Annotated in this window: 36 protein-coding genes and 1 pseudogene; 19 read left to right on the top strand and 18 right to left on the bottom strand. The window is 57.6% G+C overall.

Annotated elements, in window-relative coordinates:
• Positions 1–48: 48 nt before the first annotated feature.
• Positions 49–1,968, top strand: a complete 1,920-nt coding sequence (locus NMK_RS07845; protein WP_109015232.1) for a GGDEF domain-containing protein — start codon at positions 49–51, stop codon at positions 1,966–1,968.
• Positions 1,969–2,244: 276 nt separating this feature from the next.
• On the opposite strand, the gene NMK_RS07840 is transcribed toward NMK_RS07845, so the two are convergent.
• The 4 genes from NMK_RS07840 to ppsA all read right to left on the bottom strand — a co-directional run bounded on the left by NMK_RS07840 (position 2,245) and on the right by ppsA (position 9,381).
• Entirely contained in the window at positions 2,245–2,826 is a 582-nt protein-coding gene (locus NMK_RS07840; protein WP_146187143.1) for a hypothetical protein, read from the bottom strand.
• Between the two features lie 10 nt (positions 2,827–2,836).
• On the bottom strand, positions 2,837–4,402 hold the full coding sequence (locus tag NMK_RS07835; RefSeq protein ID WP_109015230.1) for a DUF8616 domain-containing protein: 1,566 nt from the start codon (positions 4,400–4,402) through the stop codon (positions 2,837–2,839).
• Positions 4,371–6,737, bottom strand: coding sequence for a ShlB/FhaC/HecB family hemolysin secretion/activation protein (locus NMK_RS07830; protein WP_109015229.1), 2,367 nt, complete (start codon positions 6,735–6,737; stop codon positions 4,371–4,373). Before NMK_RS07830 ends, NMK_RS07835 begins: the two co-directional genes overlap by 32 nt.
• Positions 6,738–7,014: 277 nt before the next feature.
• Positions 7,015–9,381, bottom strand: coding sequence for a phosphoenolpyruvate synthase (gene ppsA / locus NMK_RS07825; protein ID WP_109015228.1), 2,367 nt, complete (start codon positions 9,379–9,381; stop codon positions 7,015–7,017).
• A 69-nt stretch (positions 9,382–9,450) separates the two neighbouring features.
• Here ppsA and ppsR point away from each other — a divergent pair, with 69 nt between their 5' ends.
• Positions 9,451–10,281, top strand: a complete 831-nt coding sequence (gene ppsR, locus NMK_RS07820) for a posphoenolpyruvate synthetase regulatory kinase/phosphorylase PpsR (RefSeq protein WP_109015227.1) — start codon at positions 9,451–9,453, stop codon at positions 10,279–10,281.
• Positions 10,282–10,304: 23 nt separating this feature from the next.
• Here the strand turns inward: ppsR and NMK_RS07815 are convergent, their stop codons facing one another.
• On the bottom strand, positions 10,305–10,760 hold the full coding sequence (locus NMK_RS07815) for a hypothetical protein (RefSeq protein ID WP_109015226.1): 456 nt from the start codon (positions 10,758–10,760) through the stop codon (positions 10,305–10,307).
• Positions 10,761–10,801: 41 nt separating this feature from the next.
• Positions 10,802–11,458, bottom strand: coding sequence for a pyridoxamine 5'-phosphate oxidase family protein (locus NMK_RS07810; protein WP_109015225.1), 657 nt, complete (start codon positions 11,456–11,458; stop codon positions 10,802–10,804).
• 171 nt (positions 11,459–11,629) lie between these two features.
• On the opposite strand from NMK_RS07810, the gene NMK_RS07805 reads away from it, so the two are divergent.
• Entirely contained in the window at positions 11,630–12,421 is a 792-nt protein-coding gene (locus tag NMK_RS07805; protein WP_109015224.1) for an IclR family transcriptional regulator, read from the top strand.
• 46 nt (positions 12,422–12,467) lie between these two features.
• On the opposite strand, the gene NMK_RS18260 is transcribed toward NMK_RS07805, so the two are convergent.
• Positions 12,468–13,091 (bottom strand): hypothetical protein, encoded by a 624-nt coding sequence (locus NMK_RS18260; protein WP_146187142.1) that lies wholly within the window; start codon positions 13,089–13,091, stop codon positions 12,468–12,470.
• A gap of 264 nt (positions 13,092–13,355) precedes the next feature.
• Here NMK_RS18260 and NMK_RS07800 point away from each other — a divergent pair, with 264 nt between their 5' ends.
• A complete protein-coding gene (locus NMK_RS07800; RefSeq protein ID WP_109015223.1) occupies positions 13,356–14,984 on the top strand; it encodes a hypothetical protein in 1,629 nt (542 codons plus the stop codon).
• A gap of 2 nt (positions 14,985–14,986) precedes the next feature.
• Here the strand turns inward: NMK_RS07800 and NMK_RS07795 are convergent, their stop codons facing one another.
• Complete coding sequence (locus tag NMK_RS07795) at positions 14,987–15,694, bottom strand: sigma-70 family RNA polymerase sigma factor (protein WP_181376200.1); 708 nt, start codon at positions 15,692–15,694, stop codon at positions 14,987–14,989.
• A 128-nt stretch (positions 15,695–15,822) separates the two neighbouring features.
• Between NMK_RS07795 and NMK_RS07790 the strand changes: the two genes are divergently transcribed.
• The 3 genes from NMK_RS07790 to NMK_RS07780 all read left to right on the top strand — a co-directional run bounded on the left by NMK_RS07790 (position 15,823) and on the right by NMK_RS07780 (position 18,876).
• Positions 15,823–16,275, top strand: coding sequence for a hypothetical protein (locus tag NMK_RS07790; protein WP_146187141.1), 453 nt, complete (start codon positions 15,823–15,825; stop codon positions 16,273–16,275).
• A 2-nt stretch (positions 16,276–16,277) separates the two neighbouring features.
• Positions 16,278–17,504: an NRAMP family divalent metal transporter gene (locus NMK_RS07785; protein ID WP_109015220.1), complete on the top strand. Its 1,227-nt coding sequence runs from the start codon at positions 16,278–16,280 to the stop codon at positions 17,502–17,504.
• Positions 17,505–17,571: 67 nt separating this feature from the next.
• On the top strand, positions 17,572–18,876 hold the full coding sequence (locus NMK_RS07780; RefSeq protein ID WP_109015219.1) for a M18 family aminopeptidase: 1,305 nt from the start codon (positions 17,572–17,574) through the stop codon (positions 18,874–18,876).
• A gap of 6 nt (positions 18,877–18,882) precedes the next feature.
• Here NMK_RS07780 and NMK_RS07775 read toward each other — a convergent pair whose 3' ends face one another.
• Both NMK_RS07775 and NMK_RS07770 read right to left on the bottom strand, forming a co-directional pair.
• Positions 18,883–19,230, bottom strand: a complete 348-nt coding sequence (locus tag NMK_RS07775; RefSeq protein WP_109015218.1) for a DMT family transporter — start codon at positions 19,228–19,230, stop codon at positions 18,883–18,885.
• Positions 19,231–19,247: 17 nt separating this feature from the next.
• Complete coding sequence (locus NMK_RS07770; RefSeq protein WP_109015217.1) at positions 19,248–20,756, bottom strand: UbiA family prenyltransferase; 1,509 nt, start codon at positions 20,754–20,756, stop codon at positions 19,248–19,250.
• A 107-nt stretch (positions 20,757–20,863) separates the two neighbouring features.
• Between NMK_RS07770 and NMK_RS07765 the strand changes: the two genes are divergently transcribed.
• Positions 20,864–22,051, top strand: a complete 1,188-nt coding sequence (locus tag NMK_RS07765; RefSeq protein ID WP_109015216.1) for a hypothetical protein — start codon at positions 20,864–20,866, stop codon at positions 22,049–22,051.
• A gap of 768 nt (positions 22,052–22,819) precedes the next feature.
• Here the strand turns inward: NMK_RS07765 and NMK_RS07760 are convergent.
• The 7 genes from NMK_RS07760 to NMK_RS07735 all read right to left on the bottom strand — a co-directional run bounded on the left by NMK_RS07760 (position 22,820) and on the right by NMK_RS07735 (position 30,956).
• Positions 22,820–24,091, bottom strand: coding sequence for an O-acetylhomoserine aminocarboxypropyltransferase/cysteine synthase family protein (locus NMK_RS07760; RefSeq protein WP_109015215.1), 1,272 nt, complete (start codon positions 24,089–24,091; stop codon positions 22,820–22,822).
• A 523-nt stretch (positions 24,092–24,614) separates the two neighbouring features.
• Positions 24,615–25,028 carry a hypothetical protein gene (locus tag NMK_RS18255; protein WP_146187140.1) on the bottom strand — a complete coding sequence of 138 codons (414 nt, stop codon included), beginning with the start codon at positions 25,026–25,028 and terminating at the stop codon, positions 24,615–24,617.
• 392 nt (positions 25,029–25,420) lie between these two features.
• Entirely contained in the window at positions 25,421–26,917 is a 1,497-nt protein-coding gene (locus NMK_RS07755; protein WP_146187139.1) for a hypothetical protein, read from the bottom strand.
• A 3-nt stretch (positions 26,918–26,920) separates the two neighbouring features.
• Positions 26,921–27,865: a glycosyltransferase family 2 protein gene (locus tag NMK_RS07750; RefSeq protein ID WP_109015213.1), complete on the bottom strand. Its 945-nt coding sequence runs from the start codon at positions 27,863–27,865 to the stop codon at positions 26,921–26,923.
• Positions 27,862–28,290, bottom strand: coding sequence for a GtrA family protein (locus NMK_RS07745; RefSeq protein WP_109015212.1), 429 nt, complete (start codon positions 28,288–28,290; stop codon positions 27,862–27,864). The genes NMK_RS07750 and NMK_RS07745 overlap by 4 nt, the downstream gene beginning before the upstream one ends.
• Complete coding sequence (locus tag NMK_RS07740; RefSeq protein ID WP_109015211.1) at positions 28,287–29,000, bottom strand: class I SAM-dependent methyltransferase; 714 nt, start codon at positions 28,998–29,000, stop codon at positions 28,287–28,289. The genes NMK_RS07745 and NMK_RS07740 overlap by 4 nt, the downstream gene beginning before the upstream one ends.
• A 102-nt stretch (positions 29,001–29,102) precedes the next feature.
• Positions 29,103–30,956: a methanol/ethanol family PQQ-dependent dehydrogenase gene (locus NMK_RS07735; protein WP_109015428.1), complete on the bottom strand. Its 1,854-nt coding sequence runs from the start codon at positions 30,954–30,956 to the stop codon at positions 29,103–29,105.
• Between the two features lie 106 nt (positions 30,957–31,062).
• On the opposite strand from NMK_RS07735, the gene NMK_RS18440 reads away from it, so the two are divergent.
• The 8 genes from NMK_RS18440 (at position 31,063) to NMK_RS07700 (ending at position 49,719) form a co-directional block, all read left to right on the top strand.
• Complete coding sequence (locus NMK_RS18440) at positions 31,063–31,239, top strand: hypothetical protein (protein ID WP_181376199.1); 177 nt, start codon at positions 31,063–31,065, stop codon at positions 31,237–31,239.
• Between the two features lie 278 nt (positions 31,240–31,517).
• Positions 31,518–34,682, top strand: a complete 3,165-nt coding sequence (locus NMK_RS07730; RefSeq protein WP_109015210.1) for an efflux RND transporter permease subunit — start codon at positions 31,518–31,520, stop codon at positions 34,680–34,682.
• Between the two features lies 1 nt (position 34,683).
• On the top strand, positions 34,684–35,925 hold the full coding sequence (locus tag NMK_RS07725) for an efflux RND transporter periplasmic adaptor subunit (RefSeq protein ID WP_109015209.1): 1,242 nt from the start codon (positions 34,684–34,686) through the stop codon (positions 35,923–35,925).
• Positions 35,925–37,349 (top strand): efflux transporter outer membrane subunit, encoded by a 1,425-nt coding sequence (locus NMK_RS07720; protein WP_109015208.1) that lies wholly within the window; start codon positions 35,925–35,927, stop codon positions 37,347–37,349. The genes NMK_RS07725 and NMK_RS07720 overlap by 1 nt, the downstream gene beginning before the upstream one ends.
• 201 nt (positions 37,350–37,550) lie before the next feature.
• Positions 37,551–38,210, top strand: a complete 660-nt coding sequence (locus tag NMK_RS07715; protein ID WP_109015207.1) for a response regulator transcription factor — start codon at positions 37,551–37,553, stop codon at positions 38,208–38,210.
• 190 nt (positions 38,211–38,400) lie between these two features.
• Entirely contained in the window at positions 38,401–38,688 is a 288-nt protein-coding gene (locus NMK_RS07710; protein ID WP_109015206.1) for a PilZ domain-containing protein, read from the top strand.
• 26 nt (positions 38,689–38,714) lie between these two features.
• Positions 38,715–49,265 carry a beta strand repeat-containing protein gene (locus NMK_RS07705; protein ID WP_109015205.1) on the top strand — a complete coding sequence of 3,517 codons (10,551 nt, stop codon included), beginning with the start codon at positions 38,715–38,717 and terminating at the stop codon, positions 49,263–49,265.
• Between the two features lie 157 nt (positions 49,266–49,422).
• Positions 49,423–49,719 (top strand): PilZ domain-containing protein, encoded by a 297-nt coding sequence (locus NMK_RS07700; RefSeq protein ID WP_109015204.1) that lies wholly within the window; start codon positions 49,423–49,425, stop codon positions 49,717–49,719.
• A gap of 41 nt (positions 49,720–49,760) precedes the next feature.
• Here the strand turns inward: NMK_RS07700 and NMK_RS07695 are convergent, their stop codons facing one another.
• Complete coding sequence (locus NMK_RS07695) at positions 49,761–51,899, bottom strand: molybdopterin-containing oxidoreductase family protein (protein ID WP_109015203.1); 2,139 nt, start codon at positions 51,897–51,899, stop codon at positions 49,761–49,763.
• Positions 51,900–52,028: 129 nt separating this feature from the next.
• Here NMK_RS07695 and NMK_RS07690 point away from each other — a divergent pair, with 129 nt between their 5' ends.
• From NMK_RS07690 to NMK_RS18730, 3 genes and pseudogenes are all read left to right on the top strand, one after another.
• Positions 52,029–53,798, top strand: coding sequence for a pyrroloquinoline quinone-dependent dehydrogenase (locus NMK_RS07690; RefSeq protein WP_109015202.1), 1,770 nt, complete (start codon positions 52,029–52,031; stop codon positions 53,796–53,798).
• A 191-nt stretch (positions 53,799–53,989) separates the two neighbouring features.
• Positions 53,990–54,796, top strand: a pseudogene (locus NMK_RS18985) (calcium-binding protein); the annotation flags it as partial.
• Positions 54,797–56,113: 1,317 nt separating this feature from the next.
• On the top strand, positions 56,114–57,671 hold a 1,558-nt coding region (locus NMK_RS18730; protein ID WP_227871435.1), incomplete at its 3' end, for a beta strand repeat-containing protein.

Below are 57,671 nucleotides of genomic sequence, written 5' to 3'. Positions count from 1 at the left end.
TTTTTCTGCTATTGTTGAGATAACCCCATTCTAGTTCGTCATTAAAACGTGTCTTCGCAGCTCGAATTATTTTCCCGCAACCCTGGCTCATCCCTGGTCACGCGTGCGCTTTACCTCGCAGTCCTGCGCATCGGCCTGGTGGCCTTGTGCGCGGGGGCCGTGTCCTATTTCGTCAATCGGTCTTCCATCGAAAACGCTGTACGTCAGCAATTGATGCTCTCGACTGAGCAGAAATTGCAGCGCGAATCGCTGCCTTTCAAGGAAATCAAGGAGCTGGAGCGCAACTTCATTGCCGAGTTCGATTCGATCTACGCAAGGACCGATCAGAAACAAGGCCTGGTCAAGGATTTCGACCGCTTCTTTTATCGACATGAAGACGGCTCCTATACCCAGCGTCCCGGACTGTTCGAAGGGCAGGCCCTGGCAGATGGCCAACAGTTTCAGGATATGTCGGCCACCTATGCGCCGGAGATCGTGCCCAATGACGATATCAAGGCGCGCTTTGCCCTGTCTTTCCTGCTGTCTTACAAGTACGGTTCGACCAACAAGGGGCGGCTGTTCAATTTTTACGGCGTCGTGCCTGAGAAAGGCTTTCCGATCTATCAATCTGCGGATATCGCCAAGGTTTTTACCTATTCCGGACCGGATGCACTTAAGCTCGAGACCTACGAGTTTTACTATCGCGGGTTTGCTAACGCCACACGCAGCACATTGTTTACCCGCATTTATTTCGATTTTTCCAACAATGCCTGGATGACGACCGTCGCTACGCCGGATAAGCCTGACGCATCGGGCAAGCACCGCATCCTGGCGTGTGTCGATGTGCTGCTCGACGACCTGATGCGGCGTACGGCCAAGCCTGCCATTCAGGGCGCCTATAGCACTATTTTCCAAACCGACAATGACGGCACCTTGATCTACGATCCGGAGCACGCTGGCGAAATCAAGCGTAGCGAGGGGCACGCATCTGTTCGCTCCCTTAAACTTGCTCGATTCCAACCTTTGTTGGATGCCACTCGCGACGCGATGCCGGGTAAGGTACAACTAGTGGATACGGGCGAGGATATCGTCGCTGTTGGCCTTATCCCTGAAACACCATGGGCTTTGGCCGTGCATTATCCGCGTGCCCTGATGCAGCCATCTATCCTGCAAAACCTTGCCATTGTCATTGCCCTGGGATTGGTCACCTTGCTGGTGGAAATCTTTATCATTCGATCCATCCTGCAAAATCAGGTGGCGATCCCGCTTCAGCGCTTGATGCAGGCCATGAAACGGATCGGAGGCACCGGCGGGAAAATCGATTGCAGCGATTTGCCTATGAAAGCCCAGGATGAAATCGGCGATGTGGCACGCGAATTCGCTGGCATGGCCGATCGTGTGCAGGATGCCCGGGATAGGCTTGAAAGCAAGGTGATGGAAAGAACGGCTGCGCTTGAGCAGCTCAATCGTCGTTTAATGGCGATAAGCGAAACCGACGAATTGACCAACGTTGCCAATCGCCGTCGTTTCGACGAGGTGCTCAGTATGGAATGGCGACGTGGACTCCGTACCGGCAAACCGATGGCACTGATGATGATCGACGTCGACTGGTTCAAGAAATATAACGACCATTACGGCCATCAAGCCGGGGATGAATGCCTCAAAGCAGTAGCCGCCCAACTGGCGCAGCACGTGCATCGTGCCGGCGATTTGCTGGCGCGCTACGGTGGGGAAGAGTTTTCAATCGTTGCGCCAGCAACATCGTTGGATGCAGCGCGCTTATGGGCCGAAGAGCTGTGCGCGGACATGGCCGTGCTCGATATCCCGCATATCGATTCTCCCCTGGGCAAAGTAACCATCAGCATCGGCGTGGCGGCCATCGCCCCCAGTCACGACCGTTCGCCCGAGCAATTGCTGCGCGAAGCTGACCGCGCGCTGTATCGTGCCAAGGAAAAAGGTCGTAATCAGGTTTTCGCTTGGTTGGGTTGACCTGTGATCGACTAGAAAGCTCTTCCAAGTGTAGGTGCTCGAACCGCTACGCGCCTTGAGTCTCTATTTCTTTTTTCAGTCAGCAGAGTGTCAACAAATGAAAAAATCCTAAATTAAACAATTAATGTCTTTTTTCCACTCTTGAGCATTTCATCGTTCTTCGGCTTGTCGATGGCAGTTTTTATGCTGGCGCTTTGAATAAGGGGGCATGCAGCACTTCACAGTTTTCTGGTTTGACTAATATCAATTTTCCCGGCCATTGCCCTTCTGCCGGAACTAGTCTGAGGATTCTAAATCGGGATTTTTCAGGGGTGCAGCCTCAGGATTACAAGGAGTAAATTTGCTTTCATACCAACTTTTCTCAAGTGCATTAATTTGTTGCTTTTCATTGTTTTGTTCTGTAGGGGTTGAGCCAAGTGTTAAATCGCGCGCACTTCCTGAAGATGCTTCAAAAATTTGCTTAATAAGCAATTTATCGAATGAGGGCACTCCTGCTTGGCAAAGCTCTAAAGACTCGGTCACGTAATCTGAAAATCCTGCTTTTGCAGCTATCCGCACCCAGTGCAAGTACTCCATCTTAGTTGGCGTTGATTGTCTAGCCATTGCAATTGCGAAGGATTTGTCGCTAACGATCTCATCTAAAACCGTTAATCTCAAATGCCGTGTATATAGATAAATCTCACTTTTATTGCCTTTTTCTGCTTTCCCCAAAATATCGCTTATACATGCAGGTCTGATATCTTGATCATCTTCCAAAACCTCTTTTCCACATGCCTTCCAATTTGATATATCCCAATACGAATAAACTCCTAGAGCTAGCAAAATCATTGCTAAACTGATTTTTATTTTTTTATGCACAACAAATACCTTATTTCTGAAAAGGAGCATTAGGTGGATATTTAGACGTCGAAATTACTGAACCATTGGGGCCAAATGTTTTCCATTTCCCGGGTGCTTGGATATTAGGATAATCACCATTAGGTTCGGTGGGCTCAAAGGCACCTGTCATTCCTGAAGTACTCCATATAGGGAATTGCCAAGTTTGTGTGGTAGGTGCTACAACAACTGTATTCAACGCTTTTGCTAAGGCGCTAGCTATGCCGGAATCCAGTCTACCCGCATTGCAAGCATCAATCATGATTGGCTTTCCAGGCTCCCAAGCTCCAGAATTTTTAATCATATCCACGAATTGATTAAACATGGCTGGCTCAGTCATTCGGACACCTTGAATGGTTTTATCGGTTGCATGAGCAAATATCACGGTATAGCCATTAACTTCATCTCCACCTGCACCAGCAGCATATAAAGCCCTGTCTTCAGATAAGACTCGATCTCCGGGCGCAATCAGTATGATTCGACTCTTTTCTCTGTCAATTGATGCGAATTTCTCTACAAGAGTAAATGATTTATCTTGATTTTTGACATACCCATAAAATGGCATTTTTGGTAAGTCAGGTGGGAAGAATAACTCTTTCAAACCATTATTCTCCGTCTCAATTCTTGCCGCGATACTGGCCGTAGCAGCATCGCCGCCCAATGCCGCAGTGGTGCTGGTGATGAGTGTATTGATCAGGGTAGCCCGAGCTTCCTTCTCAGCAGGAGTCAGGTTTGTGCTGCCCTTGCCATCGATCTGATCCAGCAAAGTATTGATGATCACGCCGCCACTGGCAGCCAGAGCTGCGGTACCGCAATCGCTGCCTGTAGCTTCAGCACCGGCACACGCCAGAACAGCATGAAGTGCCGTATGGGCTGCGCTGCCTTCGCCTCCCAGACTGTCGGCAAGTTGCTTGATCTCTTGTGCGCCCAAGGCTTGCAGCGTACGGATGGTCGCCGATTGCACAAGCTCCGTACCGCTGCCGGTCAAATTACCGCTGAAGGCGGCGGTGACAGTGGTGAGTGCGATACGACCTGTCCCACCCATGGCCCAAATCTGATTGTCTTGAAGTACCTGGGTTGCCTGGTTAATGACGTCTTGATTGCGCTGATCAGCTGGTTTTGCATTCTCCGCATCCAACGCTTGTTGAGCTGCCGTGCTTTCCTTAGCCCGGTTGTCGAGGAAGGTCGAAGCCTGCTGACTAAACGCCCCCACGATCTCAAACCCGGCATTGATGTTTTGCTTGGTTTGGTCGGTAAAGATCTTGCCGAGGGCATCGGTCGTGTCCTTGCCGGTCGCTACATCACGGTTGAGGGTGGCGACTGTGGTGGCGGCATCCTTACCTGTCGTGGTTTGCTGCTTGGCCTCGTTGGTGATGCTGATGCTGCCGCCGCTGATACCGCTTCGCGTGGTGCTGCTGGCATTGTCGCCAGCGCTCAGGGCGACAGGCGGCGTAGCGCTGAAGCCGTTGAGGCCGGGGAGGGTGAATCCCGGTGTGGCATTGCCGCCGGTGGCGGTTTGCCCCTTGCTATCCTTGCCTACCCTGGGGATTGCTGACATAAAGACCAGCAATACGGTCGAGATTGGTACGGCTGGTGGCGACCTGCACCCCATGTACGTCATAACCAGCCTTGCTGCTGCGGGTGGTGCTACTGACGATGAGATCGCGGCCAGCCTCAAGCGAGAGCGAATCGCCGCCTTCAATGGTGCCGCCGATGTTGCTCAAGTCCTGCCTGGCGGAAAGCGATACGGTATTCCCGTTGATACGCCCGCTGAGGTTCTTGATGTTGTCGGCGGTCATGCTGACAACATTGCGCCCGGCAATGGTGCCGCCGTTGGTCAGGTCACCTGAAACCTTGAAATCGACGTCATCCCCGGCGAGCAGCGCGCCGGAAGGGAGGAGATCGCCATCCTTGAGACGAACGTAAACCTGCGGGACCAGCACTTTAGTCTGGCTGCCGTCGGGGAGGGTGACGTCTTTTTCTACCAGCCAGACGATGTCGCTGGTCAGTTGGGCGATTTGCGCGTCGGTCAGCGCAACCCCAGGCACTAATTGATGGGCTTGTGCGAAGGTTACCCCCGCCGTCATCAGCGCTTTGTATTCGTCTTCGTCGTTACTGTAGCCGGTAAGAAACCGCCGCCCGGTCAGCTCGGCCACTTGTTCCCGAATGAGCTTTTGTTCGTAAAATCCGTCGCCCAGACGCTTTTGCGTCAAGGCCGGGTCGAGATTCATTCGTTGCAGCAGGTATCCCCCTCGGAGACCCAGCACTGCCCCTGCGAGCCGCTTTCCAACGAGTAATTGCGCCGACGGCCCGCTGACTTGACCGTAGTCGATTCCGATATAAATTTCCTGCCCGCTTTGGCCCAAGGCCAGGCCAAGGTCGTTTCGCACCAACCATCCGCGTTCGGCTGAGAGGGTGTTTTCCCCATCGAAACCGCGCACCGTATACCGGCCGCCGATGGAGAAACGGTCCTGAGGGATTAATGGGGTGTAGTTCCATTGTGCACGCCAGCTTCCGGCGTACTTGAGCGCTTGGCTGCCCAGGCGGAACGGGAGGCTGAACTGGGCGTCGGCCGTGAGGATTTTCGGGCGGGATGTGCCTTCGTCAAAAGTTTCTTCTGGCGCCGGCATGGCGGCGAGCATGCCGGTACCATGCTTGTAGGACAGTCCTAAATCCAGGATAGCGCTCTTGATATATTCGCGATCCGTAAGCCCAGCCTGCCAGCCGGCCATGCGCCTGCGTTGGACCAGGACTTCGGTATCGTCGATGTAGTTGCGTGAGGTTTTGAGATAGCCTGCGAGAGATACCGACGTTTTACGCGTGGCGTCGCGATAGATCAGGCGCGAAAGCTTGATTTCGTCATCGCTGCTTTGGCCGCGATACATGTAATTCTGGCTGAATCCCGCTACCGATTGGTGATAGCCGTGCTCGCTGGCCGTTACCCCCAGCAGCCAATACCCGTAAGGAATCTCGTAATGAACCGTGTAGCCGCGTGTTCCGCGTTCTCCAGGATCGCCGCCGCCAAGATCGTGGTTGTAGCTGTAGTAAAAGAGATCGTTGAGGGTGAACAAGTTATCGCCCGAGATGGTTATGCCGCCCTGATATTTCCCGGTCGTTTTGCCCCCGCTGTCGTCGGCGCTCAATGTCAGGCGTAACGGAAAACCTTGCCGGTAACTGATGACCAGGTCGCTATCGCCCGGCTTGGCGTTAGGGTCGGCCGATGGTTCGATTTGAATATCGGCATCGGAGGTGGGGGAACGTTTCAGGTTTTCCAGGCCTTGCTCTATGTCGCGCAAATTAAGCAGGTCACCCGGTTTGGCAGGCAAGGCGTTCCAGTATCGCCCCCGCGGGCTGGCGTCGGGTGCGAATCGAATGGCATGAATGCGTCCGGGGATGACGGTCAGGTTCAGGATTCCCGGTTTGAGATCTTGAGCCCCGGCCAGAACTCGAGTGGTGACATACCCCTTGGCTACAATCGCGTTTTGTAATCGAGCAATAACGGCATTGATGCCTTGTCCGCCGAGACATAAGCCGACCACTGAATCCGGCCCATCAACGACAGAATGCAGGGCAAATTGAAAATGCTCGGCCTCGTCTCCTTCAAGTCGAATCTGATGGATGACGAAACAGGGCGTTTCGCCGAGCGGGATTTGCGTTGAGCTGGGCGTACTGGATGGCTGCGGCAAGCGCACGTCGCGCTCGGGTTCCATCTCTTTCCGCAACTCGCGCTGTCGCTCTTGTTGGCGCAGCAGCTCTTGCGCCGAGGTGTCGGAGGCTGCTGCTGCGGTCAAGGGTTGGAAATTTGCCAGAACCAAAGCTAGAACAGCGAGCCTATTTCTGGAGAAGCGCAACCAGGGCGAGATAATATGTCCGCCCTTTAAATTGTGTTTCATAGCTCACCCGATTTTTGTTATTTTTTGATTCCTCTCAGCGCATTGCCAATCATCAGCATGATGGGTGAGGAGAAACTCGATTCTGAAGTGGTTTGCAAAGCAATGGCAGTCGGCCAAAGCGTATTTTTAATTAGGGAAAATCATTAGTGAGTGTCAGATTAAAGCTACACAAAACGCTGGCGTATGCGTTTCGCAGCGCCTAATAAAAAACCGCCGCAGACCCGAAGGCCTGCGGCGGTTTTGTTTTGCCGGCAGGATTTACCTGCGATGACAGTGGTTACGCCATCTTGCCGAGGCGCTCCCAGGTCGCGACCACAGTATCCGGGTTGAGCGAGATGGAAGAGATGCCTTGTGCCATCAGCCACTCGGCCAGGTCGGGGTGGTCCGACGGGCCTTGGCCGCAGATACCGACGTATTTGTCGAGACGGCGGCAGGCGGAAATCGCGAGCGACAGCAGTGCCTTCACTGCCGGGTTGCGTTCGTCGAAGGCGGAAGCTACCAGCGCGGAATCGCGGTCCAGGCCCAGGGTGAGTTGGGTCAGGTCGTTGGAGCCGATGGAGAAGCCGTCGAACAGTTCCAGGAACTGTTCTGCCAACAACGCGTTGGAAGGGATTTCGCACATCATGATGAGGCGCAGTCCATTCTCGCCGCGCTTCAGGCCGTGCTTGGCCAGCACGTCGATGACTGCGCGGGCTTCGTCGATAGTGCGCACGAAGGGGATCATCAACTCGACGTTGGTGAGGCCGATTTCGTCGCGTACCTTGCGCATGGCCAGGCATTCCATCTCGAAGCAGTCCACGAAGGACTCAGCCGCGTAACGCGATGCGCCGCGGAAGCCCAACATGGGGTTTTCTTCCTCGGGTTCGTAGATGTCGCCGCCGATCAGCTTGCGGTATTCGTTGGACTTGAAGTCCGACATACGCACGATGACGGGCTTGGGCCAGTACGCCGCACCCAGCGTTGCCACGCCTTCTGCCAACTTCTCGATGTAGAAGTCGCGCGGGCTGGCGTAGCCGCGGGAACGGCGTTCGATTTCCTCACGGACGCTCTCGCGCACGCGGGTATGGTCGAGGATGGCCTTGGGGTGCACGCCGATCATGTTGTTGATGACGAACTCCAGGCGAGCCAGGCCCACGCCGGCGTTCGGCAATTGCGCGAAGCTGAAGGCCAGGTCCGGATTGCCGACGTTCATCATGATCTTGGTCGGCAGCGGGGGCATCTCGGTGAGGTTGGAGGTCAACACCTCGTATTCCAGGGCGCCCTTGTAGACGTAGCCGGTATCGCCTTCCGCACAGGACACAGTCACGACTTCGTCTTCCACCAGGTTTTCGGTCGCATCGCCGCAACCGACGACTGCGGGAATACCGAGTTCACGCGCGATGATGGCTGCGTGGCAGGTACGGCCGCCGCGGTTGGTCACGATGGCAGAAGCGCGCTTCATCACCGGCTCCCAATCGGGGTCGGTCATGTCCGTCACCAGCACGTCGCCGGGTTCCACGCGCAGCATTTCCTTGGCGCTTTCGATGATGCGCACCGGGCCTTGGCCGATCTTCTGGCCGATGGCGCGACCAGAGGTCAGCACCTTGGAGTGCTGCTTGAGGTTGAAGCTTTGGGAGGTGCCTGCGACCGCTTGGGACTTCACCGTCTCAGGGCGCGCTTGCAGGATGTAGATCTTGCCGTCGTTGCCGTCGCGGCCCCACTCAATGTCCATGGGGCGCTGATAGTGTTCTTCAATGATGACGGCGTAGCGTGCGAGTTCCAGCACTTCTGCGTCGTCGAGTGCGAAGCCGCTGCGCTCCTTTGCGTCGGTTTGCACGGTATGGGTGGACTTCCCGGCAGAGACGGAGCCGGTGAATACCATCTTGATCAGCTTGGAACCCAGGCTGCGACGTACCACGGCTGGCTTGCCGGCAGCCAGCAGCGGCTTGTGAACGTAGAATTCGTCAGGGTTGACTGCACCTTGCACCACGGTTTCGCCCAGACCATAAGCGGCAGTGATGAACACCACGTCAGGGAAGCCGGATTCGGTATCGATGGTGAACATCACGCCGGAAGCGCCGATGTCGCTGCGTACCATCTTCTGGATACCGGCGGACAAGGCGACGTCGGCATGGACGAAGCCCTTGTGCACGCGGTAGGAAATGGCGCGGTCGTTGTAGAGGGAGGCAAACACTTCCTTGATGGCGTGGAGAATGTTGTCCAGGCCGTGGATGTTGAGGAAGGTTTCCTGCTGGCCGGCGAAGGATGCATCTGGCAGGTCTTCCGCAGTAGCAGAAGAGCGCACGGCGAACGTTGCACCGGTGTCGCTGCCGACCAAGCGTTGGTACTGGGCGGCGATTTCTTCCTGCAAGCGAGCAGGGAAAGGCGCATCCATGATCCACTGGCGGATCATCTTGCCGCAGGCGACCAAGGCCGTGACATCTTCTACGTCCAGCTTGTCCAGTTCGGCATTGATGCGGGCGGCGAGCCCGTTTTGAGCGAGAAATTCGCGATAGGCTTCAGCGGTTGTCGCAAAGCCGCCAGGGACGCGTACGCCCTTGGCTGTCAGCTGGCTGATCATTTCCCCCAGTGAAGCGTTCTTGCCGCCTACTGTGGGAACGTCCGTCATGCGCAGCGATTCGAAACCGATTACATAATCCGCCATAGTTCAATCTCACAAAAAGTTTTAAATGGATGGCATTATCTGCCACTACTCGCTCAACAAGGATGGTTCATGATCAAACCCACTCGCCGAAGCGTATTCTTCATCTCCGATGGCACCGGGATCTCTGCGGAGACCCTGGGGCTGAATTTGCTTGCGCACTTTCCGGGTGTGGAATTCCACCAGGTCCGGATGCCGTTCATCGACAGCCCGGAAAAAGCGCGGGCGTGCCTGCCGGCGATCAACAAGGCTGCGCAAGAGGACGGGTTGCGTCCGATTTTGCTAATGACCTTTGTTAACGAAGACGTGAGCGTCGAGTTTTGCCACGCCGATGCCCTTTGCCTGGATTTTTTCAAAACTTTTATTGGACCGCTGGGTCAGGAGCTGGGAATGCTGCCGACCCGCAGTATCGGACAGGGCCGAAGGGTTGTAGATAATAGCGTTTACCGGCACAGGATGGAAGCCGTCAACTACTCTCTCGAGCACGACGACGGTGCCAGCGAGCGCCATTTAAGCGAGGCAGAAGTCATTTTGGTGGGCGTCTCGCGCAGCGGAAAAACGCCGACGTCCTTGTATCTAGCCATGCAATTCGGGATTCGCGCGGCCAATTACCCTCTTATCCCTGAGGACTTCGAGCGCGGCAAGCTTCCCAGCGTGCTCGATCAATATCGCAAAAAATTATTTGGTCTCACCATCCGGCCGGAGCGTTTGCATGAGATTCGCTCGGAACGTCGGCCCAACAGCAAGTATGCATCGCTCGATAATTGCCGCCTCGAGGTCAAGCAGGCCGAGCAGTTGATGCATCGCGAAAACATTCGCTGGCTCGATTCCACGACGCGATCGATTGAAGAAATCGCCGCCAAGGTGATGCAGGAATGCGGGCTGGACGGCCATGTAGGCTAGCCCAGCCTCAGGTTTAAAATCTGTTAGTTGGCAGACACAGGCTTATTGAAGGTGGATTTCAGTACGGTGACAGCGCCTTTGCCGAAGCCGTAGCTGGTGATGAGGATGCTGGTGAGCAGGTAATACTTGAATGCTTCCGGCCCCCAGCCGGCCACAGGGGTGGGGCTATCCAGCTGCGGGAAAATCGCCATCAGCAAGAACAGGCTCGAGTTGGTAAAAGCGCCGACTACCATGGCCCAGCGTACGTGCCAGGGCAGGGGCACCTTGGCGGCGTAAAAACCCAGGATCAGTGCCGTCATCAGCAGGAAATCGATATGAGCCTGCAACAGCCGCGTGAACTTGCCGACAAAGATTTCCTTCAATCCGGGCACGCCGAAATTCAGGCCCACCATGCACCAGGCCAGCAACAGGGCCATCAGCAGCCACAGTCCGGCGCCTCTCAGCAGTACGATGTTTCCTGCATGTTTCGTGTCTTGCATGATCTTTTCCTCGTGTTGTTGAGATTCTTCACGCCGTCTGTTTAACCTTCGCCCTTCATCACAAGCGCGCCGTATTCCTCGAAGGTAATGGTGCCGCCCAGTTTTTTCGCGAGATCCTTGTTGCGATCCGGCAGCACATCCTGGATGGCATCGATACGTTTCCACTGCGCGCCGGGGGTAGGGCAGTCCGCTTGGGGCACGTATTTGGAACTGTCCACGCGCTGATAACGGTGGATGTAGCGCGGGCAGTTGATGAAGATTTCGGTGATGGCCACGCGTACTACCAACTCCGCGCCTGCGAAAGACGCGATCAATGGATCGTTGCGGTCGATGCTGGCACGGCCATGAACGCGCACCCGGTGCGGGGTCTCGAAATCGATGAACAGCATGCCGATCTTGTCGTTCGCCATGATGTTGCCCATCGAGAGAAACATACCGTTGCCGTCGAAGCTGGGAAAAGCCAGTGTCTTGCTGTCCACCACCTTCACGAATCCCGGATTACCGCCCTTGTAGGAGCAGGTCGGGTAGCCGCGGTGATCCACGGTGGTCAGAAAAAACATATCGCGGCTTTCGATAAAGCCGGCATGCTCAGGCGCAACCTCGTTGACCACGATCAATTCGCCGACGCGGTCGGCCATCTTTTCGGTGTCGAACGCCTGCTGCAAGGCGCGGTGCTGCGCGCCGTAAATTTCGCTCATGGTGCTGCTCCTCTCGTTGATGTTGCTGTAATGTCCGAATATCGGATATTCGGATAGATACCGTCTCTGCGGCGTTGAATGAATGTTAGGAATGTGGTTTGATCGACGTCAAGACACTAATATTAAAAACAAGTCCGAATATCGGACTGTTACAGATAAGGAGTTGCCGTGATGTCGCTTAATCCTGATATCCCTGCTCAATCCACCGCGGGCAGCCTCAACCGCGCCGCCGTCTTGTTGACTGCGATTGCACGTGGCTCCAGGAAAGGCAGCGCCTTGACCGAGTTGGTTGCCCGCACCGGCTTGCCGCGGCCAACTATCCACCGTGTGCTGGATTCGTTGATCGATCTCGGCTGGGTGGTACGCGATCCAGAAACGGCGCGCTTCAACCTGGGTAATGATCTAGCCGCATTGGGCTATACCGCCATCAGTCGTAATCCGCTGGAACGTCTCGCAGCGACCGAACTGAGCGCACTGGCCGAACGGTTGGATCAAGTGGTGTATCTGACGATGCGCGCAGGATTGGACATGGTGTGCATCGGCCGTTACGAAAGCCAATCGCAAATCCAGGTGGGACGAGGGCGTGTCGGCATGCGCGGCCCGTTCGGGATGAGCCCGGCATGCCTGGGGATGTTTGCGCACATGGCCCAGGAGGATGTCGATGAAATCATCACCGTCAACCTGTCGCGCTACCACCGCATCGAAGGCTTCGACGAACAAGGATTTCGCCGCGCAGTGCGGGCGTCGATGGAAAAGGGCTGCGGCGTCTACGACAACATCGTGCTGGACCGAACCACGAGCGGATTTGGTATGGCGATTTGCGATGCTTCCGGTTATCCGATCGCTGGCTTCGGCACGACTTATATCACCGGCTGGCTCAGTATCGAGCAGCAGGCGGAATGCATCGCGTTATTGAAACAGGCGGCCGGCCGTATTGCCGACCGCCTGGAAAAAGGCGGCTAAGGGGCATCACTGCGTGAATGCCCGTTGCATTAAAGGTCGGGATGTATCAAGGAACAGTGCCGGTTGTTCCGGTTCCTGTTCCCGTGCCAGTAGAACCGCTACCCCGTCCGGGGCCATAAGTACTGGTTCCTGTGCCAGTACCCGTAGGACTGCGAGAGCGTGTATTCGTGGATGGTGTACTGGTCGTACCCGAGGTGCTTGAACCATTTTCTACCCCGCTGGTGCCCATTCCGGAATCAACACCAGTGCCCATGTCGGAGCCCGGGCCGGTCGTGGTTCCTGTCGTTCCCGTTCCTGTCCCGGTGCCTACGCCGGCCCCTGTACCAGTGCCGGTCCCAATACCCGTTGTAACTCCGGTGCCGTTAGTTCCCGAGTCGGAAGGCCCAGTCACGGTACCGGTGCTATCGGTTCCTGTGCCTGTCCCCGTTCCCATGGAGCCGCCAGTCACACCGCTGCCTGTCGTTCCCGTGCCCGTTGTTCCAGTGCCAGTAGTGCCGGTATTGCCCGTGGTTCCAGTCGTTCCTGTTGCTCCTGTCCCGGCGCCTGTTCCTGTGCCAGCTCCGGCGCCAGTCCCGACCCCGGCCCCAGTCCCGCCGCCGGTGGCTGCATGACTCAAGGTGGTGGTGCAAACGAATACACCGGAAAGAAGTGCAATCATGAGTTTGTTCATGATGAATCTCCTTCAGTGATGGTTTGAAAGTTGGAAGATGGGGTGTATGTCCCCTGATATCTATCTTTGAAGCCGTTTTCTCGGCAAGTGAGAGATCACCTTATGCCTGCAAACAAAGCCGCTCTGTGCGGGATCAAACCCTAACCGGCGATCAACTTTGTCCTGTCATAAATATTTCATACCTAGCGTCGGACATCGTACATACACCTTCCAGGGGGCTCTCCAGAATGCGCCCTGACCGGAATTGACATAGGCCGATATCCCATGGATACGCTAGGAACGTTTTATCCGCCGCTCGCGACGGTACCTTCTAAATCCGTTGCCGACCCCATGCGCAGCAAGGCCGCACAACTGCTTTACCTGCTGGTGATGCTATGGGGCGCATCCATTGTCTGGCTTTCGCCGCATCCGCCCATGGTCGATCTACCACAACACGCCGGTCAAGTCGTATTGCTGCGAGATCTCCTTTTCGGAAATTCGCCTTGGTCGGATATGTTCCGCATCAACCTGTTGACGCCTTACCTCATCGGTTACGGCATCGCGCTCCCGCTTTCCATGGTCATGCCGATTGCGGCGGCATTGAAACTCATGCTTTCCCTGGCCTATATCGCCTTCGTACTGGTGTGCATCATGCTGCGGCGGCACTTCGGCGGCGATGCCCGGTTGGATTGGCTGTTCCTGGTGCCGTTCTTCGGGTTTGCCTTCAAATGGGGGTTCTTCACTTTCCTGATCTCGACGCCCCTGGGCTTGCTCTTCATCTACCTGGCCGACCGCTACGCCGTTGAGAAAACCCGGCGCATGGGGTGGGCCGTCCTGGCGACGGGGACGGTGCTGCTGTTGTCGCACGGATTGGTATTCCTGTTCGGCATGATCGTCGGCGTCGCCCTGTTTTTCGGCCGCAAGAGTTATCTGCAAGGCTGGAAGCTGCTGGCGCCCTATGCGGGGCTGTTCGGGCTGTGCGTCGTGTATTTCCTGGTCAACCAGCAGGTCAACCAGGGCATGCAAACCTATTTGATGGGTACCTTCAGCTGGAGCCTGGGAATATCTCGTCCCTGGAAAGCGCTGATGTATTCGGTGGGTCCTAATTCCAAGGACGGCTATATCACCATCAAGGTGGTCGGCGTGGCCTTGCTGTTCCTACTGCCATGGGTGCTGGGCTTGCGCATCTCGTGGGAAGAAAAAATCCGCTGTGTACCGTTCGCCATCGCCATGTTGGTGTTCTCGCTGACGCCGGATTTCGCCTGGAACACGGCTTTTCTCTACCAGCGCTTCGCCATCTATGTGCTGCCGACCTATGCCCTGATGTTCACAGGTCAGCCGATGCCCGCACACTTGCAACTTGCCAAGCCCAATAACGTCTGGGCTCGACGTATTGATTGGATATTCTCGACGTTGCGTCCCTATGCCATCCTCCTCGCCTTGTTCGGCAGCGGCCTGGTACTTGCCGTGAACAGCATGACCTTTTGGCAGTTCCGCAAGGAATCGAGTGATTTCGACCAGCTGATATCCCAGCTACAGCCGCGACAGCGTGCCGCCGCCATCGTGCTCGACCAGCGCAGCGACGTTGATCGCAACGACAAGATCTATGCGCATTATCCGTTGTGGTATCAAGCCGAGGACGACGGCCTGGTCGATTTCAATTTCGCCTGGTTTCCGCCGCAGATCGTGCGCTACCGACCCGACCGGCTACCCGGCATCAAGCCCGGCTTCGACTGGTTTCCGCATACCTTCAGTTGGAAGCTGATGCACGGAGAGCGCTACGACTACTTCTTCGTGCGTCACCTTTATTCGATTCCAGGGCGCCTGTTCATGGGTGCGCCGTGCCCGCCGCAACTGGTTAAGACTTCGGGATTCTGGTCGGTGTACAAGCCGGGCAGCTGCCAGCCGCATTAATGCTAGGGATGCGGCCGACGTGGATGCGCCCGGCGCTCCACGATGGGCTTGGGCGAGCTCCAGCAGTGAGCAAGCTTTTCCGAGGCGATTTTATGCAGCTGACTCACGCGCGATTCGCTCACGCCCATTTCCTCAGCGGCCTGCTGGCCGCTCATCTCGCACATCACCCGCAGGATAAAAGCCCGGCGCTCGTTGATCGAGAGCGTTTTCAGGCAATTCACGGCGCGCGAATAGGCGTGTCGTCGTTCGACAATGGCCGAGGGTTCCATACTCGAATCAGGGATGTCGTGCACGGCATGCTCGTCATCGTCGTGCAACCGTACGAATTCGTGGCCGAAGGCTTCGCCCATCATGGCGGCAACGTCGTCAACGCGCAGGTGCAGCGCATCGGCGAGCTCGCTGTAGTTAGGTTTTCGGCCTAGCCTGACTTGGAGTTCCTGCGAGGTTTTGCTGATCTTGTTGGCGTTGCCGCGTACCGAGCGCTCGGCCCAGTCGGCAGCGCGCAAGCCATCCTGGATGGCCCAACGGATCTTCTGAGTGGCGTACTGATGGAAAGGGATATCTTTCTGCGGGTCGTGCTCGCGGAAGGCGCGAATCAATCCCACCGTGCCGTCCTGGATCAAATCCTCGAGCAGTACGTTCCCAGGCAGCGGCTTGCGCATTTCCACCGCCACTTTTCTCACCAACGGCATGAAATCGACGATGTTCACGGCATCCCTTCCTGAATGGGCAAACAGCGTCATTCCACCAAAAAGCCCGAGCGCGTTCTGTTCCGTAGCGAACATAAATCGGCTGTTGCTGAGGTCGGGGCGATAACGAACAGACGGCGTGGTCTGGCATGGAGAGAGTGGCAGGCATGGAATACGCCGTCAGTTTTTTCATGTCACGAACCATCGTCTTCGTAATCGTCGCGCTGCTTTCGGGTAACGCAAGCGCCAATGTCGCCACGCAAGGCGGCCTGGCGATCAAGATTCGTGCATTGGCCAGCATCGCCGCGGAGAGCGCGCTGCTGCTGGACCAGCTCAAGCAGGCCAACGTGACCCGGACCTACGCCGAGGTGCACCTCGACAAATTGCAGCAACAGGTCGACGGGATACGGGAGGAGCTGACTATCATGACATTGCCGCCGCAACCGCCTGTCCCGTCGCAGCAGCGCGCGGCCCTGCTAAGCAGCGCCGAGTTGGGCCAGGCGCTCGCGGCATCGACTGGGCAGTTAGACCAGCCGGGGTCGGTCGAGAGGGCTGCGCGTGCTTTCCGCGCCTTGCAGCAGCGCCTCAAAGCGATGGAGTAGGCATGTTCGACGTTATTCTCGGCATCATGACCTCGCTCGGCGGCTTCGTAGATATGGGCAACATCGTATTCGCCCTGGCTGGCGGCGCCCGATTCGACTATTCGCTGCTGTGGGTGCTGGTGGTGGCGACCTTGGGCATCATCCTGTTCGCGGAAATGGCCGGACGCATCGCTGCGGTTGCGCACAAGCCGGCGTTCGAAGTCCTGCGCAACCGATTGCCACCCCGCATGGCCTTGGCGGTGCTCGTCGCTTCCAACATCGTCAACGTACTAACCTGTGCCGCGGAAATCGGCGGCATCGCCGTCGTGCTGCAACTCTTATGCGGCGCCGATTACCGGATGATGCTGCTAACGGCGCTGGCGCTCTTGCTAGCGGCGTTGTATTTTCTGAAGTTTCGCTGGCTGGAGCGCATTTTCGGCCTGCTCGGCATGGCCTTGCTGGTGTACGTGTGGGCGGCCATCGAACTCAAGCCCGACTGGCACGGCATCTACCAAGGGCTGCTGCCCGGCCTGCCGCATCAGCCCAACGCCAACCTGTTGACCTACTGCTATTACGCGGTCGGCCTGTTCAGCTCCGTCCTCACGCCCTACGAGATTCATTTTTATTCCTCCGGCGGCATGGAGGACGGCTGGTCGGACAAGGACACCGCCAGCAATATTTCCAACGCCGCCGTCGGGTTCACGCTGGGCGGCATCCTGACCATGTTCCTGGTCATCGTCGGCGCACAAGTCCTGCTGCCGCAGGGCATCGATCCCAAGATGCTGAGTACGGCGGTGCTCCCCGTGGCCGATGGATTGGGAATGAAGGGCATGTTCCTGGCGCTGCTCGGCATCCTGTTTGCCGTGGGCGGCGCGGCCGTCGAATCGGCCTTGTCCGGCGCCTACGATACCGCGCAGTTTTTCGACCTGCCCTGGGGCAAGAACCGTCCGCCCAAGCAGACCGCCGTATTTACCTGGTTGTGGATGGGCACGCTGGTGCTGGGCTGTGCGATCGCCATGAGCGGTGTCGATCCCACCGATATCGTCGAATATTCCGTGGTGTTTGCGGTCGTGGTGTTGCCGTTTACCTATTACCCGATCCTGCAAGCCGCGGCGGATAAAAAGCTCATGGGGCATCACGCCAACAGCCGCTTCATCTCGGTGCTGGGCTGGGCCTATTTTGTGCTGATCGTGCTGGCCGGTGTGAGCGCCGTGCCCCTGATGCTGCTGACCCATATGGGAGATGCCTGAAGGCTGCCGATGGCAGCGCCTCCGCGGTTTTAGTATCCTTGAACCATTTTCTTGTCCTACATCCATCATGACCGTATCCGTCGAAGCCCGCGCCCAAGCCCAATCCCTGCTCGATTTCATCGACGCCAGCCCCAGCCCCTGGCACGCTGCCGAAAGTGCGGCGCAACGGCTGACGCAAGCCGGATTCAAGCCGCTCAAGGAGACCGAGCGTTGGAAGCTCGATGCGGGGGGCAAGTATTTCGTCGTGCGGGGAGGCTCTTCCATCATCGCGTTCGTGTTGGGGAGCCGTCCGGTAGCCGAAAGCGGTTATCGCATCGTCGGCGCGCATACCGATTCGCCCGGCCTGCGACTCAAGCCGCGGGCGTCGCATGCCAGCGAAGGAGTGGTGCGGCTAGGTGTGGAAATCTACGGCGGACCTATCCTCGCGACCTTTACCGACCGGGACCTGAGCCTGGCCGGGCGCGTCAACATCAAGAACGGAGAAGGGTTCGAAACCCGGTTGCTGCGCATCGAAGAAGCGCTGGTGCGCTTGCCCAACCTTGCCATCCACATGAACCGCGAGGTCAACGAACAAGGCCTCAAGCTCAACAAGCAGAGCGAGCTCCCGCTGATTTTCAGTCTGGCGCAGGAAGGCACGTCCCCGGAGCATACTTTCCTGGAATACCTTGGGTCGCATCTTGGGGTTGTCTCGCGCGATATCCTGACCTGGGAATTGAGTCTTTACGACACGCAAAAAGGCGCGTTCTGGGGCGCGCACCAGGAGTTCGTCGCCGACAGCCAGCTCGACAACCTGGCCTCTTGCCATGCGGGGCTGAAAGCCTTGCTGGCGACGGAGCAGCCGGAGGCGACTTGCATGTTGGCCTTGTTCGACCACGAGGAGGTCGGTAGCGGCAGCGCGGTGGGCGCGGGCGGTAGCTTCATCGAAGACGTGCTGGCGCGCATCAACGCCGCGGCGCAGCTGGACGAAGAATCCAAGCGTTGCAGCTTTGCCAACAGTTTCTTCATCAGCGCCGACATGGCACACGCCTGGCATCCTAATTTTCCTGCTGCCTATGAGCCGCAGCACCGTGTCATGGTCAACGGCGGCCCGGTGATCAAGACCAACGCCAACCAACGCTACAGCACCGGTGCAGACACTGCCGCGCGCTTCATGGCGTTGTGCGAAGCGGCCGACGTGCCGGTGCAGCAATATGCTCATCGGACAGACCTGGGTTGTGGCAGCACCATCGGGCCGATCATCGCTGCGCGGTTAGGCATGGCGAGCGTCGATGTCGGTTCGCCGATGTGGGCGATGCACAGCTTGCGCGAAAGCGCCGGGGTGCTGGATCACGGCTACATGATTGCCGCGCTGACCGAGGCTTTTAAAAGCTAGAAGGTTTTAGCGGCTGTAAATGAGGAAGATGCTGAAAATCATTAGTCCCGCCCCCGCCAGCGATTGCATATTGATGCTCTCGCCGCGCAGCAGGCCGTAGCCGTAGATCAACAGAATGGTCGCCGCCACCATGATGGGGTAGGCGATGCTGAGTTCCAGCTTCTTAAGGGCGACGGCGTAGAACAAAAAGCCGAAGCAATACGCCCCCAACGCACCGACGATGAGGAACACCGGCCGCGACATCAGGCTTTGCCAATCCCAGCCCCAGGCAAACTGGGTCTGTCCTGCCAGCTTGATCATCACGCTCGCCAGCGCGCTCATGCAGGCACTCAAAAACAGCAAGGTGTAAGCCATGGTGATCTTCGCCGTGGTCAGATGGCGATGAGGGTGCAGAGCACGATGAGGCCGATCGTCATCAGGCTCACGCGGTTTTTCAGGGCGAACACGATGGGGTCGTCCGTCATCTTGCCCTGGTAGGCGTTCATCCACATCCAGCTCACCCAGAACATCATGCCCGCGAACACGCCCCATAGCGCGGAGCGATGGCTGTACATAAGGTTGGTCTGCGGGTCGTTGAGGTAGATCGCCATGATGATGACGGCAAGATAACCTGCCGACGTGCCGAAGGTGCTGAGGATGCTCAAGTCCTTGGTGAGATAACCGCGCCCAGCCGCGCTTTGCTCGCCTTCCTCCAGTTTGGAATGCAGCTCGGAATAGCGCTTGACGAAGGCCAGGCTGAGGAAAATGGTGATGGAAAACAGGATCAGCCAGGACGACAGCGGAATATCCGTTGCGGCGCCCCCAGCCAGAATGCGCGAGGTATACAGCCCGGCCAGCGCGAATACATCCACCAGCAGCATTTTCTTGAGCGCAAAGGAATACGCCAGCGTCAGCGCGTAATAAGCCGCCAGCACCAGCATGAATTTGATCGGCAGCAGCAGTGCCAGCGCGAGCCCGCAAGCCAGCAATCCTCCGGTGAGCCACATACCGGTCACGAGCGACAACTGGCCTGACGCGAACGGTCGAGTGCGTTTGCGGGCGTGGCGACGGTCGGCTTCCAGGTCGAGCATGTCGTTGAGTAAATACACCGACGAAGCGCACAGGCTGAAGGCGAAAAACGCTACTACGGCGGGCCACACGTAATTGATGTCGAGGAACAGGTGCGAGGTCAAAAGCGGCACGAAGATCAGGCTGTTTTTCACCCACTGGTAGACGCGCATGGCCTTGAGTACTTGCATCCAGCCGGCCTTGTCGTGGGCAAAGTGCACGGTGTTGCGATTGATGGCTCCCGCCGCCCGCACGATGCCGGCACCCTGATGCCCGACGACGATGGCGTATTGCGCATGCTTCCAGATGGCGAGATCGGCGTGCGAGTTGCCGCAATAGTCGAAACCGCTCTCGCCGAATTTTTCGCTCAGCAGAGCCGCCTTGTACTTGCCGGAAAGGTTGGTTCGCCCGTCGCTCGCCAACACCGCATCGAAAATGCCTAGGTGCGCGGCCACCTGCTGCGCCAATTGCCGGTCTGCCGCCGTGCACAGGTAAAGCCGGCGCCCATGGCTGACTTCTTCCTGCAAAAAGGCGGTGAGTTCGGCATGGTAGGGCAAGAGGCTCATGTCCATCTCCACCCGTTGCGCGATCTCGGCCTTGAGCCGCGCCTTGCCGTGCAGCAGCCACCAGAAGCACAGGAATAGCGCGAGGGGATTGCGCTTGACCAAGGCCAGAAAAGATTCGACCAGCAAGTCGGTCTTGATCAACGTGCCGTCGAGATCCACGCACAACGGGACGGCCTTGCGGGTTCCGGGCTTGAGTTGATGGGATGGAATGGCGGTGTGATTGGTATGGGCGTAGTCGGCGGAATTCCAGACCTCAGAATGTTCCATGGTCTTCTTTCGGTAAAAATCGATTTCCCGACATCTCATCACCAATTTTTTTGCGGGTATGTTCGCCAGCGAACATTCAAAACGCGGGCGCTCTTTAAGATAGCGGCATGAACGCACAGGCACATCTCCAGCACTGGCCGTCCAAGCTGCTTCTCGTCTTTCTCTGCTTCTTCGTCGCCGCCGTCTCCTTCGGCGGATTCTTCGAAAAATGGAATTTCCGCGACGGCACCAAGTTCTCCGGCATGGCCATTGCCGAAGGCAAGGCAGCACGGCCATTCGTCTACCGGCAGCTCTTGCCCACGCTCTCCAACATCGCAGAGCGCGCTGTGCCCAATCGCATCAACCACGGCTTTCAATCCTGGTTGGCGCGCGATCCCAAGCACCACAACATGATCTATAGCTATTTCCCGAACGCTGTAGATAGCGCCAACGTGGCCTACGCCGTGCGTTATTACACGTTGTATTTCCTGGCTTTTCTCTCGCTGGTGGCGGCGGTTTTCGCGCTGCGCAAGCTCTGCCTCGACCTCTATGGCGACCAGCCTGCTGCGACATTGGCGGCGATGGGCATGGCCTTGCTCTTGCCGGTGTTTCTCACCGAAGGCGGTTATTACTATGACCTCGCCGAACTCCTGTTCATGCCGCTCGCCGTCATCCTCGCCATGCGCGGCAATCTTTGGCTGCTGGCCTTGCTGGTGGGGGTCGCCACTTTCAACAAGGAATCTTTCCTGCTGTTCGTCATTACGCTCTATCCCTTCCTGCGCGCCAGGCTGAACGTGAAGCGAGCAATAGCCCTCGAAGCCGGGCTCTTGGCGATTGCCGTCGTCGTCAACGTTTTAGTCAAATATCAGTTCAGCAGCAATCCGGGCGAATTCGCCCAATTCCAGTTGCTCGATCACCTGCGCTGGCTGATGCGGCCAACATCGTATTTCCTGTTCGAGGTGAACTATGGCGTGCCCACACCCAAGGGCCTCAACATCATCAACCTGCTGCTGTTGGCAACCCTCGTCCGCAACAGCTGGAAATATCTTTCCCCCGCTATGCGCCAGCATATTTGGCTCGCCTTCGGCATCAGCTTCCCCTTGTTCCTTGCCTTCTGCTACGAAGGCGAATTGAGGAATTTCAGCCTTTTGTATGTCGGGTTTACGGTGATGTTGTGCGTGAACGTAGCGATGGTGTTGCAGCGGTGGTATCGGGGGGCGGTGACGTTGCGGAGTGCAGGCATTGCAGTGCCTGAACCAGAAGCCAGGCCGGTGTTGCTGGGTGGAGAGGTGGGGAGGACTGTGATGAGAGGGTGATGGTTGATGGTTTTTGCTTGCGTTATCCGAGCATGTGGCGGCGTGGGTTGGTTTTTATACTCCCTCGCCCATTGCGGGAGAGGGTTGGGGTGAGGGGGGGCATTCTGGACTTGATCCGGAATCCAGGGGGGGGCGATTTAAAACCTTAAAACCGTCGGACTCGCCCGACAGCCGAACCGATTTCTTTTGCTTGTCCAAAAGAAATCGGTGAAAGAAAAAGACACCCCACGCCCCGGTCCTCCGGACTCCCTTGCGCTGCGCGCCAAGCCGGGCGGCTGCGGAACTCGGGCTACGCCCTCAAACAGTCCTCGCCGAAAGCCCCCGACTTGGCTGTGCTGCTCGGCGGGACGTCAGGGGGAAAGGGCGGTTGGCTATCGTTTTGGATATTGTTGCTGAAGCTGTTTAGGACGGGCTGTTGTCATTTGAGGTTCTGATGTTTCAGCTGGGCAGCTCCCTGTAGCGCAGGCGGCCCGCCTGCAATTGCCACTATCTCCTAATCCCCTTCTGCCGCGCTGAGCAGCACAGTCAAGCCGGGAGTCGTTGGCGAGGACTGTTTGAGGGCTGCAAGCCCGAGTTCCGCAGCCGCCCGGCTTGGCGCGCAGCGCAAGGGAGTCCGCAGGACCGTGGCAGGGGGTGCCTTCTTCTTTGGTTACTTTCTTGTGGGCAAGCACAAGAAAGTAACTAGCCGCCGGGCTACCCCCGGCCAATAAACGAAAAGCCGGTTTCCCGGCTTTTCTCATAAAACTCCCAGCGTAACCATAGCGTTCCTTACGCCGCCTCCAACGCCTGCCCCAAATCCTCCAGCAAATCATCGATATGCTCGATGCCCACCGACAACCGCACCATATCCTCGCTAACGCCCGCTTTCTTGAGTTCTTCCGGCGAGAGCTGACGATGGGTGGTCGAGGCCGGGTGGCAGGCGAGAGATTTGGCGTCGCCGATATTCACCAACCGTGTAAACAGCTTGAGCGTATCCTGGAAGCGTGCGCCGCCCGCAGTGCCGCCGTGGACGCCGAAGGTCAGGATGCCGGAAGCGCGGCCGCCCATGTATTTGTCCACCAGCGGCTTGTCGGCGTGATCCGGCAATCCCGCGTAATTCACCCAGTTGACCTTGGGGTGAGCCTTGAGGAACTGCGCCACCTTGAGTGCGTTGTCGCAGATGCGGTCCATGCGTAGCGCCAGGGTTTCGATGCCTTGGAGGATGAGGAAGGCGTTGAACGGCGACAGCGCCGCGCCGGTGTTGCGCAGCGGAACGACGCGGGCGCGGCCGATGAAGGCCGCTGGCCCCAGCGCTTCGGTATACACCACGCCGTGATAAGACGGGTCCGGCTCGTTGAGGCGGCGGAAGCGGGCTTTGTGCTCGGCCCAGGGAAACTTTCCGGAATCGACGATCGCGCCGCCGATGCTGTTGCCATGGCCGCCCAGATATTTGGTGAGCGAGTGCACCACGATATCGGCGCCGTGCTCGAAAGGCCGGCACAGGTAAGGCGAGGGCACGGTGTTGTCGACGATGAGCGGCACGCCGTGGCGGTGAGAGATTTCGGCGATTTTTTCAAAGTCGGTAATGTTGCCCAGCGGGTTGCCGACGGATTCGCAGAACAGCGCCTTGGTCTTGCCGTCGATGAGCTTGTCGAAAGCGGCCGGATCGCGCGGATCGGCGAAGCGTACTTCGATGCCGTATTGCGGCAGGGTATGGGCGAGCAGGTTGTAGGTGCCGCCGTAGAGCGTGGCGGCGGAGACGATGTTATCGCCCGCCTCGGCCACCGTCATGATGGCGTAGGTGATCGCCGCCATGCCCGAAGCCAGCCCCAGCGCGCCGATGCCGCCTTCCAGTTCGGCGACGCGCTTTTCCAGCACATCAGTGGTGGGGTTCATGATGCGGGTGTAGATGTTGCCCTGGACTTTCAGGTCGAACAGGTCGGCGCCGTGCTGGGTATCGTCGAAGGCGTAGGAGGTCGTCTGGTAGATCGGCACTGCGACGGCTTTGGTAGTGGGGTCGGGGGAGTAACCGCCGTGCACGGCGATGGTTTCCAGTTTCATAACGCCTCCTTTAGAAATGGGTAAAAGGAGGATTCTATCTGGTTATTAGGGCTGCATCATCTTTGGCTAATGAAGCGATGTTGGCTGGCTTGAGCATAATGTTTAGGGGGTGTGCTCCCTCGCCCCTTGCGGGAGAGGGAAGGGGTGAGGGGTGGTTTTGTCATTCCAGGCTGGATCCGGAATCCAGGGGTTTTCGATTTAAAACCTTAAAACCGTCGGACTCGCCCGACAGGCGAACCGATTTCTTTTGCTTGTCCAAAAGAAATCGGTGAAAGAAAAAGACACCCCACGCCCCGACCCTACGGGCTTCCCTGCGCTGCTCGCCCAGCCGGGCGGCTGCGGAACTCGGGCTACGCCCTCAAACAGTCCTCGCCGAAAGCCCCCGACTTGGCTGTGCTGCTCGGCGGGGCGTCAGGGGGAATGGGTGGTAGGCCATCAATTGTGGATTATTGACGCTGTAGTGGTTGAAGTGAAGGTATTGCGATATCAATTTTTAGCACTTATGAATTACATAAGCCGTGCTTTAGTGAGTGACTCTATGATTGGTTAGAACCGATCGGATACGCAGGAGTGTTAGCCAACCGCTGCATGCGGCCAATGTTGCAGGCATTGCAAAAAAAGATGGGGCAGCAACAGCATAAAATACTGCACAAGCTAGTCCCATAAGATAGGCAGCAATTGCGATACGGAAGCGATAAGTTGGGGCAACAAGTGTCGGCAACAAAACACCAAGAAAAGCTGAAGTCAATGAGCCCAAGGCTAGGCCTGATTTTTGTACAGCAGGGGTCCAGGGAGCGTAAACACAATGATCTGATAAAAGGTAATTGGCAGGGCACAACCCATCGTTGAGCCAATAAATGACAATGGTAACTAGAATGCCAACAATCCAGCCTCCAATAGCAGAAGGAATAGTAAGTAACCAACGAATGTTATTCATTATTTTTATAATTAATTGAATGTAATTGTTATTAATTGATTGTCTAGCCACTAGCCTGAAGATTAATTGGCATCCTCAAAACTGTACAATCAGGATCACTTGGTTAGTGTTGAACGGTACTTTAAACCAAATCACCAGTATAGCTATTCTATTTGCACTCTTTGATGCGCTAGAGCCCGTATGCATCCTCAAAATCAAGGACAAAATCACTGAAGGTAATACCTTTAGTTCTTCTTGAGTTTTAGTTTTTCATGTGGCTGTATATGAAAATGTCCCCCCAGTTTCGAATGAGGTCTACATCGCATGGGAATGCAGATAATCGGATTAAGGGGAGGCTCTTGATTTCTAGGTCATTTGCACAGATCTGAAATAACGAAGCGTGGCGGACTACCTTACGGACACCCTCGATACTCAAACACCTGCCATTCGCCACTTGTCAGCATTAGCTGAGGCGGACAATCCGCGCCGTCGAATAGGCGTTCGGGGAGGGGGTGTTTGGATCGGGCGATGAAGTAGCGGTAGTCGCTGCCTTTGTTTTTCACCCAGTCGAAGCGTTCGGGGTGCCATTCGAATCCGGGTTGGATGCCGGGCAGGCGGTCGGGGCGGTAGCGGACGATTTGGGGGGGGAACCAGGCGAAGTTGAAGTCGACCAGGCCTTGTTTTTCGGCTTGGTACCAGGCGGCGTAGTGGGTGTAGACGCGGGTGCCGGCGGCGGGGCTGTCGGGGTCGAAGACGAGCATGAGGGCGCGCTGGCCGGGGGGCAGGGTGTCGATGGCGTGTTGAAAATCGGCGCTTTCCTGGCCGAAACGCCAGGTGTCGAGGCTGTGCACGCCGAGCACTGCCCAGCATAGGGCGACTAGGAATGGCATGGCCCAGATGTGCCGTCTGGCGCTTTCTGCACCGCCGAAGATCCAACTGTAGGCGGGCAGCAGGAACAGGGCGAAGCGTTGGTAGAGAAACACCGTTCCGGCGGCGTTGCTGGGGGCGAGGGTGAAGATGCCGACGAGCACGGCGAGCGGCATCCACGCGGCTTGGCGTCGGCGAGATTGCGGGCGTTGGCCCAGCAGCCACGGCGTAGCGAGCAGGCCCAGCATGGCTGCGCCCCACAGTGCCACGGCCTTGCCGGAGAATTCGGCGGTGAGGGTGTATATGATGGATTTGGGAATCCGCATCAGGCCGCCGTTCCAGGAGGTCACTGCGGAAAGGTCGGTCTGCATGCCGACGTTGATCTGCCGGTTGATGAGGAAATACGCCATGCAGGCCAGCGCCAGGACGACATAGGGCGTCAAGGCCAGGGCACGCGAGGAAATCTCCCGCAAGCGCAGCAATAGCGTCAGCCCGCCGACTGCCACCGCAAACAGGAACACCAGGCCGTGCGAGGCCAGCAGCAGCAAGCCCAGCACGGTGAGGCCTACTGCCAATCGCGGCGTGGGTTTCTGGGAAAAATGCTCGGCCAGGAACACGAACCATAGCCCGATGGGCGCGGCCAGCAGGAAGGTAAAAAATCCCCAGTGATAGGCAAAGCCGAAAAAGCCGGGTAGCACCAGCCAATCGAGCCGCGGATCGGCGTCGAAGTGGCGGCGTAGTTGTACGCAAGCCAGTACGAAAGCGAAATAGGCCAGGGTTAGCAGCACCTTGAGCGCGGCGACGACCGGCATGACGAGGCTCAAGGGCAGCGCCAGGCCATACCCCAGCAAATAAGGAGTGAAGAGATTGATGCGGAACAGGTCGGACCAGGGCGATTGATCCAGCAGCATGTCGCGCATCAAAGCGATCTGGCCGGCGTGCTGCGGCAGGTCGATCATGGGCGGATGCGGGGCCAGCCAGAAAATCGCCGTGCCCCAGAGCACGGTCAATCGCCATAGCCAGCGCATCGCCGAAGATTGCATGGGCTAGATGGATTTCTCGATGATGAAGCGTGGCCGCTGCTTGGTTTCGGTGTAGACGCGGGACAGATAGCCGCCGATGACGCCGAGCGCGAGCAACTGCAGGCCGCCGAGAAAGAACATGGGTACTACGATGGAAGTCCAGCCCGGCAGCGCCAGTTGCGGTTCGAACAGCTTGATGATCAAGGCCCAGAAGCCGAAGCAGAATGACGCGAAGGCCAGGGTCGCGCCCATGATGGTGATCCAGCGCAAGGGCACGGTGGAGAACGAAAACACGCCTTCCAGCGCCAACGCCAGCATTTTGACGAACGGATATTTGCTCTCGCCGGCAAAGCGCGAGAGCCGGTCGTAATAGACGATCTCGGTGCGAAACCCCAGCAGCGGGATGATGCCGCGCAAGAACAGGTTCACCTCGCGGAAGTCCCGCAACGCCTCCAGCGCCCGACGGCTCATCAGGCGGTAATCGGCGTGATCGGGGATCACATCCACGCCGAACTTGCGCAGCAGGGCATAGTACATTCGGGCCGTGTTGCGCTTGAATGCGGTATCGGTGTCGCGCCGGGCGCGGACGCCGTAGACGATATCGGCCCCGTTTCTGTACGCCGCGATCATCTTGGGGATGGCTTCGATGTCGTCCTGCAGATCGGCGTCCAGGCTCACCAGCACCTCGCCCTGTGCCGAGAGCAGCCCCGCCAGCAGCGCATTCTGGTGGCCTCGATTGCGCGAAAGCTTGAGCCCGTGAATGCGCGAATCGCCACGATGGAGGTTTTCGATGATGCGCCAGGTGCCGTCTTTCGATCCGTCGTCGATGAACGTGATGCTGCTGCGCTCGTCTGCGATGCCTTCGCGCTGCAAGCGGTCGATCTGGGCGAGCAGTTGGCGGCTGGTCTCGCCGAGGACTTCTTCCTCGTTGTAGCAGGGGACGACCAGGTTGAGGTGCAAGGCGCTCATGGGGGCGGGATTCCTTCTCCTGTATAGGCGGGCGATTTCAGCGGACGGCCAGGCTGAAACGCAAAATAGCGGCTCCCCAGATACCCGCTTACGGTATAGACCCCCATGCCGACGACGTGCGGCAGAAAACTTTCAGGCCCCATCAGGCCGCGCATGGCGAACAGCACGGCAAGATTGGCCGCGTAGGCCATGGCGCATACCAGCAGAAAACGCGGCAGGCTGCGCGAAACGGTACCGCGATGCTGGAAGGTCCAGAGCCGGTTGAGGGTATAGCTCCACGCGATGCCGATGGCGTAGCCGGTGACGTTGGCAGGCAGGTCGGGCCAGCCGAGCACGCGCCAGCAGAGATAAATTACCCCCATACCTATCAGCGTATTGCTGACACCGACCAGCAGAAACCGCACCAGGGTGTTGTTGCCCTTCATGCGTTGACCGCCGAAACGAAATATTGCGCGCCCAGCGGCAGCTTGCGCATCCAGCGTTCCATGGGACGGGCGAACGCCAGGGGCTTCGGGAAGAAAATGCGGTAGACCGCCTCTGCGGCTTTCCAACCGGCTGCGGTGATGCGCTGGGTCATGTCGCCGGCACCGATCAGTACGGCATTTTCATCGAAAGGGCAGCTACGTACTGCCGCAACTGTGAGCGGATTGAGCGGGTTGTGCTCGAACAGGAACAATCGGCCGCCGGGTTTGGTGACGCGCTTGAGTTCTTTTAGCCAGTTGCCGTGCTGGTCTGGGGGAATATGGTGAAAGACACAAGCGGTAAAGACTAAGTCGAAACTCGCCGCGTTGAAAGGCAGTTGCTGCGCACCGATCTCGCAATACTGGGAGGCGATGTCGGGAAAACGCGAACGACTCACTTCCATGCAGCGCCGGGAGATATCGGCATTGACGACCATGGCCTGGGGAAACCACTGCGCGAGGTGCGGCAGGGTATTGCCCGTACCGGAGCCGAAATCCAGGATGCGCCGGACATCGCTCCGTGCGCTGCCGAGCCACTCTGCAACGTCGACTACCTTGTAGCGGGCGAAATATTCAGGCGACTCGCCCGAAGCCGCAATGCTTTGCGCATGCATCTCGGCATACTCGTCTGCAATGCGATCGAATTCGGTTTTTTCCGTGGCGTGGCCAACCATTTGGGCAATAAATCTCTCGTGAGCTAGGCGTTTGACTCACGGCGAGTATGGCCGCGCCTCTACCGCCGCTCTGTGCGGTAGAGGACAAAGAGGGGAATGGCGTTACAGGCTGAAAACGTTGAGCGCACCGCCGCCGGGCGCAGCGTTGTAGCGGGCCAGATCGCGATAGGCTTTTGCAGCGCCGGCGCCGTCGTTATCTTCCGTGAGCCCCTGGTTGAGCGCCACGCCGGCCCAGCCGCCGATGCCGGAAAACACGCCGATGTACTGCTTGCCCTTGTGGCCGTAGGTCATGGCGTTGCCGATGACGCCGGAGCCGACCTGGAAGCGCCACAATTCCTTGCCGGTATTCGCATCCAGCGCCTTGAACCAGCGATCCAGCGTGCCGTAGAACACGAGGTCGGACGCGGTTGCCAGTGCACCGCCCCAGGGCGAGAATTTTTCCTTGTTGTACCAGCGCGTCTTGCCGTGCAAGCCATCCCAAGCCATGAATCCGCCCATTACGCCGTCCGGGCCGGGGTACATCAACAGGCTTGCGCCGACCCAAGGCTGGCCGGCCACATATTTGGTCTCCATGGCTTCGTAATCCATGCACAAGTGGTTGAGCGGCACGTAGAACAACTTGGTGCGCGGCGAATAGGCGGCCGGCTGTTCGTCCTTGGTGCCCAGCGCGGCGGGGCAGATGCCTTTGACGTTGGCGTCTTCATGAGTGGCGTAGCGCGGGTCTTTTTGCGGAATGCCAGTGGCGAGATCGACGCGGGTTGCCCAATTGACGAAGGGGTGTACTTTCTCCGCCACCAGCAGCGTGCCGTCGCGGCGATCCAGGGTGTAGGCGAAGCCATTGCGGTCGAAATGGGTGGCGAGCTTCTTGCCTTCGGCGTCCCACAGGATGATTTCATTCACGCTGTCGTAATCCCACTCGTCGTGCGGCGTCAGCTGGTAGCCCCAGCGCGCCATGCCGGTATCGAGGTCGCGGGCGAACAGCGTCATCGCCCACTTGTTGTCGCCGGGGCGCACATCGGGGTTCCACAGCGACGGGTTGCCTGTGCCGTAGTAGACCAGGTTCAGCTTGGGATCGTATGAAAACCACCCCCATACCGGCCCGCCGCCATGCTGCCAACCGTCTTGCGTGGCTTGGGGCTTGAGCCAGGTCTTGATGCCGAGATCGGATTCCGGGAATTTGAGCTGCGTTTTATCCAGCGACTGGTATCCGCCGCCTTCCTTGTTGCCGCCGTTGACGTTTTCATAAGAAGAAAGCGCGCTGTAATGCGGGTTGCCTCGGTTAAACCCCGGCCCAATCAGCACCTCCGCATCCGGCCCCGTGCTATAGGCTTTCCAGGCCAGCGAGCCGTCCTTCAGGTTGTAGGCCGCGATAAAGCAGCGAATGCCGAATTCGCCGCCGCTGCAGCCGGTGAGCACCTTGTCCTTGAAGACATGCGGCGCGTTGGTATTGGTGCCGCCCAGCTTGGGGTCGTTAACCTGCACATCCCACACCTTGGCGCCGGTCATGGCATCCAGCGCGACCAGCACGCCGTTGTTCTGCTGCAAGAAAATCTTGCCGTCGCCGTATGCCAGCCCCCGGCTCACGCTGTCGCAGCACAACACGGCCTGCACCGTGTCTTCCTGCCGCGGGAAATACGCCCAGGCGATTTTCTGGTCGTGGTCGAGATCGAGTGCATACACGTTGTTGGGAAAGGCCGTATGCACGTACATCAAGTTGCCGACCACCAACGGTGCTCCCTCATGTCCCCGTGCCACGCCAGTGGAGAACGTCCAAGCCAGATGCAGGTTGCGCACATTGCGGCGGTTGATCTGGGTGAGGCGGCTGTAGCCCTGGTTTTCATAATCCTTGCGCTGAGCGACCCATTGGTTGTCGTCGTGCATCAAGGCTTGTAAAGGGTCGTCGGCCAAGGTCGTCAGCGGCGCGAGCATTAACAGGGCGGTAAAACTTTTGGACATGGCAATCGGAAGGGAAACGGGGCGGCCATTATAGGACGGCGTAAGAGAATTGAAAGCCGACACCGGCATGATGAAACCTCTCTTCAAAGCAACGCTGGTTAGACGCATGAGCGCAAATAAATTCACCAAAAAATTCTGGGGACGCCTGATTCTCGCCGCGGCGGTGGTATTGCTGGTAGTGGGCGATTTGCTGACGACGGGCGTAGGGAGCTTGTTTGTGACGCTGGGCGCGATGGGATTGGGATTTGTGGGGTTGTTGTTGGCGTTTGCAGAAGAGGATTGAATGATGGCTGTGCAGGATGGCATTTACGCCCGTAAGCTCGGGTTGCTCGCCACGCTTGATATATCCCCCCGCACAGACCTCCCCACCTCACCCTGCCATCCTCTCGCATTTTCAATTCTTAGCAGCCCCGATACATTCGGATACATATTGAAATGCTGCTTATGCAGCGATTTGTGCGAAAATCCTTACACATCGTTGCCAGGGAAGGTTTCCCCTGGTCTTCCGGCGTCCCTGGTTCGGGGAGCCGATTTGCGTTAACTGCTTCCAGACTCTAGCCCATGTGGATCGTTGAAATTGCGTTGCGTCGTCCGTACACGTTTATCGTGATGGCGCTGCTTATCCTGTTGGCGACGCCGTTCGCGTTGCTGAAAACTCCGGTGGATATCCTGCCCGATATCAATATCCCGGTGATCAGCATGGTGTGGAGCTACAACGGCTTGTCTGCCGAAGAGATGGGCCAGCGTGTCACGTCCATCAGCGAGCGTAGTCTGACCACGACAGTGGACGACATCGAACATATCGAGTCGCAATCGTTGGCGGGCATCTCGGTCATCAAGATTTATTTCCAGCCATCGGCGAATATCCAAACGGCGATTTCGCAAGTCGTTGCCATCGCGCAGGCCCAATTGCGCCAGATGCCGCCGGGCATTACGCCGCCACTCATCATCAAATATACGGCGTCGAGCATCCCCATCATCCAACTCGGCCTTTCCAGCAATACGATGTCCGAGCAGCAGTTGTTCGACAACGGCATCAACTTCCTGCGGCCCAAGCTCATCACCATTCCCGGCGCAGCGGTGCCGTACCCCTACGGCGGAAAGCAGCGGGTGATTTCGGTAGACCTTGATACCCAGGCGCTGCTGGCCAAGGGCATGACGCCTAGCGATATCGTCAATGCAGTGAGCGCGCAAAATCTTATCCTGCCAGCTGGTACGGTGAAGATGGGCGAATCGGAATACGCGGTGCACCTCAACGGCTCGCCGGAGACTATCGCCGAGTTGAATCAGCTGCCGGTTCGCAGCGTGGCGGGCAGCACGACCTACTTGAGCGAAGTCGCCCACGTGCGCGACGGCTTTACGCCGCAGACCAACGTAATCCGTCAGGACGGCCAGCGTGGCGTGCTGATTTCGATCATCAAGAACGGTAGCGGGGCTTCGTCGCTGGATATCGTCGATACGCTCAAGAACATGCTGCCGACGGTGCTGAAAGGCTTGCCGCCCGAACTCAAGGTGCAGCCGCTGTTCGATCAATCGACCTTCGTGAAATCCGCAATTTCCGGCGTACTGCATGAAGCCTTGATCGCTGCGGGCCTCACTGCCGCGCTGATCCTGCTATTCCTGGGCAACTGGCGCAGCACTGCGATTATTGCGATTTCGATTCCGCTGTCGATCTTTACCTCGGTGCTGGTGCTGCACGCGCTGGGCGAGAGCATCAATATCATGACGCTGGGCGGTCTCGCACTCGCGGTGGGCATTCTGGTGGACGATGCGACGGTGACGATTGAAAATATCGAACGCCACCTGCACATGGGCACCGAGATGCACCAGGCCATTCACGATGGCGCGGGTGAAATCGCGGTGCCTGCGTTTGTCTCGACGTTGTGTATCTGTATCGTGTTCGTGCCGATGTTCTTTCTCACCGGCGTGGCGCGCTACCTGTTTGTGCCGCTGGCGGAAGCGGTGATCTTCGCCATGCTGGCGTCTTACGTGCTGTCACGAACTCTGGTCCCGACGCTGGTGATGATGCTCATGGACCGCTCGCACATCAATCCGGAACAGCGCAACCTTTTCCAGAACATCTACCACAGCTTCGACCGCGCTTTCGAACGTTTGCGCGGCGGCTACAAGGTGGTGCTGGGTTCGGTGCTGGAATACCGGCGTCTGTTCGGAGCGGCTTTCCTGGCGTTCTGCCTGCTCTCGTGCGGCCTGTATTTCGTGTTGGGGCGCGATTTCTTCCCCAACGTAGACGCCGGCAAGATTCGCCTTCACATGCGCACTCCAACCGGCATGCGCATCGAGGAAACGGCGCGCACCGCCGACCTGGTAGAAGCCGAGATGCGTCGCATCCTGCCTGCGAACGAGCTGGAAACCATCCTCGACAACATCGGCCTGCCGTATAGCGGTATCAACCTTTCCTACAGCAACGCCGGGACCATCGGCACCATGGATGCCGAAATCCTGGTGTCGCTGAAGGAAGGCCACAGGCCAACGCGAATCTACGTGGACCAGTTGCGCGATGAATTGCCCAAGCGCTTCCCGGGCATCGAGTTTTTCTTCCAACCCGCGGATATCGTCACGCAGATTCTCAATTTCGGCATGCCTGCGGCCATCGACGTGCAGTTCTCCGGCAAGAATGTCTATGCCAGCCACAAGCTCGCCAGCGAGATGCTGGAAAAAATCCGCAAGATTCCGGGCACGGTGGATGTGCACATCCAGCAGCGCATGGACCAGCCTGCGCTCAAGATGGTGATGGACCGCACTCGCGTTCAGCAGTTGGGCTTCAATGCCAACAATGTCGCGCAAAACGTGCTGGTGTCGCTCTCGGGCAGTTTCCAGACTACGCCGTCGTTCTGGCTCAATCCCAAGAACGGCGTGGTGTACAACCTTGCCGTGCAGTCGCCGCAATACCGGGTCGACTCTATCGATACCTTGCTGCAAACGCCGGTGCACGGCAGCCCGGACGTCAAGCCGCAGCTATTGGGCAATCTGGTGCAAGTGAAGCCTGCAGAAGAGCAGGCCGTGGTGTCGCACTACGATATTTCGCCGGTGGTCGACTTGTATGTCAGCGTGGAAGGGCGCGACCTCGGCAGCGTGGCCAGCGAAGTCCGCAAGCTCGTGGAAGATGCCAAGACCGATTTGCCGCGCGGTGCCGATATCGTGATGCGCGGCCAGGTGGAAACCATGAAGACGTCGTTCATCGGCCTGGGTGCCGGGCTCGCCGTGGCCATCGTGCTGGTCTACCTGCTGATCGTGGTCAATTTCCAGTCCTGGCTCGACGCCTTCATCATTGTCACTGCACTGCCTGCGGCCCTGGCCGGTATCTCCTGGATGCTGTTCGTCACCGGGACGACCTTGAGCGTGCCTGCGTTGACGGGTGCCATCATGACCATGGGCGTGGCGACGGCCAACTCCATCCTGCTGGTGTCGTTCGCCCGACAGCGGCTGCATGACGGTTTGACCGCCCTCGAAGCCGCGCTGGAAGCCGGGGCCACCCGTATCCGCCCGGTGCTGATGACGGCGCTGGCCATGATCATCGGCATGATCCCCATGGCGCTGGGCCTGGGCGAGGGCGCCGAGCAGAACGCGCCGCTGGGTCGCGCCACGATTGGCGGCCTGCTGTTTGCCACGGTTTCTACATTGTTCTTCGTGCCGGTGGTGTTCGCCGCCGTGCACGGCCGCCTCGCACGCCGCAAGGCCAACGAGGCTCAAGAAGGAAAAGCCTGATATGTCTGACCTGCAATCCCATTCTGTTTCCGAATCGCATCGCCGCCGCCTCGTTGGGCGCGCCGGATTGATCGCCCTTGTCGTGCTGGTGCTGTTGGCCGTCGGGGCCACGCGCACCGTGCTGATTCGCAATGCACAGTCCCGGCAATTGGAAGAAGCCGCAAAAACTCAAGGCAAGCTCTATGTCACGACCATCCGCGCAGGGGTGGATAGAAATGAGCCGGGCAAGGAAGGGCGCAAGACAGTGCTGCCTGGTACGCTGCAAGGCTTTATCGAGTCGCCCATTTATGCCCGCAGCAACGGTTATCTGCTGCGCTGGAACAAGGACATCGGCAGCCGTGTGAAGAAGGGCGAGGTGTTGGCCGAGATCGACACGCCGGAAGTCGACCAGCAGCTGGCCCAGGCTGTCGCCGCACGCCGCCAGACCGCCGCCAGCCTCGAACTCACCAAGAGCTCGGTCGAACGTTGGGAGCAGATGCGCCAGCGCGACGTGGTTTCTCAGCAGGAGCTGGATGAGCGCAAGAGCGCCTACGCCCAATCCCAGGCCAATCTGGCGGCTGCCGATGCCGATGTGGCTCGCCTGCAAAACCTGACGGCGTTCAAGCGTATCGTCGCCCCGTTCTCAGGCTTGGTGACGCAGCGCAACGTCGATGTCGGCGACCTTATCACCGCGGGCAACGCCAAGCCGTTGTTCGTACTTTCGCAAACCGACCCGCTCAAGGTTTACATCTATGTACCGCAGGCTTATGCCGGGCAGGTGAAGGTCGGCCAGCAGGTGGAAATCACCCAAAGTGAAGTGCCTGGACAGGTGCTGCACGGCAAGATCGCACGCACCGCCGGCGCTATCGATACCGCAACACGGACCTTGCAGGTCGAGGTCGACTTGCCTAATGCCGATGGCGCACTGCTGCCGGGGGCTTATGTGCAAGTGGCCTTGCCCGCAGGTGCAGCCAAGACGTTAACGGTGCCTGTCAATGCGTTGCTGTTCCGCTCCGAAGGGCCGCGTGCCGCGGTGGTGGGGCAAGATAACAAGGTCAAGCTGCAGGAAGTGAAGATCGGCCAGGATTTCGGCAGCACGTTGGAAATCATCAGCGGCTTGCAGGCCGGGGATCGCATCGTGCTGAATCCGCCGGATTCGCTGGTGGATGGGGTGGAAGTCGTGGCGACCGACAAACCGACGGATAAGCCTAAGGATGATGCACCCGGTCAAAAGGCGGGCGGTAAGGAGAAAGCGGCCAAGTGATGCGCTTCTTCGAACCCAAACGACTCATCATTGTCGCGGCCGTGACCCAGCTATGGGCCTGCACCCCGGGGCCGGAATATCTAAAGCCTGACGTTGCCGTTCCTGCACACTGGTCTACCGAAGCGCCCTGGCATCAGGGCAAGCCCGACGATGCCGCGCTAAAAGGCCCATGGTGGGAACTCTTCGGCGATGCCGATTTGAATGCGCTGGAACAGCAAGCCATGGCGCATAGCCCGAACCTGGAACTGGCCGCGGCAAAACTGGAGCAGGCTAAGGCAACGGCAACGGTCGCCAGCGCCGGACTCTATCCCAGCCTCGACCTCACCGGCGGCGCGGCGCGCAGCAAGACGTCGAAGAACCGTCCTCTCGCAAGCCCGACCGCGCAGCACATCTCCATGACGCAGAACGATTTCACGCTGGGCCTCGGGGTGAATTACGAAGCCGATATCGCCGGCCGTGTGAGCAGCAGCGTCAAGGCAGCGCAGGCTTCTACCGAGCAGGCACAGGCCGACCTCGAAAACGCCAAACTGTTGCTGGCAGCGGAGCTGGCTTCGGATTATTTCAGCTTGCGCGAACTCGACGCCGAAGTCGCAGTAGTCAAGGAAAGCATCAACCTGCAACGCAAGGCGCTGGAATTCGTCTCCGCGCGTCACGACCTCGGTGCCGCTTCAGGCCTCGATGTTGCCCAACAGCAGGCGCAACTGGATGCCACGCTTACCCAAATCGACGCGCTGCAACAACAACGTGCTCGCTTCGAACATGCCATTGCGACCCTGACCGGAACGCCGGCGCCGAGCTTCAGCCTGCCGGAAAAAGTACTGACGCCCAAGCAGCCGGAGATTCCCGTCGCGTTGCCGTCTGACGTCCTGCAACGCCGCCCCGACGTGGCCTCGTCCGAACGTGCCATGGCTGCGGCCAATGCCCAGATCGGCGTCGCCAAAGCTGCGTTCTATCCCTCGGTGATGCTGTCGCCCAAGATTGGCCTGGAAAGCGCGACGCTGGGCAGTTTGTTCAGTGCATCGAGCTTGCTGTGGTCGTTCGGGGTGTCGGCGGTCCAGACCATTTTTGATGCAGGTCGCAACCAGGGTAACCTGGATTACTCCCAGGCTGGGTATCAAGCCACGGTGGCCTCATACAAGCAGGCCGTGCTCACCGCAATGCAAGAAGTCGAAGACGGCCTGAGCGGCAGCGCCATCCTCAGCCGCGCCGCGAACAACGCCCAGAATGCTGTCGCCAGTTCGCAGCGTGTGTTGGACCTCGCCACGGCACGGTACGAAGGCGGCATCGGTACGCATCTCGATGTGATCGCAGCACAGCAGGGGTTGTTGGCTAGCCAGCGCCAATCCGTACAAATTGCCGGGCAGCAGTCCCAGGTGGCGGTATATCTGGTGAAGGCAGTGGGCGGCGGGTGGGGAAAACAGTAATCTCATGCTTGATATTGATTGTCTACAATTGTTTGTATCTCATTGATTGCTATTGCGTAAATTCATGTGTCGCTAGATACTGACGCCATTGAGGCGGCACTGAACTCTTCAGCAAAACAACATCACAACGCTTACCTCTGCGATTTTGCGTTCTAAAGCAAAACCAATACAGGGGAAATTGTGCAGGGAATACAACGGGGTATGTCGACGATAAGGGTTTTCCTCATCGTCGACCATCAAATTCTGCAATGGGGGCTAAGACGGCTCTTACAAAGCCATGCGCCTGAAATTGAACTGGCTGGCATCGCTTCGGGTGTTACCGATGCAATCTCTGTATTATCCAATGCCTCCCCCCATGTCATCCTGCTCGACCTCGACCGTGAACCTGAGCTTATTCCTCAGCTCGTGGCTGCCACTGAAGCTCGAGTACTCGTATTTACCAGGAATAGTGATCAAGCCCGGCAAGATAAGGCTATCTTGGACGGTGCGCGGGGTGTGTTGGAAAACGATGCTCCGGCAGAAATGTTCGTCGAAGCCATTGTGAAGGTTCACGAAGGGCAGCTTTGGCTGGATCGTGCGGCAACAGGACGCATCTTCGTCGAACTTTCGCGACGCGAAAGCGCTAAGGCCGACGTCAAGGAAAAATCCTGGGCGGATGCACTGACCGAACGCGAAAAAAAAATTCTCTCCTGCATGCTCGAAAACACCGGCGCTCCAGCCAAGACGCTGGCCGATATTCTTCACATCAGCGAAAGCACGCTGCGCAATCACCTGACCTCAATCTACGGCAAACTTGGTATCGCCAACCGCTTTGAGTTGATCTCGTTTGCCTACAAAAACAGTCATGCGTTGACACTTTAAAACGGCACTTGCCGTTTCCGGAACGGGAGGAAAGTCCTAATTCTGGTTAGGAGGATCCTCCTGTTTTTTTATTTCTTCTTCCATCGGATATCCCAGATTAAAAGGGATATTCATCTCTTACCCAGCAGTTTCGACCGGTGCAACATAAGCCAACATCAGGCTCCATTCTTAACGCACTGGAAAATTGTCCATGAAACCGAATAGCGAACAGCGTCATGACGAACGTGTAGCGGTCGCGCTCCCAGTACATATGGACAAAATGACGGGAGTGACCCGCGACGTCAGTGCAAGCGGCATCTGCTTCGATATCGATGCCGGATATGCAGCTGGAAGCGAAGTCAATTTCGTGATCGAGGTAGCAACGTTCAACGAAAAAATGCTGCTCAAGTGCAGGGGACATGTAGTCCGCTCAGAACAACATGACGGGAAAGTCAGTGTAGCCGTACAGATTGCCGAATCGGTAATGGAATCGGCTTAACGTCACAACATCAGCAGGGGAAAACCATGGCAACGACGACCACAAGCGGCACCATCACCTCCTTCGGCAATACGCCGCAAGCGACCGACGATCTCTTCTTGGCCTCGACGACTGGCCTGACAGAAGACTCGACGAATATCGTATACATCGATGTGATGGCGAACGATCTCGGCGGCAATGCCAAAGTGCTTTACTCGCTCGATGACGGCATCAGCTCCGGCGGTACCCGGCCGGCTGACCTGCTGACCCAGGATACGGGCCGGGCAGAATCCGTCAGCGCCGATACCAGCCTGAACGGTGCCAAGATCTGGATTACATCCGACGGCAAGGTTGGCTATGACTCCAATACCCTGAGCGCTACCTTCAAGGATCAACTACAGCATCTCAATGCCGGTCAATACATGACCGATAGCTTTACCTACGCCATCCGGCTGGGCAATGGCACGCTGAGCTGGGCCACTGCAACCGTACAGATCGCAGGCGTCAACGATGCCCCGGTCGTCACAGGCGCAGTCAAAGGCGCTGCGGTGGAAGACGGTAGCAAGGTCACCATGAACGCCCTGGCCAATGCTTCCGACGTCGATACCGGGACAGTACTGCATGTTGTCAATGTGCCTGCCACGTTGCCTGCCGGCGTCACCTACGATGCCGCGAACCATGCTTTTACGCTGGATCCGTCCAACGCGGCTTATCAGCATCTTGCTGCCGGACAGACGACGACCGTCACGATCAGCTACGGCGTATCCGATGGCGTGGCCACTACTGCAGCCTCGGTCAGTTTCACGATCACCGGTTCCAATGATGCCCCTGTGGTGACAAGTGCTGTAACCGGCGCTGCCGTCGAAGACGGGGCCAAGGTCACGCTGAATGCGCTGGCAAATGCCAGCGATGTGGATGACGGTGCGGTACTGACTGTCGTGAATGTGCCGTCCAGCTTGCCAGCTGGTGTGGCCTATGATGCGGCTACGCATTCCTTCACGCTCGATCCTGCAAATGCTGCCTATCAGCATCTGGCAGCGGGTCAGACAACGACGGTGACGGTGAATTACGGCGTCAGCGATGGTAGTGCCACAACCGGCGCCTCCGTCAGCTTCACGATTACCGGTAACAACGATGCACCGGCAGTCACAGGGGCTGTCACCGGGGCGGCTGTTGAAGATGGTGCCAAGGTCACGCTCAATGCCTTGGCCAATGCTAATGACGTGGATGACGGTGCTGTGCTTTCCGTTGTTAATGTTCCGGCCGGTTTGCCGAGCGGTGTCAGCTACGATGCAGCCACGCATTCCTTCACGCTCGACCCGACCGATGCTGCTTATCAGCACTTGGCGGAAGGGGCGATTACGACGGTAACGGTGAATTACGGCGTATCCGACGGGACAGACACGACGGCGGCTTCGGTTAGCTTTACCGTTACTGGAACCAACGATGCGCCTGTCGTCAGCGGTGCCGTAACTGGGAGTGCAGTCGAGGATGGTGCCAAGGTCACCCTCAATGCATTGGCGAATGTGAGCGACGTGGACGATGGCGCTGTGCTTTCTGTCGTAAACGTGCCAGCAAGTCTACCGGGCGGTGTCAGCTACGATGCAGGCACGCACTCCTTCACGCTTGACCCAACCAATGCCGCATATCAGTCCTTGGCGGCTGGCCAAACAACGACGGTAACGGTTAACTATGGTGTCTCGGACGGTATCGCAACCACGGCCGCTTCGGTCAGTTACACCGTTACCGGCACCAACGATGCCCCCGTCGTCACAAATACATCGGCCGCAACGGCCGGCAATGTGCAGGAAGATATCGTCACTACGGCCAGCGGCCAACTCAGCGCAAGCGATGTTGATACCGGAGCGACTCAGGCCTGGAGCGTACACGGCTCCGATGCGGGTACTTACGGCAGCATCGCGGTCGATGCCGGCGGGCAGTGGACTTACACGCTTAACAATGGCGCGGCCAATGTTCAAGCCCTGGCGGCAGGCGAAAGCCACGACGAGACCTTTACCATCCGCGTCACCGACGATCAGGGTGCGTATGTCGACCAAACCATTACCGTCACGGTCAATGGCACTAACGACGCGCCAGTGGTAACGGGCGCCGTCACTAGTGGTGCGGTCGAAGACGGCAGCACTGTTACCCTCAATGCCCTGGCTCATGCATCCGATGTGGATAATGGCACGACGCTTGCCGTGGCCAACGTTCCAGCCACATTGCCGGCTGGTGTGACCTATGATGCAGGCACGCAATCCTTTACGCTCGATCCTTCCGATGCGGCTTATCAGCATCTTGCACAAGGCCAGACCACAGTTGTTTCGGTGAACTATGGCGTCACTGACGGTATCGCCACGACTGCGGCTTCCGTCAGCTTCACCGTCACCGGTACTAACGATGCGCCTGTCGTGACCGGCGCTGTTGCCGGCACTGCAACTGAAGATGGCGCGACTGCGACGGTCAACGCCCTGGCCAACGCCAGCGATGTAGACGATAGCACCGTGCTCGCCGTGACCAACGTTCCTGTCGCCTTGCCGGCTGGGGTGACCTACGATGCTGTTGCCCAGACCTTCACGCTGGACCCATCTGACACCGCTTACCAGCATTTGGCGCAAGGCCAGACCACGGTTGTTACGGTGAACTATGGCGTGACCGACGGCATCGCCACCACCGCGGCCTCTGTCAGCTTCACCGTCACCGGCACTAACGACGCCCCCGTTGTGACTGGTGCCGTGACCGGCACTGCGACTGAAGACGGCGCGACTGCCACGGTCAATGCTCTGGCCAACGCCAGCGATGTAGACGATAGCACCGTGCTTGCCGTGACCGATGTTCCTGTCGCCTTGCCGGCTGGGGTGACCTACGATGCTGTTGCCCAGACCTTCACGCTCGACCCATCTGACACCGCTTACCAGCATTTGGCCCAAGGCCAAACCACGGTGGTGACAGTCAACTACGGTGTGACCGACGGTATCGCCACGACTGCGGCTTCTGTCAGCTTCACGGTAACCGGTACCAATGACGCCCCAGTGGTCACAGGCGCCGTCACCGGCAATGCTACGGAAGATGGCAGCACTGTCACCCTGAACGCCTTGGCGAATGCATCGGACGTGGATGACAGCACGACCCTGTCCGTCGTTAATGTTCCGGCCAGCCTGCCGGCTGGCGTCAGCTACGACGCGGCAACGCACAGCTTCGCGCTCAATCCTTCCGATGCGGCCTATCAAGCGCTGGCTCAGGGCGAAACCACGACGGTAACCGTGAACTACGGGGTCACAGATGGTATTGCCACCACGCCGGCAAGCGTGAGCTTTACCTTGACTGGCACCAACGATACGCCCGTGGTGACCAATGCCGCTGCGGATACAACCGGCAGCGTGCAGGAAGATGTTGTCACTGCGATCAGCGGCCAATTAAGCGCAAGCGATGTCGACCACGGTGCGACCCAGACCTGGAGCGTGCAGGGCGGCGATACCGGTACTTACGGCAGCATCGCCGTCGATGCCAACGGCAAGTGGACTTACACGCTCAATAACGATGCATCCAACGTGCAATCCCTGGCTGCGGGCGAAAGCCACGACGAAACTTTTACGGTGCGTGTGACCGACGATCAGGGCGCCTATGTCGACCAGACCGTGACGGTCACCGTCAGAGGCACCAATGATGCGCCCATCGTCACCGGCGCAGTGACCGGTTCCGCCACGGAGGATCAGAGCACAGTGACGCTAGACGCACTGGCGAATGCCTCCGACGTCGATCACGGCACCACCCTGACGGTCGTTGATGTGCCCGCCAGCCTGCCGGCCGGCGTGAGCTACGATGCAACCAGCCACTCCTTCACCCTGGATCCGTCCGATAACGCCTATCAACATCTTGCGCAGGGCCAGACAACGACGGTCACGATCAATTACAGCGTCAGCGACAGCATCACGACGACGCCGGCCGTCGTCAGCTTTACGATCACCGGCACCAACGATGCGCCTGTGGTGACTGGCGCAGTAACCGGCACTGCGACCGAAGACGGCGCGACTGCCACGGTCAATGCCTTGGCCAATGCCTCCGATGTGGACGACAACACCGTGCTCGCTGTGACTAATGTGCCTGCCACACTACCCGCCGGTGTCACCTATGACGCAGTAGCGCAGACCTTTACGCTCGATCCATCTGATACTGCCTATCAGCATCTTGCACAAGGCCAGACGACGGTCGTTACTGTTAATTATGGTGTTACTGACGGCATCGCCACGACTGCAGCCTCCGTCAGCTTCACCGTGACCGGCACCAATGATGCACCTGTCGTCACCGGGGCTGTGATCGGTACTGCAACCGAGGATGGCGCGACTGCGACAGTCAATGCCTTGGCCAATGCGAGCGATGTGGACGACAACACTGTGCTCGCAATCACCAACGTGCCAGTGACATTGCCTGCCGGTGTGACTTACGACGCTGGTACGCAATCCTTTACCCTCGATCCCTCCGATGCGGCGTATCAGCACCTGGCCCAAGGCCAAACCACGGTGGTGACGGTCAACTACGGCGTGACCGACGGCATAGCCACCACCGCAGCCTCTGTCAGCTTCACCGTCACCGGCACCAATGATGCGCCTGTCGTAACCGGCGCAGTCACCGGTACTGCAACCGAGGATGGTGCTACTGCGACAGTCAACGCCCTGGCCAACGCCAGCGACGTGGACGACAGTACCGTGCTTGCTGTGACCGATGTACCTGTCACCTTGCCGGCTGGGGTGACCTACGATGCCGTTGCCCAGACCTTCACGCTGGACCCGACAGGTACGGCTTACCAGCATCTTGCGCAAGGCCAGACCACAGTTGTCACGGTCAACTACGGTGTGACCGACGGTATCGCCACGACTGCGGCTTCTGTCAGCTTCACGGTGACCGGTACCAATGACGCCCCAGTGGTCACAGGCGCCGTCACCGGCAATGCGACGGAAGACAGCAGTACTGTCACGCTCAATGCTTTGGCAAATGCCTCCGATGTGGATGACAGCACGACGCTCTCCGTCACCAATATCGCAACACTGCCGGCTGGTGTGACCTTCGATGCCAATACGCACAACTTTACGCTCGACCCGTCTGATGCGGCCTATCAGCATCTGGCCCAGGGGCAGACTACAACGGTCACAGTCAGCTACGAGGTCTCCGACGGCATCACGACCACGCCTGCCTCAGTCAGCTTCACTGTCACAGGTACCAACGATGCGCCTATCGCTCAAGCCAAGTCCGATGCGGCAACTGAGGGTGGCGCTATTGTGCAAGGCAATGTCACTGCGACCGATGTCGACGACAATGCCTCACTCAGCTATAGCCTGACCGCCACGGCGCCCGCCGGACTGGTGTTCAACAGCGACGGCAGCTACAGCTTCGATCCCACGGTCGGTGCCTACGATCATCTCAAGGCCGGGGCAACCCAGGATGTGGTCGTTAATTATCAGGTTTCCGACGGCATTGCGACCGGTACCAGTTCCCTGACCATCACGGTGACCGGCACTAACGATGCCCCTGTCGTCACCGGTGCAGTCACGGGCAGTGCAACCGAAGACGGCGCGACTGCTACGGTCAATGCCCTGGCCAATGCCAGCGATGTAGACGATAGCACCGTGCTTGCGGTCACCAATATCCCCGTCACCTTGCCGGCCGGTGTTACCTACGATGCTGTTGCCCAAACCTTCACGCTCGATCCGTCCGATGCGGCTTATCAGCATTTGGCACAGGGTCAGACCACAGTAATCACAGTCAATTATGGTGTGACCGACGGTATCGCTACGACCGCAGCTTCCGTCAGCTTCACTGTGACCGGTACCAATGACGCACCTGTCGTTACCGGCGCAGTCACTGGAACCGCGACCGAGGATGGCAGCAAAGCGACCTTGAATGCCCTGGCGAATGCCTCCGACGTGGATGATGGCACGACGTTGTCCGTGGTCAATGTTCCGGTCAGTCTGCCGACAGGTGTTGCCTATGACGCGGCTACACACAGCTTCACGCTCGATCCGACCAACGCGGCCTTCCAGAGCCTGGCCGCTGGCCAGACGACGACGGTGACCGTGAATTACGGTGTCTCCGACGGCATCGCGACGACGGCGGCTTCGGTTTCCTGGACGGTGACCGGCACCAATGATGCGCCCGTGATCACTTCGGGCGCTACTGCAAGCACGCCGGAAAATGTTTCGACCTCGACGGCGGTGTATACCGTTACCGCGACCGACATAGACGGCCCCAGCCTGACGTATTCCCTGTCGGGCACGGATGCCTCGTTGTTCAACATCAATAGCGCCACAGGCGCCGTCACCTTCAAGACCTCGCCCAATTACGAGGCTCCGGCGGATGCGGGCGGCAACAATGTGTACGACATCATCGTCCATGCCAACGACGGCATTGCCGATACGGCCCAGGCAGTGGCGATCAGCGTCACCAATGTGATCGAGACGCCGACTACGACGATCAGTAACATCCATATCTCGTCGGATACCGGCAGCAGCAGTTCTGACTTCATTACCAAGACGGCCGCGCAGACCATTACCGCGACGTTGAGCGCTCCCCTGGGTGCGGGCGAATCGGTACTCGGGTCGGTCGACGGCGGCGCTACCTGGAGTGCAGTCACCTCGGTATCCGGCACCTCAGTCAGTTGGAACACAACGCTCTCGGGCAGCAGCGCGATCGAGTTCAAGGTGGTGAATACCGATGCCCAATCGGGTCCGGTGGCCGTTCAGTCTTATGTGCTGGATACCACCATCGCAACGCCGACGGTTTCGCTGACGAATGATACGGGTAGCTCGAACAACGACCTGATCACTAAGGACGGCTCGCTGACCGTGAGCGCGACGGCGGGAGATGTAACGCGCACTTATACCGTGGATGGCGGCACGCCGAGCGGCAGCTATGTGGCGCCTACGGCGGACGGCAACCATACCGTGGTTGTGACGGATACCGACACGGCGGGCAATGTAGCGACGGCGAGCATTACGTTCAAGCTGGACAACTCCATTGCAACGCCGACGATTTCAGGATTCTCTACCGATAGCGCAACTCTGGGCGATCACATTACCAACGACACTACCTTAGTGATTACCGGTACAGCCGAGGCAGGCAGCTCAGTGACCGTCAAGGATGGCACGACGGTTCTCGGGACAGTCACGGCGGACGGCAGTGGGGCATGGAGCTTTGGGCCCAGCACCTCATTGGCGGATGGAGCGCATGGCTTTACCGCTGTTTCGACCGATGCCGCAGGCAATAGCGCCACTTCCGCAGCTTTTGCGGTGACAGTGGATACTGCTGCCCCGAGTGCGCCATCGATCAATGCAATCGCGAATGATAGCGGTACCGTGGGTGATCACATCACCAACGATACGACGCTGACGGTCAGCGGTACGGCCGAGGCCAATAGCACGATCACCGTGTTCCGCGATGGGATTTCGATCGGTACCGCGACTGCGAATAGCAGCGGTGCCTGGAGCCTGGCAGATGCTACTACGCTATCCAACGGCACGACTTACCAATATTCGGCCAAGGCTACTGATGCCGCAGGTAATACCAGTGGAGCTTCGACCAACTATGCCGTCACCATTGATACTACTGTCTTTGCTCCGGCCTCGCTCGACCTGGCCGCTGCCGATGACACCGGCTCGAGCAATTCGGACAATATCACCAAGAATACGAGCGGGTTGACGATCAGCGGTTCCGGCGAGAACGGTGCGACGGTGACGCTGTTTGACGACACCAACGGTAACGGAATACAGAACGGTAACGAAGCGACACTTGGAACCGGCACCGTAAGCAACGGTAGTTTCAGCATCGATATCGCGCTTGCTGCGGGAACGCATCATGTGGTCGCATTCCAAACAGATCTGGCAGGTAACGTCAGCAGCACTAGTGCTGCCCTGGATATTACTGTCGATACGACTGTGCCAAATACACCGGTAATTAGTTCGATTAACGACAATGTATCGCCAGTGACAGGTACGGTTGGCAGCGGCGGTTCCAGCAACGATGCAACGCCGACTCTGAGTGGTACCGCCGAAGCCAATAGTACGGTGACCGTCAAGGATGGAACGACGACCTTGGGCACGACTACGGCAGATGCGAACGGCAACTGGACATATACTTCGGCAACATTATCCGATGGCTCGCACAGCTTTACGGTGACGGCGACCGATACAGCCGGCAATGTCAGTGCCGCTTCGACGGCTTATACCGAGACCATCGACACCACTGCACCAGGCACGCCGGTCATTAGTTCGATTAACGACAACGTGTCGCCGGTAACGGGTACGGTGAGTAGCGGTGGATCGAGCAATGATACGACCCCCACCTTGAGCGGTACTGCGGAAGCCAGCAGCACGGTTACTGTCAAAGACGGTACCAGTACATTAGGCACGACGACGGCAGATGCGAGCGGCAATTGGACGTTTACTCCATCGGCATTGTCGCAAGGCTCTCATAGCTTCACGGTCACGGCCACCGATGCAGCCGGTAACGTCAGCGCTGCTTCAACAGCCTATACCGAGACCATCGACACGACAGTTCCGACAGTTGGTAGCGTTGCCATCAGTAGCGCTACGGGAGTTCAGAACAATTTCCTCAATGCGGGCGATGTGGTGAGCATCACTGTGGCAATGAGCGAATCCGTTGTTGTGACAGGTACGCCTCAGCTGGCCCTGAATATTGGTGGGACGACTGTACAGGCAAATTATGCCTCGGGTAGCGGATCATCCTCTCTGGTATTCACTTACACGATACAGTCAAATCAAACCGACACCAACGGCATCAGCCTCAATGCCAACGGCTTGTCGCTGAATGGCGGCGCGATCAACGATGCTGCGGGTAATTTGGCTACGCTTACATATAGTGCAGTTGCGGATAACGCTAGTTACAAGGTGGATACCACAGCGCCGAGCACGCCATCGAGCCTTTCCTACAATACGAGCACTCATACGCTGACTGGCACTGCGGACGTAGGCTCCACCGTCAATGTGACGGTGGCAGGAACGAGTGAAGGCAGTGTCACGGTTGGGGCGGGTGGTACGTTCAGCTTAGTCTTGTCACCTTCGTGGAGCGGCAACAAGGATATCGTTGTCACGGCGGCAGATAGTGCTGGTAATGTAAGTGGTCAAGCGAGCATCAACAATACGAAATACCCTGCAGGTATTGCTGGCGAAGCGATCAATCTTGCCTTGATGGATCCTACGCCCGACGTTGCCGACACCATTAGTTATACCGTCAATGGTATGCCGACCGGCTGGACCTTGAGCATGGGCGTCAACAATGGTGACGGCAGCTGGACCATGCAGACCAGCGATCCGTCGGCGATAACGGTGACGACTCCCGCTGACTATGTTGGCGCTTTAGTGCTTACAGTTACCTATAACTGGACGAATGCGGACGGCACCACAGGCAGCGTCGTCGTTTCGGATAATGTGGAAGCCTATGCGCCGGGGTCGCCGATCTTTGCCTGGTCGGGCGATGATACGCTTACCGGTTCCAGCGGCAGCGATCTCTTCGTGTTCGCCCAACCGATCACGAACGATGTATTGCACAACTTTGATCTGGCTGCAGACAAGATCGACCTGATCGGTTTCGGTATATCGAGCTTTAGCGATGTGCAAATCGCCAACGATTCCGCCGGCAATGCAGTGATCACGCTGGCTTCCGGTGAGACCATTACCGTACTGGGCGTGGATGCAGGGGCGTTAACTGTAGGCAACTTCGTTTTTGATCAAGATCCCGTGATAACAAACGCCGGGACGATGACCGTGAACGACGGCGCCATGCTGCCGATCGGCGGGATCATCGACAACACCGGTACTATCGTCCTGGGTTCCACCAATGACTCGACCGAACTCGAAATCCTCGTGAAGAGCGCAACGCTCGAAGGCGGTGGCCAATTGGTGATGTCGGACAACGCCAACAACATTATCTATGGTGGTACGTCTGATGCGGCCCTGATCAACGTCGACAACACCATCTCAGGTGCAGGCCAAATCGGCCAAGGCCAGATGCTGCTGGTCAACGAAGGTACGATCCTCGCCAATGGCAGCAATGCGCTCGTGATCGATACGGGCAGCCATGCGGTGAGCAATACCGGCACCCTGGAAGCGACCGGCAGCGGCGGCCTCATCATCAGCGGCGACTTGTCCAACAACGGTCTGTTGTGGGCCAATGACGGCAACATCATGGTCGGAGGCAACGTGAGCGGTACCGGTACGGCGCTCATCGGCGGTACGGCGACGATCGAGTTCGGCAGCGCTTCGTCGGAGGATACGACCTTTGCGGACGTGGGCAACGGTACCCTCAAGCTCGACCAATCGACGGCTTATACCGGTACGGTTTCCGGCTTCAACGAAGGCGATCGCCTTGATTTTGCCGATATTCTCTCAGGTCCGGGAACGACAATTAATTTCGCCGAAAATGCTGCAGGCACGGGAGGCACGCTGACCTTGAGCGATGGCACGCATACTGCCGCCATCAGGCTGCAAGGCCAGTACTCGGTGGATGGTTTCCATATCTCGGCGGATAGTGGAGCGGGTACGATAGTTTCTTACCTCCCGGTAAATCATAGCGAGCCAACGGTATAAATAATGAAGTATAAGGTCGAGGCTCAGTCACCAGACCAGGTCTCGGCTTCTGTTTGGCTGATTCAGCATTGAGTGGTAGAGCGCCTTGATAATTCGGCCAGAATAGTTCTAGACTGATTTTTCAATCTCTAACTATAGGTCGTGTGAGGAGCCGAAAATGCGTACTGGAGCCGATCAGCGTAGTGACGAGCGGGTGGAAGTGATTCTCCCGGTCTATGTCGAGCAGAACATGGGGATGACGCGTGATTTCAGCGCCAATGGGATTCGCTTCGACACTGATGGCGAGTTTGTGCCCGGGAACGATATCGATTTCATACTGGAAGTCGAGACGTTTACAGATAAGAAATTATTGAAGTGCAAGGGCAGGGTGGTGCGAGCTGAGGCTCACGATGGCCGCATGAGCGTCGCCGCGAGCGTCGAGGAGTCGACCCTGGAACCCATTAAACCCATCTAACTGGCGTCTCGGGGCAGGCAACAGCCTGCCCCGTTGCTCATTTACGCTGCCTCGACCTGCACCAGGTTATCGGACAGACTGGGCGCGTGTCCCAGGTTCACGAATTGATCGGAGCTGATCACGTTGACGGCGCCGCCTCCTTTGGTGCGGCTACGCCAGTAGCCCAGCGTTGCGACCACCACCCCTGGTAGCGTGTCGTCGGTGACACGCGCTTCGCCGTGAAACTCCCCTCGGTCGTTGAACACGCGGATCAGGTTGCCGGGATGAATGTCGCGTGCGGCGGCATCTACCGGGTTGATCAGCACGTATTGATCCCCCTGGCTTTTCACCTTGTGTGCCTCGTTGGCGTATTGCGAGTTGAGGAAGCCGTGGCTCTTGGGCGTGACGATGTTGAGCGGATACTTGAGCGCCAGGGCAGGGTTGGTTTCAGGGCGCTCGCGTGACGGCACGTAGCCGGGCAAGGGGTCGACCGGTTCGCCGCCCTGGAAGGCGTCGTACAACTGACGGAACGGCGTGGCGACGAAATTACCGCCGGCCGCAGCGCTGCTCTTGAACTCGACCTTGCCTGAAGGCGTGGGGAAGTTGCCTTCCTTGTGTGGGCAGCGGTCGTCCGGCGTGCCGACCTTGAGGTGGGCATAGCCGTCTTGCTTGAACGTCTCCATCGTGATCCCGGCCATCTGCGGCGCGGTCCAGTCGATATAGTCTTCGATCATCTCGGCATCCGTGCGCTGGAACTGCGGATCGTCGAAGCCGAATGTCCTGGCGAGACGGCGGAAAATCTCGGCGTTTGAAGCCGTTTCACCCGGCGCATCGATGCACTTGGCGTTGTAGGTGAGGTAAAAGTGCCCCCAGGAGAGGATCATATCGTCCATCTCGGCCGCCATGGTCGCGGGGAGGATGATATCGGCATAGGCGGCGGTGTCGGTGATGAAGTGCTCGGCAGCCACCACGAACAAATCCTCCCGCATCAGGCCTTCGACGATCTTGTTGGATTCGGGCGCTTGGCTCACGGGGTTGGCGTTATAGAACATGACCGATTTCAGCGGCGGGTGCAGCGGCATTTCGCCGTTGAGCGCCTGGCCGAGCCGCAGGTTGTTGATGACCCGCGTCCCTTGCGGAATGTAGTCGGGTCGGCAGATGCGGTCGAACTTGAGTGGGAATTCCCATAGCGGCATTTGCATGAGGCCGCCGCCGACATGGCGCCAGGCGCCGGTCAGGGCCGGGATGCAGCATACGGCACGGATGGTCTGGCCGCCGCCGTGGTGACGTTCGAGCGCCACGCCCATGCGAATGGCGGTTGCCTTGGCGTCGTACATTTCTTTCGCCAGCTTGCGGATATCGGCTGCAGCGACACCGGTAATGGCTTCCGCCCATTCCGGCGTGCAGTCTTTCGCCCGCGCCTTCAGTTCTTCGAAGCCCAGCGTGTATTTTTCGATGTAATCGTGATCCAGCAGGTTTTGCTCAATCAAGGTATTGATCAGCGCCATCGCGAGCGCGCCGTCGGTGCCCGGCTTGGGGATGATGTGCCAATCGGCCTGCTTGGCGGTGAGCGATTTGTAGGTATCGATCACGACGAGCTTGACGCCTTTTTTCTGCGTCTCGTGAATGATGTGCCAGTGGTGCAGGTTGGTGCTGACCGAGTTGCAGCCCCAGATCACCATGTATTGGCTGTGAACGAAACTTTCAGGATCGAGCCCGCCGGTAGGCCCCATGGTCATGAGCCAGGCGGTGGAAGAGCCGGAGCCGCAGAAGGTTCGCTCGCATACCGTGGCGCCCAGCTTGTTGAAGAACGGATCGCCGACGTTGAGCCCCTGCACGATGCCCTGGTTGCCCAGGTAGCTGTAGGGCATGATGGCCTGCGCGCCGTATTCGCGGATGATGCCGGTCCAGCGCTCCTTGATCTCGGCTAGCGCTTCGTCCCAGGTAATGCGCACGAACTGGCGGCTGCCCTTGGGGCCTTTGCGCTTGAGGGGATACAGCAGGCGCTCGCTGTTGTAATGATGGTCGGCGAAATCCTTGAGCTTGACGCACAAGCCGCCCCGCGTCATGGGGTGCTCGGGTTTGCCTTGGACGTCGATGAGCTTGCCGTCCTTGACGGTGTAATTCATCGCGCAGGTGTCGGGGCAATCCTGAGGACAACCCCCATGAAAGATTTCAATAGTCTCGGCTGGTGCGTTCATGCGGCTTCTCCTCGATGGATTGGGCATGCTGGACGGGATGTCCGCACGCTTCGAATAGGCCTGATGCAAAATCGGCGGGGGTTTGTGGTTATACTATACAGGTCTGTATAAATGTCAACGAGGTAGCCCATGTTGCAGCGCTTATCCCCAGTATTTTTTCTGTCCCTGCTCGTCAGCGCTTGCGCGACCTCGCCGACGGCGACCAAAAACGCCGATTGGCCGAGCTACGGTCGCGATTACAGCAACCAGCGCTACTCGCCGCTGACGCAGATCAATCGGGACAACGTGGCGCAACTCACGACGGCCTGGACTTACAAGAGCGGTGTCAATGCGACTTTCCAGGCTACGCCGATTGTGGTCGATGGTGTGATGTATTTATCGCTGCCGTTCAACCACGTGGTGGCGCTGGATGCGCGGGACGGGCATCAACTCTGGCGCTACGAACACAAGCGCCGCGAAGGCAGCAAGATGTGCTGCGGCCCGGCCAATCGCGGTGTGGCCGTGAGTGGCGGCAAGGTTTTCATCGGCACCGTGGATGCGCGGCTGATCGCGCTGGACGCCAAGACCGGTCAAGTGCTTTGGGATATCGACGCCGCGGCCGACGGCACGAGCAACGCCGAAATGGTGAGCTCGCTCAACGACGCCGATCCGCTCAAGAAATCCAAGGTCTCCGGCGCGACCGGCGTGGGTATTGCGATGGCGCCAGTCGTGTATCAAGGCAAGGTGATCGTCGGTATCACCGGCGTAGGTTATGGCTTGCATCTCGATGCCCCGCGCGAGAATGCACCTTTGGGTGCGGTGGTCGGCGTAGCGGGGCGCTATGGCCGTCCGGGCTTCCTAGCCGCCTTCGATGCCAATACCGGCAAGCGCGTGTGGCAGTTCGACACCATTCCGGCAGAGGGTTGGGAAGGCAAGTTCACTCCAACCACGCCGGATGGAATTGCGTTGAACCGCGATATCGCCAGGGAGCGTGCCAGTGCGCCCAATTATCCCGATGCCGGCCGGTTCGGTGGCGGCTCGGCCTGGAGCACGCCGGCCATCGATCCGGAAAGAGGCCTGTTGTTCTTCGGCACCGGCAACCCCTCGCCGCAAATGGACGACGTCTCTCGCCCCGGCGACAACCTCTACACCGTTTCGCTGGTGGCACTCGATGCTGCCACCGGCAAGCTGCGCTGGTACTACCAGCAAGTGCCGCACGATGTCTGGGGCTACGACGTCGCCAGCCCGCCGGTGTTGTTCAATTTGGAACGCGATGGCAAGAAAATTCCAGCGGTCGGCCAAGCCAGCAAACTCGGCTGGTTCTACGTCCACAACCGCGAAACCGGCGAGTTGCTGGTCAAATCCGAAGCCTTCGTCCCGCAGGAAAACATGTTCGTCCACGCCACGGAGCAGGGCGTGCGGATTTATCCGGGCGTGCTGGGCGGTGTGAACTGGTCGCCCTCCGCCGTCGATGAACAGGCGCAAACGGCCTTCGTTGCCGGGATGCACTGGCCGGTCAAATACACCCTGCACATCACGCCTGCCGAAGGCGACAAACCCGCGATTCGCTACTCCGCCCTGGAGCCTCTCGACGAAGCCCGCTGGGGCCTGCTCTCCGCCATCGACTTGCAAACCGGCAAGATTCGCTGGCAACACAAAACGCCCGATCCGCTGGTTGGCGGCGTTCTAGCCACCGCAGGCAACCTCATCTTCACCGGCGAAGGCAACGGCCACCTGGACGCTCTGGATGCCACCAACGGCCAAATACTTTGGCAAATCAAAACAGATGCGGGTGTGAATGCCCCCCCCATGACTTACGAAATTGACGGCATGCAATACATCGCCGTGGCGGCGGGGGGGAACCAGATTTTCGGGTTTAAGCAGGGGGATGAAATGAGAGTGTTTGCTTTGAAAAAGTAATAAAACAAGAAATCTCAGTGTTTTTATGCTTGAGTTCTAAACGTATGCAATATGGGTATTTTTTAATAAAACCTTGATTGAAATGTTTTTTGGTTGGCCTCATACTTAAACTTAACATTTATTTACAAAGCCAAAATAGTCAATTCCGCTAACTAATAAAAGAATAGTGAAGAATAATCAAGGAAGCATTAATGTCTAGCTACATTAGCGACTGGAACGGTAGCTTTACTGATTTAACGATCAGCAATACGGTTAGCACATTCAAAGATGATTTTAATAGTGCAGCTAATTGGTTAAATTCCCAATCTCTAGATAAAAGCTCTCTTGCTTTCACATCTCCCACATCCGTTTCAGGAAGACTCTTGGGCGATCCGGGCAGTACAGTTGTCATGGGGGGGATCAGCGTCAATGTTAGTGCGAGAACCTTTACCTTCACGTCTTTCCAGGTGGCAGGGTCGGATGGATGGGGAGTTAGTCTTAATGGAAATGTAGCCGTTAATGCCGACACTGCTGCTAGCAGCGGGAGCGTGACTCATTATGGCGCTGTAACATCGGCCGGACATACAGTTGATCTTTATGGTAGTGCCGCGGTTTCCGGTGACTTTGACATCCCTAATTTTTCCATTAACAAGATTGCCTACCATACGGAAAATGGAGATTTTCTTCTCAAGGGTTCATTAATTTATCATGATGCGACAGATTCCATTACAGGAAACCTGACGTCCTTTCAATTTACTCAAAATGGTCATACTTATCAGCTAAGTAATTTCTCGATTACATACCAGCAGTTTGAGTCATACGGCAACTTCAACTCCCTTATTGCAGGAGTCATGGCAGGGAATGATTCGATGTCCGGCGCTTCTGGCAATGATGTGCTTGCAGGCTTTGCCGGAAATGACAATCTCAAGGGTTTGACCGGTAATGATAATTTGTTCGGAGGGGATGGTAACGACGTACTCGATGGCGGTGCTGGCACAGATGTCATGTATGGAGGTGCGGGTGCTGATGTGTATGTTGTTGACAATGTGGGTGACGTGGTTGATGAATCACCACATTCTCCATTTACACAACCTTCTGGAATCGTCATGGTTTCCTCTAATGCTGATGCAGGTGGGGAGCATGGAAGCTATCTTTACGGCACAGCCAGGGATAATGCTTTATCCGTAGATGGTCAATTTGCTGTTTTTACAAGTAGTGCCGACTATTTGGATATTGGCGGTACTAATGCCGCGGATGATATTTTCCTTAAAGACATACACACGGGCTCTCTCATAGAGGTTTCTACTTCAGCTACTGGCGAGTTAGGTAATTCGGCTAGCTTATCTGCTGTAATTTCAGGTGATGAGCGCTATGTTTTATTTACCAGTTTTGCAAATAATTTAGTCATTGGCGATACCAATGCCGCTTATGACGTTTTCCGTAAAGATTTACAAACAGGCGCTATCGAACGCGTTTCTACTGACGCCACTGGAGCACAAGCTTCAGGGTCATCAATGGAAGCGTCGTTCTCGAGCGATGATCGGTATGTAATTTTCACTAGTAATGCTACTAATCTGGTTGCCGGTGATCACAATAGTAGTAGCGATATTTTTACCAAAGACCTTCTGGACGGAAGCATACAGCGAGTCTCAACCGATAGTTCCGGAAATGAGGCGAACGGCAATAGTTCTGATGCCTCTTTTTCAGCCAACGGACAATATGTTGTATTCACCAGTGATGCTAATAACTTGGTTAATGACGATACCAATGCTGGTGCTGAAGTTTTTGTTAAAAATTTGGATACTGGCGTTGTTCAGCGAGTAGCACTTGATAGTAATGGAGTCGAGGCTATCGGCTATAAATTAACTTACGTTATTACAAGCCCTACTTCTACTACGTACTCATATACCACACTCGATCCGCAAAGCACTAACGCATCAATTTCAGCTGATGGCCGATATGTGGCCTTTCAGAGTACTGCTACTAATTTAGTAGAAGGCACTGATACCTACACTACCAAAATCTTTGTTAAAGACCTACAGACAGGTGCTATTCAACTCGCATCTTCTGATGTGGCCGGAGTGTCTGCCAACGACTCTAGCGAAAACGCTTCTATTTCGGCTGATGGCAAATATGTAGTGTTTGATAGCCGCGCTGATAATTTAGTGGCGAACGATACCAATGGAGAGTCAGATGTATTTATCAAAAATCTCCAGACTGGCGAAATTCAACGACTTTCTCTTAGCACCACGGGTGAACAAGGACTTTTTGATAGTAATAATGCATCGTTCTCTGCAGATGGTCACTATGTAATCTTTCATACTCTCGACAGTGAGTTGGTTGGTGTATCTGGTAATTCAGGGACGGGCGATGTAGTTCGTGTTGAAAATCCATTTAATCCTCCGCCAGAACCCACTACTCCCGATGATGGTGCAATCGATACGGTTCTAGCTTCTATCACCTATTCATTAGGAGCAAACGTTGAAGATTTAACGCTAACTGGTAGCGCTAGTATTAGCGGCACGGGCAACGAACTCGACAACGTCCTTACCGGCAATGCTGCAGCGAATACGCTCACCGGAAATGAAGGCAACGACACCCTCAATGGCGGCGTTGGCGCCGACACCTTGATAGGGGGGCTGGGCGACGACATCTACGTCGTGGACAACGTGCTGGATGTGGTCACGGAGAACGCGAACGAAGGTACGGACACGGTCAACGCAAGCGTTGGCTACAGTCTCGCCGCCAACATCGAGAACCTCACCCTCAGCGGTCTCAACACCATCAACGGCACGGGCAACGAGCTCGACAACGTGCTCACGGGCAACGACGCGGCCAACATCCTGGACGGCGGCCTGGGTGCGGACACCCTGATCGGCGGCAAGGGTGGCGACACCTACGTGGTGGACAATGCCAACGACGTCGTCACCGAAAGTCTCATCGCTGCCCAAGGCGGCGGGATCGATCTGGTCAAGGCCAGCATCACCTATGTGCTGGGCGACAACCTGGACAACCTCACGCTCACCGGCACGGACGATATCGACGGCACCGGCAACAGCCTCAACAACACCATCATCGGCAACGACGGTGCCAATGCACTGTATGGTGCAGGCGGCATCGATATCCTGAAGGGCGGCAAGGGCGACGACACCTATACGGTGGATCTCATCAAGGTGGGAACCGGGACCACGGCGATCGCCGCCTTGCAGGACAGCGTCACGGAGAACCTGAACGAGGGCACGGACACCGTCATCCTCACGGGCAGCGTCACCGACCTCACCAATGCCACCACGCTCACGTTGGGCGCCAACCTCGACAACCTCGATGCCAGCGGTACCGGCACGACCAAGCTCAACCTTACGGGCAATCTGCTCGCCAACGAGCTTACCGGCAACGACGCCAACAACGTGCTGGACGGTGGATTAGGCGCCGACACCCTGATCGGCGGCCTGGGCAACGACACCTACGTCGTCGACAACGTCGGCGACACCATCACCGAGAACACCGACGAAGGCACGGAGCTGGTCAAGGTCAACATCGCCACGGCGAACGGCACCTACACGCTCGAAGCCAACGTCGACAACGCCACGCTTATCAATGCCGTGGCCTACAACCTCACCGGCAACACCCTGGACAATGTCCTCACCGGCAACGGCCTTGCCAATACGCTCACGGGCGACGAAGGCGCCGACACCCTCAACGGTGGCGCCGGCGCTGACAGTATGATCGGCGGCCTGGGGGACGACGTCTACGTCGTGGACAACACGCTCGACACCGTCACCGAGAATGCCGACGAAGGTACGGACACGGTGCGTTCCAGCGTTAGCTTCAATCTGGCGACCCAAGGCGCCAATGTCGAGAACCTCACCCTCATCGGTGCCGCCCTCAACGGCA

This window comes from Novimethylophilus kurashikiensis (genome assembly GCF_003112435.1).
Lineage (GTDB): Bacteria > Pseudomonadota > Gammaproteobacteria > Burkholderiales > Methylophilaceae > Novimethylophilus > Novimethylophilus kurashikiensis.
This window is presented reverse-complemented; position numbering and strand designations above follow the sequence as displayed.

What these genes read in the sequence shown, in the direction of transcription:
- NMK_RS07835 (WP_109015230.1), bottom strand. Translation starts at nt 4,402, where the DNA reads ATGTCAGCAATCCCCAGGGTAGGCAAGGATAGCAAGGGGCAAACCGCC.
- NMK_RS07830 (WP_109015229.1), bottom strand. Translation starts at nt 6,737, where the DNA reads ATGAAACACAATTTAAAGGGCGGACATATTATCTCGCCCTGGTTGCGC.
- ppsA (WP_109015228.1), bottom strand. Translation starts at nt 9,381, where the DNA reads ATGGCGGATTATGTAATCGGTTTCGAATCGCTGCGCATGACGGACGTT.
- ppsR (WP_109015227.1), top strand. Translation starts at nt 9,451, where the DNA reads ATGATCAAACCCACTCGCCGAAGCGTATTCTTCATCTCCGATGGCACC.
- NMK_RS07815 (WP_109015226.1), bottom strand. Translation starts at nt 10,760, where the DNA reads ATGCAAGACACGAAACATGCAGGAAACATCGTACTGCTGAGAGGCGCC.
- NMK_RS07810 (WP_109015225.1), bottom strand. Translation starts at nt 11,458, where the DNA reads ATGAGCGAAATTTACGGCGCGCAGCACCGCGCCTTGCAGCAGGCGTTC.
- NMK_RS07805 (WP_109015224.1), top strand. Translation starts at nt 11,630, where the DNA reads ATGTCGCTTAATCCTGATATCCCTGCTCAATCCACCGCGGGCAGCCTC.
- NMK_RS18260 (WP_146187142.1), bottom strand. Translation starts at nt 13,091, where the DNA reads ATGAACAAACTCATGATTGCACTTCTTTCCGGTGTATTCGTTTGCACC.
- NMK_RS07800 (WP_109015223.1), top strand. Translation starts at nt 13,356, where the DNA reads ATGGATACGCTAGGAACGTTTTATCCGCCGCTCGCGACGGTACCTTCT.
- NMK_RS07790 (WP_146187141.1), top strand. Translation starts at nt 15,823, where the DNA reads ATGGAGAGAGTGGCAGGCATGGAATACGCCGTCAGTTTTTTCATGTCA.
- NMK_RS07785 (WP_109015220.1), top strand. Translation starts at nt 16,278, where the DNA reads ATGTTCGACGTTATTCTCGGCATCATGACCTCGCTCGGCGGCTTCGTA.
- NMK_RS07780 (WP_109015219.1), top strand. Translation starts at nt 17,572, where the DNA reads ATGACCGTATCCGTCGAAGCCCGCGCCCAAGCCCAATCCCTGCTCGAT.
- NMK_RS07775 (WP_109015218.1), bottom strand. Translation starts at nt 19,230, where the DNA reads ATGGCTTACACCTTGCTGTTTTTGAGTGCCTGCATGAGCGCGCTGGCG.
- NMK_RS07770 (WP_109015217.1), bottom strand. Translation starts at nt 20,756, where the DNA reads ATGGAACATTCTGAGGTCTGGAATTCCGCCGACTACGCCCATACCAAT.
- NMK_RS07765 (WP_109015216.1), top strand. Translation starts at nt 20,864, where the DNA reads ATGAACGCACAGGCACATCTCCAGCACTGGCCGTCCAAGCTGCTTCTC.
- NMK_RS07760 (WP_109015215.1), bottom strand. Translation starts at nt 24,091, where the DNA reads ATGAAACTGGAAACCATCGCCGTGCACGGCGGTTACTCCCCCGACCCC.
- NMK_RS18255 (WP_146187140.1), bottom strand. Translation starts at nt 25,028, where the DNA reads ATGAATAACATTCGTTGGTTACTTACTATTCCTTCTGCTATTGGAGGC.
- NMK_RS07755 (WP_146187139.1), bottom strand. Translation starts at nt 26,917, where the DNA reads ATGCAATCTTCGGCGATGCGCTGGCTATGGCGATTGACCGTGCTCTGG.
- NMK_RS07750 (WP_109015213.1), bottom strand. Translation starts at nt 27,865, where the DNA reads ATGAGCGCCTTGCACCTCAACCTGGTCGTCCCCTGCTACAACGAGGAA.
- NMK_RS07745 (WP_109015212.1), bottom strand. Translation starts at nt 28,290, where the DNA reads ATGAAGGGCAACAACACCCTGGTGCGGTTTCTGCTGGTCGGTGTCAGC.
- NMK_RS07740 (WP_109015211.1), bottom strand. Translation starts at nt 29,000, where the DNA reads ATGGTTGGCCACGCCACGGAAAAAACCGAATTCGATCGCATTGCAGAC.
- NMK_RS07735 (WP_109015428.1), bottom strand. Translation starts at nt 30,956, where the DNA reads ATGTCCAAAAGTTTTACCGCCCTGTTAATGCTCGCGCCGCTGACGACC.
- NMK_RS18440 (WP_181376199.1), top strand. Translation starts at nt 31,063, where the DNA reads ATGAGCGCAAATAAATTCACCAAAAAATTCTGGGGACGCCTGATTCTC.
- NMK_RS07730 (WP_109015210.1), top strand. Translation starts at nt 31,518, where the DNA reads ATGTGGATCGTTGAAATTGCGTTGCGTCGTCCGTACACGTTTATCGTG.
- NMK_RS07725 (WP_109015209.1), top strand. Translation starts at nt 34,684, where the DNA reads ATGTCTGACCTGCAATCCCATTCTGTTTCCGAATCGCATCGCCGCCGC.
- NMK_RS07720 (WP_109015208.1), top strand. Translation starts at nt 35,925, where the DNA reads ATGCGCTTCTTCGAACCCAAACGACTCATCATTGTCGCGGCCGTGACC.
- NMK_RS07715 (WP_109015207.1), top strand. Translation starts at nt 37,551, where the DNA reads ATGTCGACGATAAGGGTTTTCCTCATCGTCGACCATCAAATTCTGCAA.
- NMK_RS07710 (WP_109015206.1), top strand. Translation starts at nt 38,401, where the DNA reads ATGAAACCGAATAGCGAACAGCGTCATGACGAACGTGTAGCGGTCGCG.
- NMK_RS07705 (WP_109015205.1), top strand. Translation starts at nt 38,715, where the DNA reads ATGGCAACGACGACCACAAGCGGCACCATCACCTCCTTCGGCAATACG.
- NMK_RS07700 (WP_109015204.1), top strand. Translation starts at nt 49,423, where the DNA reads ATGCGTACTGGAGCCGATCAGCGTAGTGACGAGCGGGTGGAAGTGATT.
- NMK_RS07695 (WP_109015203.1), bottom strand. Translation starts at nt 51,899, where the DNA reads ATGAACGCACCAGCCGAGACTATTGAAATCTTTCATGGGGGTTGTCCT.
- NMK_RS07690 (WP_109015202.1), top strand. Translation starts at nt 52,029, where the DNA reads ATGTTGCAGCGCTTATCCCCAGTATTTTTTCTGTCCCTGCTCGTCAGC.